Consider the following 48,766-nt stretch of genomic DNA (forward strand, 5'->3'; position numbering starts at 1 on the left):
TTACATTGTCCGGTGTTGCCTTGCCGGAAGAGAAACAAAAACGCTACGGTGAGATCACCGCCCGTCTATCAGAGCTAGATTCCCAATTCGGCAATAATGTACTGGATGCCACCATGGGGTGGTCTAAGCTCATCACTGACGAATGCGATCTGTCGGGTTTGCCTGAAAGCGCCCAAAATGCGGCCAAAGCCGCCGCCAAAGCGAAAGGGTTAGATGGCTGGTTACTGACACTGGATCCCCCCATCTATAATTCTGTCATAAGCTATGCTGATGACCGTGACCTGCGTGAAGAAATATATACTGCCTATATAACTCGTGCTTCTGAGCTAGGGCCAAATGCCTGCAAATGGGACAATACCTCGATTATGGAGGAAATTATCGCTCTGCGTCATGAACGCGCTCTGCTATTAGGCTTTAAAAACTATGCCGAAAACTCTCTCGCTACAAAAATGGCGAAGACACCACAAGAAGTTCTTGATTTCTTAAACGATCTGGTCAACCGTGCCCATCGTCAGGGTGAAAGGGAGATGGAAGAACTTTGTGATTTTGCCTTCTCTCACTATTGGATTGATGATCTGGAAGGCTGGGATGTGAAGTACTATAGCGAAAAACAGAAACAGCATGATTTCTCTTTTGATGAAGAACAGCTACGTGCTTATTTCCCTGAACAACGCGCACTCAATGGGCTGTTTGAAGTTGTCCGCCGCATTTATGGTATTACCGCGAAAGAGCGCCATGATGTAGAAACCTGGCATCCTGATGTCCGCTTCTTTGACCTGTATGATGAAAAGCAGACATTACGCGGTAGCTGTTATCTGGATCTCTATGCCCGCGAAAATAAAAGAGGAGGAGCATGGAAAAGCAGCTATGTTGACAGAATGCGCCTTGCTTCCGGTGAGCTACAGAAACCTGTCGTTTTTATTAACTGCAACTTCAATGGGCCTGTAGGTGATAAACCCGCTCTGTTCACACACTCTGAAGTGAAAACGCTGTTCCATGAATTCGGACACGGTTTGCACTCCATGTTAACCCTGGTTGAAACCCTGGATGTTGCCGGCACTAACGGTGTACCGTGGGATACTGTGGAATGTCCAAGTCAGTTTATGGAGAACTGGTGTTGGGAGCCAGAGGCATTGGCATTTATCTCTGGTCATTATGAAACCAAAGAGCCTCTGCCGAAGGAAATGCTGGATAATATGCTGGCAGCGAAGAATTTTCAGTCTGCTATGTCCGTACTGCGTCAGTTGAAGTTTGGTCTGTTTGATTTCCGCCTGCACGTTGAATATGACCCGGCAAAAGGCGCACAAATTCTGCCAATACTTCAATCAGTGGAAGAGCATGTTTCTGTGGTTCCAACACAGGATGATGATCGCTTCCCGCACTCGTTCAGCCATATTTTTAGCGGTGGCTATGCAGCAGGCTACTACAGCTACATGTGGGCAGATGTGCTGGCGGCGGATGCTTATTCCCGCTTCTCTGAAGAGGGAATTTTCAACCGCACAACCGGTCAATCGTTCCTTGATGATTATCTGACTCTTGGTGGTTCGATGGATCCAATGACGCTGTTTATTCGCTTCCGTGGCCGTAAACCATCACTGGATGCACTGCTGAAAAGACTTGGCATCACGGAATAATCATTTGTGTTAATTTGTTAAACTGCATGAATAAGGCGCTGATAACAGCGCCTTATTTCATTATCACTGTCTACCGACATGAAAAGAGCCTAATTATTCGCATATCCCCACACATCACAATACAATATCAGCATTGAACTCACGCTATCTTATCCCCATCTATCGTCAATAACCCATAATGGGATATCAAGCTGATCACAGCTTATACCCACAGACAAAAAAGGCTCTCGTTATGACTAATCCGTTACTGATATCTTCAGTATTGCCTAAGTTCGCTGAGATTGAACCTAAACATGTGGTTCCTGCTGTAAAAGAAACGCTGACGAACTACCGTCAAGTAGTTGAGAAGATTTTAACCGAGAACTCAATTTTCACCTGGGATAACCTGTGCCAACCACTTTCTGAAGCATCAGACAAGCTTTCCCGTATGTGGTCACCCGTCGGGCATCTGAACGCCGTCAAAAATAGCCCGGAGCTTCGCGAAGCCTATGAGCAAAGCCTGCCCCTACTTTCCGAATTTAGTACTTGGCTTGGGCAACATAAAGGACTATATCAGGCTTATAAATCGCTCAAAGAAAGCCATTCTTTTGAATCGCTTTCCCAACCACAGCGCAAATCTATTGAAAATACACTGCGTGATTTTGAGCTAACAGGCATTGGCTTGCCAGAAGAGAAACAAAAACGCTACGGTGAAATCACCGCCCGTCTATCAGAGCTCGGCTCCCAATTCGGCAATAATGTGCTGGATGCCACTATGGGATGGACGAAGCTCATCACTGATGAAAGCGAGCTGTCGGGTTTACCTGAAAGCGCAAAAGCGGCTGCCAAAGCCGCCGCAGAAGCCAAAGATCAGCAAGGCTGGCTGTTGACGCTGAATATGCCAAGCTATCTTCCTGTCATGACTTATGCTGATAACCGCGAACTGCGTCAGGAAATGTATTACGCCTACACTACCCGCGCATCTGATCAAGGGCCTGACGCCGGGAAATGGGACAATAATGCCATTATGGCGGAAATGTTGGCATTACGTCATGAACTCGCTCAATTGCTAGGTTTCAAAAACTACGCCGAACACTCCCTTGCCACCAAAATGGCGAAAACACCCCAGCAGGTGCTCGATTTCCTCAATGATCTGGCTCATCGTGCTCATGGTCAGGGCAAAAAGGAGCTGGAAGAGCTGACCGGCTTTGCCCGTTCACATTTTGGTGTTGATAAGCTGGAAGCATGGGATCTGACGTACTACAGCGAAAAACAGAAACAACATCATTTCTCCATTGATGATGAACAACTGCGTCCTTATTTCCCTGAACAACAGGTAATTGAAGGATTGTTTGAAGTTGTCCATCGCATTTATGGCATCACAGCTAAAGAGCGACACGATGTCGAAACCTGGCACCCTGATGTTCGCTTCTTTGAACTGTATGATGAAAAGCAGACATTGCGTGGCAGTTTCTATCTGGATCTCTACGCCCGTGAGCATAAGCGTGGCGGCGCATGGATGGACGACTGCGCTGGCAGGATGCGCCACGCTGCCGGTGAAATACAGAATCCTGTTGCTTACCTGACCTGTAATTTCAATAAACCAATTGGTGATAAACCGGCTCTGTTTACTCACGATGAAGTGATAACACTGTTCCATGAGTTTGGTCATGGCTTGCACCATATGCTGACCGAAATTGAAACACTGGATGTTTCCGGTATCAATGGTGTGCCGTGGGATGCGGTTGAGCAACCAAGCCAGTTTATGGAAAACTGGTGTTGGGAGCCGGAAGCACTGGCATTTATCTCCGGTCACTATGAGACTAAAGAACCTCTGCCACAAGAGATGCTGGATAATATGCTGGCAGCGAAAAACTATCAGGCCGCCATGTTTCTCCTGCGTCAGTTGGAGTTTGGTCTGTTTGATTTTCGCCTGTACTCTGAATATGATCCGGCAAAAGGGGCGCAAATCCTGCCAACCTTACAATCTGTGAAGAAACAGGTCTCTGTCGTTCCGTCACCAGAGTGGAACCGTTTCCCTAACTCTTTCAGCCATATTTTCAATGGTGGTTATGCAGCAGGTTATTACAGCTATCTCTGGGCTGATGTGCTCGCAGCAGATGCTTATTCCCGCTTCTCTGAAGAAGGGATTTTCAATCGTACAACCGGTCAGTCGTTCCTTGACAATATCCTGTCCCGTGGCGGTTCAGAAGATCCAATGACGCTGTTTGTTCGCTTCCGTGGTCGCGAACCCAAACTGGATGCAATGCTGAAAAGCGTCGGTATCACTGGATAACTTGTGTGGAAATTCGCGTGAAGATTTGTTTAATCTGCGAACAAGGCGCTGATAACAGCGCCTTATCTCAATTAGCTGAACGTTGGGGTCTGATACACGATGAAGATTCCACTATGGCTTTGGTCTTGACGCCTGAACGACTGGAATTGCGCAAGCGCGACGAACCTAAGCTAGGCGGGATTTATGTAGATTTCGTTGCCGGTACGATGGCGCATCGCCGCCGCTTCGGTGGCGGGCGTGGTGAAGCGGTTGCCAAAGCAGTTGGTATCAAGAAAGACTATTTACCCACAGTGGTTGATGCAACGGCAGGGCTAGGACGTGATGCCTTTGTGCTGGCGGCAATCGGCTGCCATGTCAGAATGCTGGAACGCCATCCTGTCGTCGCGGCTTTATTAGAGGATGGGCTACAGCGTGGATATCAGGATGAAGAAATTGGTGGCTGGCTGAAAGAGCGCATGACACTGATCCACACCTCAAGCATTACCGCATTGACGGATATCTCTCCACAGCCTGATGTGGTTTATCTGGATCCGATGTATCCACACCGACAAAAAAGCGCACTGGTTAAAAAAGAGATGCGCGTATTCCAGTCGCTGGTAGGTGCAGATGAAGATGCCGATGCATTATTGGCACCGGCCCGTGCACTGGCAAAGCGCCGTGTTGTGGTGAAACGACCAGATTATGCAGCACCATTGGCGGAAGTTAAGGCATCCGCGGCGATTACCACCAAAAACCACCGTTTTGATATTTACCCTTGCTGATTAATAACCTAATTAGTTGTTCTGACTAAGGAAAAAACGACGCAGCCATAGCAAAAAAGCTCATGGCTGCCTTTCCGTTGAAACTTGTGATAATAACGGCAAAAACATCAAACTCAGCCACATTCCAACAATTAAGAATGGATAAATATATTTTAATTACAATATATTAAGTCAATTTACTGTATTACCACCAATCACTTCTCATTAGATTATCAACCACCTATTTGTAACTCAACTGTATATAAATGGTTATCAATTGGTTTAGCGTAGTCATTGTTGGCGGGCAGTTTCAACATATGGGAAAAGTTGACGGCCTTATAGGAAACAGTTTCCTTAGAAACAGAAAAATAATCATCGATTTTAAAAATAAGAAGGTTTTTGTTTCCGATGAGCCGCGAAAAGAATGAAAATTCAATCTATCGTATCGAAGCTCTGCAACATAAGCGAGAAGGATGGCTTGGTACATCTTATCTGAACATTCCATCAAGTCTCTCCATTTGTCTTCTGACAGGTATGCTGACTTTCGTTTTCATTATATCAATAATTACATTTGGCTCTTATAGCGAAAGGGTCAATGTCACAGGCACTGTAGTTTATGATCCCCCCGCTGTGTCATTAATTGCACAAAACGATGGTGTAATTATTCAATCAGCAGCCTTAGAAAAAAAATTAATTAAGCAAGGTGAAGTCATTTTTTCTGTGAGTGATGAAATTGAAACGCATCTTGGTGCTACCAACTTTGAAATAGAAGTACGTTTAAGAAATCAACAGAATGTACTTTTGAAAAAACTTAATAGTACTACCAGAGAAGCTGATGAAAATAAAATTTATCTCATGGAAAAAATAAAAAATAAAGAACAAGAAATAGAAAACCTAAATATTCTTATAAAAACTTCGGAGGAGCAGAAGAAATGGTTAGAAAAAAAATCTAGCTTATATGCACAATTGAGGGAAAAAGGTCTTGCACTTGACACTGAATTTATAGACAGGAAGAAAGATTATTACTCCGCTACTGTGAATCTCTCATCTGCAAGGGTCAAGATAATTACCTTGCAAGGAGAGTTGCTGGATTTGAAAAAGAAAATATCTACTATCGACAGAGAATTAGACTCCGCGAAGAAATCAATCACAACTGAAATTGCCGGCATAGAGCAACAGATCCTGATGACAGAAAGAAAAAGAGAGTACTTAATTACTGCACCACTTGATGGAATGATAACCAGCGTAACCATCCATAAGGGTGAGAGGGTAAAGGCAGGACAACAAATCGCTGTACTCATAATAACGTAACAGGTCGGATAACACTCAATAATCTCACCTATCGTTATGGAGAAGCTGAACCCTTCATTTTTAAAGGTATCGACATGGAGATTAATGCCGGCGAGAATGTAGCGATCATAGGCCCGTCAGGTTGTGGTAAATCAACGCTTCTCAGAATAATAGCTGGTTTAGCTATTCCTCAGTCAGGGGATGTATTAGTTGATGGTACTAGCTTACGGCAGATTGGTATTGACGAATATCGTCGACACACAGCATTTGTGATGCAGGATGACAAACTTTTTGCTGCTTCCTTGATGGATAATATTTCCTCCTTTGACCCTCTGCCCGATCTTGAATGGATGTATCAATGTGCTAAAGCAGCAGCAATACACGACGAGATTATGGCGATGCCGATGCAATACGAAACAATGATAGGTGATATGGGAAGTATTCTTTCAGGAGGACAAAAGCAACGCGTATCTCTTGCAAGAGCGCTTTATAAACGCCCGCGGATCCTCTTACTTGATGAGGCTACCAGCGACCTAGACGTTTTTAACGAACGAAAGATAAACGAAGCCTTAAAGCAAATGTCCATTACCCGCATTTTTGTAGCCCATCGGCCAGAAACGATTGCCGTCGCGGATAGGATATATAATCTAAAAAACAACGCTTTTACGGAATTTGACATCTCCAGCACTGTTTTGTTCTGATTGTATTTTTGATTCTAAGCCCCATGGAAACATGGGGTTTATTCATCAAAAAATCACCTATTGGTCACTGATAAGCTCACTGGATTACAATACCCCCTGCGCCAGCATTGCATCAGCGACTTTAACAAAGCCAGCTATATTCGCTCCCTGTACGTAGTTGGTTTGCTTGTTTTCTCCACCATATTCTACGCAGGCCTGGTGAATATCGAGCATAATATGGTGTAAGCGGATATCCACTTTCTCTGCTTTCCAACTCAGACGTGCTGCGTTCTGCGCCATTTCCAGACCAGAAGTCGCTACGCCTCCCGCATTGGCCGCTTTACCCGGTGCAAACAAAACGCCCGCCGCAAGGAAAACATCCGTCGCTGCAATAGTTGCTGGCATATTTGCCCCTTCTGCAACCGCTTTTACACCATTCTTAATCAGTAACTTCGCATCTTCCAGATCCAATTCATTCTGGGTAGCGCAAGGTAGAGCTATATCGACAGGCACCGACCACGGATTTTGCCCTTTAAGGAAAGTCAAACCACGCTCTTTGGCATAATCTTCGACACGACCATAACGCTTATTTTTAATCTCTTCGAGATGAACCAGTTTCTCTGGGGTGAAACCTTCTTCATCCAACACAGTACCGCCAGAATCAGATACTGTAACCACTTTAGCGCCCTGCTCCATACATTTTTCGATAGTGTATTGAGCAACATTTCCCGCGCCAGAAACGGACACCCGCATCCCATCCAGCTCCATACCATGACGTTTAAGCATGGCATGAGTGAAATAAACCAGGCCATAACCCGTTGCTTCAGGACGAATCAAACTGCCACCAAAAGAAAGTTCCTTACCAGTGAAAACGCAAGCGGTATTGTTGGATAATTTCTTCATCATCCCCGCCATAAAGGCAACTTCCCGGCCACCAACACCAATATCACCGGCAGGTACATCAGTATCAGGCCCTAGATGGCGGTACAATTCTGTCATCAATGCCTGACAAAATCGCATGATTTCACCCTGACTTTTTCCTTTCGGATCGAAATCAGAACCACCTTTTCCACCTCCCATTGGCAATGTTGTCAGCGCGTTTTTCAACGTTTGCTCAAAACCCAAAAATTTAAGGATTGAGAGATTAACGGAAGGATGAAAACGCATCCCTCCTTTAAATGGCCCAATGGCAGAGTTAAACTGTACTCGCCATGCGCGATTCACCTGAACTCTTCCCTGATCATCAACCCAGCTAACGCGGAATTGAATGACTCTTTCCGGTTCAACCAGACGCTCCAGCAAACCTTGCTCACGATATTGCGGATTTCTTTCAAGAAAAGGCCAAAGTGATGACGTCACTTCTCTTACCGCTTGTAAATATTCTGGTTGATGTGGATTGTGACATTGGATTGATTCGAGAAATGAGACTAAAGATGATGAAACATTCATTTATAGCTTCCTTTATATATCATTCAGATGTGATGCTCCCCCTGCCATTTTCCTTTTTATTTTTTGTCGAAAATGTGAGGTAACTACGGTTTTCTTTCTGAATATACCACTGTTTTATGATTGAATTTCAATAACTATTTTTATAGGTTTTGTTAAAAATAATTCAGACAATTTCCAAAAAAGTGTCATTAAAAGAGTCATCATCTTTTCTTAAGCCAAAAAAATCGCCTGCACAAGCAGGCGATTTCGCAGAATCCAATTTTAACCGAAGATTAATCTTCATCACGTAATGGAACAATCAGCATATCAATATGAACTGTGTTAATAAGCTGACGTGCGGAAGACATTAGCTTGCTCCAAAAATCCTGATGATGGCCGCACACAACTAAATCCATATCATATTGCTTGATAGCATCAACAAGAACTTGTCCTAAATCACCGCTGCCACTCAGCGTTTCCTGAATTTCATAGCTTGAATTGGCAGATAACTCTTTCAGAGAATTACGGGTTTCATCAGCAATACGCTCTTGCATATCACCAAGATTCACGTCAATTAGACCGGTATAAAGATCAGAGTAGTTGACATCAACATGGATCAAGGAGACTTTGGCATTGTATGGTTTTGCCAATGAAACCGCTTTATCCACCAAGAGCCTGCTTTCTGGAGATAGATCAACTGCAACAAGGATATGTTTGTAAGCCATATAAGTGAACTCCTTCCATCAAATGGATTGGCGGCATTAAGCGCCATGATTCTATGCTTATACTATAACTGCTTGAGGTCTCTTTCGAGTGTTGTTGTGATCACAACTTGTTACTTTATTTTTTTAACCATTTGAAAATACAGACATCTGCTTATAACACTGCCGTAATATTAAATACCTTTTCAGCATTACACTCCTTGTTATGAGCCCATTTTTCACTGTCGTTTGACTTTTCTAATACTCTATTTCCTCCTAAAATTTAATACAGTGATTATTCATATTACTATCTTTTGAGATGAATTCTTTATCTGGTATTTCATTGCCGCTCTAAGGAGGGGGAAATATGTTCAGTATGGTTGCATTCTTTTGGGCAATTTGCATTATCTGTATTATCAATATATTACGCTATGCCTCTTCGCTCCGCGTATTATTATCTATTTTGCGTCAGGCAGATCCAATGCTATACCAATCTATTGATGGTAATGGTTTTTTTACTGCTAATGGTCAGTTTGGTAAACATATTCGGCTGGTACACTACATCAATTCTCAAAGCTACCTTAACCATCACAATACCGATGTTATCTTTTTCTGCGAAAGGCTGCGGAAACAATTTATATTGACGAGTGTGTTATGTGGAATTGTTTTACTGTGTCTGATAGTAATAGTGATAGCTTGATAGCAATGGCAAAGGAAAGCGAATGTGAAAAGTGTAATAAAAAAGGTTGGGCCGCTGAATGTGACTCAACCTTTTTCCTAAAAACAATTAGATCAGTTGCAGAGCAATCCAATACAAACAGCCTGACAGTACAATTGAAATAGGCAATGTCAGTACCCACGCCAGCATGATATTTTTGATGGTCTTACTTTGAACACCACCACCATCAACCAGCATTGTACCTGCTACCGCAGAAGAAAGAACTTGCGTTGTCGATACAGGCATCCCCGTATAACTGGCAACCCCAATCGACACGGCTGCTGTAACCTGAGCTGAAACTCCCTGAGCATATGTCATGCCTTTTTTACCGATCTTCTCACCAATAGTGACAGCAACCCGTTTCCAACCAACCATTGTCCCCAGAGACAGGGCAAGAGCCACAGCGATAATGATCCACATTGGCGCATATTCAACGGTATTCAGCAAATCTTTACGCAACTTATGCAGGAAACGTGCATCTTCCATACTGGTTTCAGGCAGTTTGGCTACGGCTCCCGCAGTATCAGCAATACACATCAGCATACGACGCATATTGTTACGTTGGTCTGGGGTCAACTGATTGAAGTTCTGGATGCTTCCCAACATCGTTTCCGCGTTATCCAGCACCACCAACGCACGTGAACTATCACAGTGGAAAGTCATGTCCAGTTGGTCTTCAACCGCAGATACAGCCGGTGTCAGCTCAATCGCATGAGAAAGCGCAGGAGCATGCTGTTCATAATACTGGTGTAAATGAACAACTGCATCATGAGTGCGGGCAATGTCATAGCTGGTTGAGTTCATATTGACAACAAAGCCAGCAGGCGCGACACCAATCAAGACCAGCATGATCAGACCGATACCCTTCTGCCCATCATTTGCACCATGAGAAAAACTCACACCAACAGCAGAAAGGATCAGTGCAGTCCGTGTCCAGAATGGTGGTTTACGTTTACCATCCTGTTTTTCACGTTCAGCCGGAGTCATGTGGATACGTCGACGCTTTTTAGTCCCGCTCCAGTAACGGCGCAGTAAAAAGACCATCGCTCCCGCAATCACCAAACCAACCAGAGGAGACAGAATCAACGACATGAAAATCTGTATCATCTTTGGAATATTAAGCGCTTCAACGACAGAAGAGCTGGTCACTATCGCATTGGTCAGGCCAATACCGATAATGGAACCAATCAACGTATGAGAGCTGGATGCAGGAATACCGAAATACCATGTACCCAGATTCCAGATAATTGCTGCCAACAACATGGAGAAAACCATCGCCAAGCCATGGCTTGAGCTGACATTCAGCAGAAGATCTGTAGGTAATAGATGCACAATCGCGTAAGCGACACTTAATCCACCAAGGAGGACACCAAAAAAGTTAAAAACCCCTGCCATGACAACGGCAAATTGCGAACGCATAGCGCGGGTATAAATAACAGTTGCTACTGCATTTGCGGTATCATGAAACCCATTGATGGCTTCATAGAAAAGCACAAACAACAGAGCAAGTACTAACATAAGGCCGGTATAAAAATCCAGGCCAGTAAACAGATATAGCATAAACGTTAAGCCAGTTAGTAGGACATGAACGCGGCGCATTATCAGTGACAAACGCTGGCGGGAAAAGAGAAATATGACCTTTTTTTGATTTAATGACAAGAAACCGACAGCGAATTAATCATTTTTATAATAAATATCAATACATTATATATTTTCTATGTTTTGATATTTTTTTGATGAAAAATGACTTGTCACGATAAAAGTTCAAACAAATGCTGATTTTTCTCTGCATTTTGCAGATAGTCTCTCCACAATGAAGTTTATTTCCTGCCAAGTGATCTGGCAAGAAAGTCATTCAGCAAGATAATTCAGTAAAATAGAGACAACAAACGAATGGAAAAATTTGATGTAGTGATTATTGGTGCTGGCGCGGCAGGCTTGTTTTGTGCCGCACAAGCAGGGCAGGCAGGATTGAACGTTCTGGTACTGGATAACGGTAAAAAAGCAGGCCGCAAAATTTTGATGTCTGGAGGCGGGCGCTGTAACTTCACCAATATGTATACTGAACCTGCTGCCTATCTTTCTGCCAATCCACATTTTTGTAAGTCAGCACTTGCTCGCTATACACAGTGGGATTTTATTGACTTGGTTCAACGTCATGAGATTGCCTATCACGAAAAAACATTGGGACAGCTTTTTTGTGACGACTCAGCTCAACAAATTGTCGATCTGCTTTTGCAAGAGTGTGAAGCAGGTCAGGTGACAATCCGGCTACGCAGCGAAGTGACACAAATCGAGAAACATACACAGGGATTTGAAGTTATCGCATCGGGGAAAAAGGTAAGTACGCACTCACTTGTTGTGGCATCTGGTGGACTGTCCATGCCTGGATTGGGAGCATCCCCTTTAGGTTATCGCATCGCGGGACAGTTCGGTCTTAATATCCTGCCTACTCGTGCGGCATTAGTGCCTTTTACCTTGCATAAGCCCTTGCTGGAACAACTGCAAGCCCTCTCCGGTGTTGCGGCTCCTTCGGTTGTCACCGCAAAAGATGGCACCGTATTCAGAGAAAATATCCTGTTTACGCATCGTGGGCTTTCCGGCCCCGCGATTTTACAGATCTCCAGCTATTGGCAACCCGGTGAGTATGTAAGTATTAACTTACTTCCTGATATAGACTTAGATACCTTTCTCGATAAGGAGCGGGAATCTCATCCTAATCAAAGTTTGAAAAATACTCTTGCCAAACTGCTACCCAAACGTCTGGTGGAATGTTTGCAGTCTCTTGATCAACTACCGGAACGCTCTCTGAAACAACTTAACCTGACACAAAAAAAAGAGCTGATCACCACCCTGCAATGTTGGCAAGTACAACCAAACGGTACAGAAGGATATCGTACAGCAGAAGTTACTCTTGGCGGTGTGGATACCAATGAGCTGTCATCGAAAACAATGGAATCCCATAAAGTCAAAGGATTGTATTTTATTGGTGAAGTTGTCGATATTACCGGCTGGCTTGGCGGATATAACTTCCAATGGGCATGGAGTTCTGCATGGGCTTGTGCGCAAGCTTTAATCATGTGTGAGAGACAATAAAGTTTAACTCCAGTAAACGCTTATAAAACATAAAAACAGTTGCCAATTGGCAACTGTCTAAACTAGATAATACGATTATTTGAGGTCACACGTTCGACATATCATATAACGTAACCGCCTTTTTCAATGCATCAATATCTGAAGCACATAAAAAGCGCTTCATCGCGTCAAATTTGGCTGGTGACCAATCATAAACGTTCATAGCAAAAAGCTCATTAATAACATCTTCAGCAAAACGATATCTAATATGTTTAGCAGGGTTCCCTCCCACAATGCTATAGGGTGGAATATCACAAGTGACAACGCTGTTTGCTGCAATGATAGCGCCTTCACCAATTGTGACGCCTGGCATGATCATTGCCTGCATTCCTATCCACACGCCATCATGAATATAGGTATCCCCTTTGCCAATATAGGCTTCATCGATAAATTCTAAAAAAGGATAAAGGCAAAACCAGTCAGAGCGATGTGTATGGTTTCCTCCCATTAAAATAACCACTTCGGCACCAATACACACATAGTCACCAATGTATAACTTGTCTATATCCCATTTGGAGACCCAATGTCGGCTACCTTCATCGCCTTGCAAATAACGGACAACAGATTCTTCAAAACCCCTGTCCCAACAATCGCTGTAATAGCTATGAGTACCTTTAATGTGTATGTTCGGATTTTTTATAACATCATGAAGAAGTTGATATGTTGACCAATGTTTTTTTCGCATGGTAAATCTCATCTTAAAAATTGATTATTACCATAGAACGCTGCCTATGGTGATGTATCCGCGTTCAAAATACATCACTCTGTGTGATTCGAGGTTGTTTCAGTAATGGGATATTCATTGTTATCTTTTAGTGCTAATTTAACAGCCTGTTCAGTATGAATTGCTGTTGCAGCATATCACGGAACTCTCTATTTGTAGCCATATCTTCCAACACCTAAGCTGCCCTGACAAGACTGGTAGTTGAAAGTTAACAGGGCTTACCCGTCGTCTTTCAATTTTCCTCTTTGTTGACTGCAAATTGAAAGACGATGAATATACCAAATAAATAGTATATCAATGAGAATTGCTATGTATGTTATGACAATGTTTAGTTATTGCCGAATATATTAATACCACGCTTACGATGCCAAAAAATTGTTACTGATGAAGTAAAAATAATTATTAAGGGGATATTAATAGCTAATTTAGGTTATGAATAAACAGCAAAATTTAAATTAATATCCATCCAGGAAAATAACATATTATTTCATTTAAGTTTTTAGATGACACAAAAAAATAATTAATGAAATAGGCATCTTAAATAATGATATAATATTATCTTTCAATACACGAAAAACATTAGAAAAATCGATTGATTATTATATTCCAGTTTGGAATAATGCGCTCCAACTTAGGACTAACAGCAAACTATAAAACTAGAGATAGTGCATTTTTCTAGTCAATTATCCATTTAATATAGTTTTTAAAATAATTTTAATAGCTGTCAGTACCTTCCAATATAACATCATTCTGCAACCAAGGCTCAGGGATTAATTATTAAATCGAATGGTTTATTGACATTCGATCATGAAATAAGCCTATTAAAAATTATTACAGCCAAAATATGAACAAAAAATTATTAATTTTTACTGGGAAGTGAATCCCAAAATTATTTTGTTCAAAAAGAATGAGTCTTAAATATGCAAAATTTAACCCATGTTAAAGCACTATGTGCCTTAGCACACCCTTATCATGTTTGTGCCGAATATGATGCATTATTTAATGATGCGATGCGTGAATTAACGTTATACCACTGTGAACATACTTCCGGTTATGAGCAGTGGCTGGCAAATAATGGTTTGGATAAACAAGCTGTCATGGAGCTGGAAGACTGGTCAAGCCTGCCACCACTATTTGCCAATTATTTTAAACGTAACCTAATAGTCAGCAATAGCACAAAGGATGTGCTGGAATTGACATCATCAGGTACAACCGGGCAAAAAAGCCGTATGCACTATGATAACAGGAGTATCACAGCGGCTCAGGATATGGTGGATCGCATTTTCAATTATTATGATTGGAATACTCCTGAGCAACCGTGTAACTACCTGCTGCTCAGCTATGAACCTGCTGGCTCTATTACGTTAGGAACCGCTTATACCGACCAGTTTTTGTGTAAGTATGCACCTGTAAACCGGGTTTATTATGCTTTGCGTCATAACGGTAAGAGTAATGAATTCGATCCCTTCGGGACAATCAGAGCTCTTCAGGAATTTGCCGAAGAAGGGCTGCCCGTGCGTATTTTTGGCTTTCCTGCTTTCCTGTGGTTTACCCTACAAAGAATGCAAGAGATGGGATTACCCGCGCTGAAATTACATCCAGATTCGCTGGTCTCCCTCGGCGGCGGCTGGAAAACACATGCTGACAAAGCAATTCCTAAACTGGAGTTATATCAACGCCTGGTAGAACAACTGGGTATCCCTGATATACGTTGTCGTGATGGTTACGGTTCAGTTGAACATCCTGTGCCTTACATGGAATGTTCTCACCATCGTTTTCACGTTCCAGTCTACTCGCGGGTTTATATACGCCATACAGCCAACATATCACGGCAACCTTATGGTGAACCCGGTTTTCTACATTTCATCTCACCTTATATCACTTCCAGCCCGGCTCACAGCATCGTCATGAGCGATCTGGCTGTACTGCATCCCGGTGATAGTTGTGGTTGTGAACTGAACACAGATTGGTTTGAACTGCTTGGCCGTGCAGGTACTAGCAAAAGTCGTAGTTGTGCGATTGCCGCTTCTGAATTGATTAAGGGTTCTTGAAATGTCTTCCATTGAAACAATTAATGATCAGCTTGCTGTTGAACAGGGGCAGTTAGCAAAACAAAAAATCGCAAAATTACAGGCACGTTTACCAGAATTGCTCGCACAACCTCATAGTGCCGAACAGGTACTTGAGTGCGCCCAACGCTTCGCCAATCACCTTGCCAAGATGGATGATCACCCCTTTTTTGATGCTAAAACGCGTGAGGCACTTATTGCCTTCTGTCAACGTGAAGCTTTACACACTAAATTGGCGCGAGAACTGGGGCAGGATGCTTTTTCCCTGCGCAGATTCGATTATAACCAGAATCGCTATGAAGCCTGGAAACCTCTGGGGTTAGTCGTCCATATCACTCCTTCCAATGCGCAACTTCTTCCTTTTATGGCAGTGCTGGAAAGTTTGTTAGTCGGCAATATCAACTGGTTACGACCAAGCAGCAGTGATAATGGATTTAGTACACTGCTTCTGGATGCATTTCTGGCTCACGATATTTCCGGCAATCTGGCAGACCGGATTGCGGTTTTGTCATTACCTGTTACACAATTGGGAGAACTACTGAGTCAGGCCGACGCTGTTTCCGCTTGGGGAGGAGATTCTGCACTATCAGCCATTCGTACCCAATTGCCGGCAGGTTGCCGCTGGATTGATTGGGGACATCGTATCAGTTTTGCTTGGCTGAGCCCTGATGCCGTGAATAATGCCCAATTAGATGCACTGGCAGATGATATTTGCTGTTATGACCAACAAGCCTGTTCCAGTCCACAATGTTTGCTGGTCGATAGTGATGATCCGGAAGTTTTGCAGGATATCGGACAACGTATGGCAGCAGCACTTGAACGTCGTTCTGGATTATATCCGGTATTACAGACTGACGTTCAGGAATCGGCTGAAATTACAACTCAGGTAGCTTTTCAGCGCCTTGATTTCGCATTCACCCAAGTACGAGGCAAGCTCTGGCAATCTGATGGATGGCGGATAATCTGGCGACACGAGCAGGAACTGGCAGCGTCTCCTCTGTTCCGCACATTGCAATTACGTCCGGCACCTCGTCAGCAGCTATGTTCCATTCTGCGTCCCTGGCGTAACCATCTTCAGAGCTGTGCTCTGATTGCCCGTCAGGAACATATTGCAGAAATGAGCCATACCTTGTTTGCTGCGGGAGTTAGCCGTATTGCCCCTGTGGGTCAGATGCACGGCGGTTATAGCGGTGAGCCGCACGATGGCGTTTATGCACTGGCACGCCTCGCCAAACGAGTTTCTGTCAGCCTGCCAGCGGATATCTTGGCTGGTTCTGCTCACCTTGATATTCCACCACCTCGCCCGCCCGGTCTGGATAACCTGCCTGTCTTGAATAAGGCAGATTTTCAGGCATTAACACCAAATGAAAAAGGCCGCCTGTTTTTCCGCAGTGGCGGTAGCAGCGGAGTACCTAAGCTGGCCGCTTATAGTTACTCTGATTATCACAAACAAATGCAATCAGCAGCCGACGGCCTGTTTGCCTGTGGCCTTGAACCTGCTACAGACCGGGTCATGAACCTGTTATATGGAGGAAAACTGTACGGTGGAATGATGAGCTTCTTCACTGTTCTGGATAAGCTAGGTGTCACTCAATATCCGATGGGTGGCCCGACTGACGATGATTTCAGTGAAATAGCTGATTTAATTGTGCAGCAACGCATTAATACCCTGGTAGGCATGCCAAGTACGATACACCGATTGTTCCTGAGTGAAACTAACAAACTGCGTGAATATGGTGGCGTACGCAAACTGTTTTTAGGTGGAGAACAACTGAATGTCAAACAGAAGACTTTCCTGAATGAGTTCGGCATTACCCTGATACGTTCCGCAGTCTACGGGTCAGTAGATGCAGGCCCATTAGGTCATGGATGTGCAGCCAGTGAAGACGGTGTTTTCCATTTAATGGCTGATAACCAGTGGTTAGAAATACTGAATATTCATGATGATAATCCAGTAACTGAGGGAAAAACGGGGCGTCTGATATTCACTTCCCGGCACCGCGAGGCACAATCTGTTCAGCGCTACGATTTGGGCGATCTCGGATACTGGATCGCTGAACCTTGTACTTGTGGTCAGTTGACACCACGTTTCCGGCTTGTTGGACGTCATGGTTCCCTGTTACGTATCGGCAGTATTTTTATCAATCTGACTGAATTATCCGAACAACTGGAAGCCCCGGTGCAATGGCTCATCGATCATAATGATGAAGGGATCAACAGTATTCAACTCTTAATTGAGAACCCTGATGTTGTCGCAGTTCGCGAGCACTTATTAGGTCTGAAAGAGAATGTAAAAATAAAGGAAGTGGTTGAAGGAGGGATGCTGAATCTGGAAGTTATATTTTCCCCGGCAACAGAATTTCGTCGGAATATCAATAGTGGAAAAGCACCATTGTTCATTGACTTGCGTAAGTTCTGATTAGGTGAAACGAATATGAATAAAAGCATAATGTTAATTGATCTGTTTAATCATGTACGTGAGCATTCTGTTTATTACCGGACTCTTTACGAATCCGTCCCGGATAATTGGACGCTGCAAGATTTGCCACTGGTCAAGCCCGGTAGTTACTGGGCCCATTCAGATAATTTACAAACTTGGCCAGTACTTACTGCTCCATTAGAAGACGGACATGTGTTTAAAACGGGGGGGTCAACCAGTGATGGCCGGCTATCAGTTTTCAGTCAACAAGAGTGGAAAGCATTTATTCATTCATTTGGGAAGGCAATTACCCGCCAATTGATGCCGGGTGATCGGGTAGCCAACCTATTTTTTGCCGGCGACCTTTACACCAGTTTGCTATTCATTCATGGTGCTCTGTCTAACTCATCATTCCCTGTCGTGGAATTTCCTTTCACTTGCAAGGTTGACGATGGGCTGCTGGCATATAACATTCAGCACCACAATATCAACGTGCTGGCGGGTGTACCCGTCCAGCTCATCCGCTTTGCACAGTATCTGAAAGATAATGGCCAGACATTACCGATGGTAGAAACCATTCTGTATGGCGGCGAAAGCCTGTTTGAAGGACAAATAACGGCAATGCGTCAGGTTTTTCCACAAGCACGTTTTGGCTCAGTTGGTTGTGCCAGTGTTGACGGCGGTTTAATCGGCTTTGCCGACCCAGAATGTGAGCCGGGAGAGCACAGGGTTTTCGACGAAGATACCATTATAGAAATTATCGATGAGATTACCCATGAACCCATCATGGAGCCAGGACGCCGTGGTATGTTAGTTATCACTAACTTACAAAGAAAACTGATGCCTGTGATCCGCTATCCTACGGGTGATTTGGCTTGCTGGTGTGAGACAGAACAGGCATGTCGTAAGTTTGCGCTACAAGGACGCGCAAACCAAGGTTATCGGATCAGGATTGGTGATCTTTCACTATTTCCTGACGACTTAGCTGTCCAGTTATCATCACAAACAGAGTTAATTGCCTGGCAATTGGTACTGTCTCAAGAGGCGTCACAAGACAAAATCACATTGTTAGTAGCCAGTCCGCAACCAATCGATATTAAAAAAATCCGCCATAACATACTCTCAGCATGCCGCGGACTGAACACCGCTCACTTCCACCAAAATATGCTGGAGATCATTCAAACGAATATCGATGCAATGTATACCCACCCGCGTTCAGGTAAATTGCAGCGAGTTGTGGATCTGCGTAATTATCATTGAAGGTTGAAATCTATGACTATTTTTCCTTCTGCTATTCAGGTCCGAAACTATCAACCAGGTGACGGAAAACATATCAGCAAATTATTTCGTGAAATTTACGGTGATTCATACGTTTATCCTGATATCTATCTGCCCAGATTGATAGATGACTATCAAACTACAGGGAAATGGTATTCAGCCTTAGCTTTTTATCAGGGACAACTGATTGGTCATGCGTCGCTGATTAAAGATGTTGTGCAGCAAAATCAGGCTGAATTAGCGTTGGTTGCTGTGTATCCAGGATTTCAAGGCAGAGGTATTGCTAAATCTTTGGGTCGCTATTTGTGTCACTATGCGAAAGAACAGCAGTATAGTTTGTTGACGATAAAACAAGTCTGTTCGCACCTGAAAAGTCAGTATTTAGCACAAAACCTGGGTTTTTACTCGACAGCACTGATGCTGGACTATGTTGATTCACCATTCGGGTTAGCAGAGCCTGAAAGTATTGTACAAGGTATTTTGCCTCTTAAAGCATTTCCATTGCCTAAACTGAACTGGCCACATCCCTTGCGAGACTGGGCCGACCAGATAGCTCAATACGTTGGTGAATCATCACCCAATGAACAACAAGGAGAGCACTCTGTTTTTAACACTAATTTAGTTAACGCCAGGCTCATTAGTTCTAAAATCAGTGGACGACGTTTGGAGATCACATCGTATGAGGTTGATTCTGATTTCTTATCGGAAATCATAGATTACCCTGCCAACCAGTTAATCTATTTAAGACTTCCTGCGTGTGAAAAGGCATTGAAGTTATATCCACAGTTAAAAAAAGGTGGATTTCGCTTCGCCGGGCTATGTCCTGATGTACATACAGGGTGGTTTCTGCTCTGGTTACGGGGTTATCAATCAACACCGTATCAATTTTCTGACATCAGTACACAAAACCTATACCAAATGGAATTGGAGAAAACTACGGAGCATTCACTCCTACATCAGCTAAGTGAATGCCTACCAGGTTAGAATAATTCATCTAATTGCTTGAAGAACACGCGCTTGGCTGAGTTATCAAGACCGCCAAGCGTATCCAGAAATCTGGTAGCTGCACTTATTGAAACCATCTCAAGTAAATTGCGATGAACAAATGCAATATCCAGCCAGCGATCTGCAATTCCGCCTCGGCCAAGATCAAGGAAGTACAATTCGTCATGTGCATCAACGAAGATATTGCAGTCACAAAGATCTCCATGGGAAAATACCTTTTCCTCACTCGGTAACGTAGCATGAAGACGTGCCAGTAAATCGTGTGGAGTCGCTATTCCCGGCCATTGTCCAAGGTCATATTCTTCAGCACACAAATTGTTATCCAACAAATACTCCAGTTCCTGAAGACGAAAATTAACCCCAGAGTCGAACGGGCAATCGATTATGGATACAGCCTGTATCTGACGAACAGCTTCATGAAACAGTTCCAGAACAGGTTGATGAGCATTTATCCGTGTGTACAACGGCTCTCCGGGTAAACAACGTGTGATCATAAACTCCCCTTCTGAATTCTCTGCAACACACACAACTTCCGGCACATTCAGGCGACCATTAAGCCAATTCAGCACTGAAGCCTCCCGCATGACACTATAAGTCGTATTTGCATAAACGATGGGAGAATACTTGAGAAAAAAGCGATCGTTACCCCGAATAAAACTATAGACACTGCTAGGGGATTCACCGATTTCATCAGGGATTAAGGCAGCATTGCCGATAAAGCAATCAATATCTTGTGGTAACTTGGGTAACATATCATTTTCCTTATTGAAATTTAAAAACGAAATTTGATTAAAAAAACGCTTTACAAACGATATTGAGAACGATTATCATTATTATTACTTTCAGTGCACCACCTTCAGGGTCATGTGAAAGTACGACATTGCTCACATTGCTTCCAGTGTTTACTTTTATAGCCAGCAACTTCATGCTGGCTTTTTTTTATTCTTAGTATCCTGTTTTAATTATTCAAATAATTTGATACTTCAGATTAAATTTCTCATATTTCATATTTAATTCCTTCAACTAGACTACAAAAAACACTGAAGGATTTTGAAAATGATTTACCTACGTAAAGCTTCAGCACGAGGCCACGCCAATCATGGCTGGCTGGATAGCTGGCACACTTTTTCATTTTCTCATTATTATGATGCCAATTTTATGGGTTTCTCATCTCTGAGAGTCATTAATGAAGATGTGATTGACGCAGGACAAGGATTTGGTATGCATCCTCACCATGATATGGAAATTCTGACCTATGTGCTTTCCGGTACAGTGGAACATCAAGATAGTATGGGAAATCTGGGGCAAATATCAGCAGGAGAGTTCCAGATTATGAGCGCGGGCACAGGTATCCGCCACTCTGAATACAACCCACATAATGATAAACCGCTTCACCTATACCAAATCTGGATCATGCCAGAAGAAAATGGTCTGCCTCCTCGCTATGAACAACGCCGCTTTGATACACAAGAAAATCATCAGTTAGTACTTTCTCCCGATGCCCGTTGTGGTTCATTGAAGATCTTTCAGGATATGACGTTATGGCGCTGGGCATTGAAAAATGGTGAAAAATACGAATATCATATAGAAAAATCGCGAAAAATATGGATTCAAGTGGTTCACGGTAAAGTAGCTATCAATGGTATACAAGCAACTACCAGCGATGGTATCGCTATCTGGGATGAATCCGACATTCAGATAACCGTTGACCAACAGAGTGAAATTTTATTGTTCGATCTGCCGCCAAATTGATGACAATTTCAAGTAATAAGAGACACCCTGACAAAAAACCCCGTTATTCTTAATCTGAGGTGAGACCGCAGTCCCACCTTGTTTAATCCAGCTAATCTGAGTCTCTTACAGCTTCGGCCCTGCGTTTACCAATGCTGCACCAGCAGCGGTATCTGTATATTTGTCAAAGTTATCAATGAAACGCTGTGCCAAATCTTTGGCTTTCGCATCCCACTCAGATTTATCTGTATACGTGTTGCGTGGATCGAGGATACCCGTATCAACGCCCGATAATGTTGTTGGTACAGCCACATCAAAAATCGGCAATTCAATGGTATCCGCATCTTCAATATCGCCATTTAAGATCGCATCGATAATCGCTCGGGTATCTTTGATAGAGATTCGTTTGCCAGTGCCATTCCAACCCGTATTAACTAAATAGGCTTTCGCACCGGATGCCTGCATACGCTTGACCAGCACTTCTGCATACTGAGTCGGGTGTAATGACAGGAATGCCGCCCCAAAACATGCAGAGAAAGTTGGCGTTGGTTCTGTTACACCACGCTCTGTTCCCGCCAGTTTTGCTGTAAAACCAGACAGAAAATGATATTGAGTCTGCTCTGGAGTCAGGCAGGAAACAGGAGGAAGTACCCCAAAAGCATCAGCAGTCAGGAAAATAACTTTAGTTGCATGACCTGCTTTTGAGACAGGTTTAACAATATTTTCGATATGGTAGATAGGATAAGAAACACGAGTGTTTTCTGTTTTTGAACCATCATTGAAATCAACAGTACCATCTGCCAGTACCGTGACGTTTTCCAGTAGAGCATCGCGGCGAATGGCGTGATAAATATCGGGCTCAGCTTCTTTCGACAGGTTGATGGTTTTTGCATAGCAACCACCTTCAAAGTTAAACACACCGTCGTCATCCCAGCCATGTTCATCATCACCGATCAATTTACGTTTCGGATCAGTAGAAAGCGTGGTTTTTCCCGTACCAGAAAGGCCGAAGAAAACAGCAACATCACCATCCTCACCCACATTGGCAGAACAGTGCATGGAAGCAATGCCTTTCAATGGCAACAGGTAGTTCATCATTGAAAACATCCCTTTTTTCATTTCACCACCGTACCAAGTACCGCCGATCAACTGCATCCGTTCTGTCAGGTTAAAAGCAACAAAGTTTTCAGAATTCAGTCCCTGCTCTTTCCATTGTGGATTAGTACATTTCGCCCCGTTCATCACAATAAAATCAGGCGTAAAATCAATAAGCTCTTCATCAGATGGGCGAATAAACATGTTTTTGACAAAATGTGCCTGCCACGCCACTTCTGTGATGAAACGTACTTTCAGACGAGTATCCGCATTCGCCCCACAGAAAGCATCAACCACAAACAAACGTTTGCCTGAAAGCTGCTGAGTGACTAATCCTTTAAGATGAGACCAAGTTTCCTGACTGAGCGGTTTATTATCGTTCTTACCTTTTCCCTGATCTGCCCACCATACCGTATCGCGAGTCACCTCATCGCGCACAATATATTTGTCTTTAGGAGAACGCCCTGTGAAGATCCCAGTATCTACTGCAACAGCACCAAGATTGGTCAATGTTCCTTTCTCATATCCTTGTAAAGAGGATTTCGTTTCTTCAGAGAATAACAATTCATAACTTGGGTTATAAATAACTTCGCTTACATCACGAATACCATAAACCATAAGTTCCTGCACAGTAATGCCTGTAACGCTCATTTATTTATTGCTCCTGATCAGTTAGATTTCATCTCTATCTCTCTCAGAAATAATAAATAATTATGACTAATTAACAGCGATTGTTATCAAAAAATTGAAATTATATTATTTTTTTAGGCTTATATGAGACATAGAACACGAAATAAAAATTTTTAAATAATAAAAAGGACGTATTTATACGCCCTCTAAAAATAAATCATAAATACAGTTAATGTAATTGTTCTTTTTTCGCTATTTTAATTTCGTTAAGCGCCTTCTCATCAAAAATATAGTGCATACCACAGAATTCACATTCCATGTCAATTTGGCCATCTTGATGAAGAATATCTTGCAGATCCGCTTCCGGTAATGTTACCAGAGTATCAGCACAACGTTGGTGAGAGCAGGTGCAACGGAACTCAACCTGCTGAGGTTCATACAGAGTAACATCTTCTTCATGATAAAGACGATGCAGAATTTCTTTCACATCCAGCGTAAACAACTCTTCGCCTTTGATGGTCGCAGTCAGTTGAACCAGATGGTCAAGCATATCATCACTGCCTGCCTGTGCACCCGGCAGGATTTGCAATAACATACCACCAGCCGCCATTTTGCCATCCTGCATGCCAGTTCGGATAAACAAACGGGTCGGCAATTGTTCTGACTGTTTGAAGTAAGCATCCAAACATTCAGCCAGCGTCTCTCCTTCCAATGCGACTACACCTTGATAACGTTCACCTTCTGTTGGTGTAATGGTAATGACCATATAACCATTACCAACCATATCACGCAGACAACTTGCAGCATTGACATCACCATCAATGCGCGCAGTACCGCGCATTTGCTGGCGGTTATTTCCATTAATGACCGCCAACTTAACAGGCCCATCACCTTGAATTTGTACTGTGATATCCCCGTTGAATTTCAATGTGGCAGTCAACAGACTGGTGGCGACCAACAACTCACCCAACAATTGCTGTACAGGTTGGGGAAAATGGTGATTCTCCAGCATTCGCTGGTAAGTCTCACTTACAGAAACAAGTTCTCCCCTGACAGAATGGCTTTCAAATAAAAAGCGGTGTAATTGGTCATGCTTAATCATAAATCTCTCTCATTTCACTGAGACGGTTATTCCGACTCATTAAATTTTGTGTTCTTGAATTTAATCAGGGTACGCCGTTCTTTCTTGTCTGGACGGCGATCAGGATGTGGCATCGTCAACGCGTTCATTTTACGGGCCAAAGCCATCTTTTCCCGATTAATGATGCTTTCTTCTGTTTCCTGATAAAGCTGTTGAGCTTCTGTGGCACTGCGCCTTTGTCCGCTCAATGCCAAAACTGTTACTGTTTTCTCATCATTGCCCTGACGCAATTTAATTGCTGCGTTCAACTCAACCAGTTTACTCGGCTTACTCCGCTGCCCATTATAATGGACTTTTCCTCCATCAATCATTTCACGCGCGATGGAACGGGTCTTGTAAAAACGGGCAGCCCACAGCCACTTATCAAGGCGAACAGCTTGATCATTGTCTGAATTAGGCATGGTTGTTTCTCTCTGTTCTTTCTGATTAAAGCTAGCCGGCTAAAGACAAATTTAGGGTAACATAGCCCGCGTGATTATCACTAATTCATCGGCGGTTGTTTCAGATTGAAACAATTGTCATAGTACTGTCTGATCCGCACAAGACGCTGACTGTTTTTTTGTTTTTTCTTAATAACCAATATGCTATTAACAATCAATGTCGCCATAATTACGGCTAAAAAGAGGCAACTGCCCAGATAACGAATCAACGTTATAGAATCAGGTTCACTATGTAACATGATATGACGAGTACCATTAGCATCTTCAGATAACCCCGTCACAATACCTTCGGTTTCAAATGGTATATGCGTCAATATATTCGCCAGCCGTAGCAATTCCCCCCATTGTTGCAAAGCGGTGTACTCATAAAAAATGATCGGCGCAAGCGGATATTCAACCAGTGGGCGATCTTCATCACTAATCAGCAAAACACCTCCCGGTGGAGGGCTGTTTATGAGAATACTCACTTTATCAATTTCCCGGTAAATAAATGAGGAAGTGGTGGCATCAACAAGTTTTCCCAATGCATCAGCACTCACAGAGCGTAATAATACTTTGGTTCCTTTCAATTTTCCTTTTTCTGCCCGATACAAAAGATCATCCCAATCTTTGCCATTACCCAGATTAATCAGGGCATTTTTTAGACGATTGCAATCCATGTCCTTCTGACAAAGTGCCTGAGTATTCAAAATGATTTGAGAAAAATTATCGAGTAGTATCATTCCCGATTTAGCAATCACTTCATTCAGATTGGAATTCGATTTCCGGCTATTTTCCATTGGGCGTAGTTGCTCATTAACTGTTGTGAGCAATGCTGATGCTTTATTAATAATTTCTGATTCCGGTCTGGGTAATGCGCTGCCATTATTCCAATAGATACCAAAACAGTTAAATGGAGCAAAAGAGAGCCCATTCTGACCGGGAAAAGTATCCAGCATAGGGGGCATGTAACACATTCCTGTACCTTTAACTCTCAGTACATCCCCTTCCCGAAGTGGCATATTTAGTAGTTCATTGACGCTGGTAATAACCTTGGTATTACTACCGTGCAGCCATGCGAAACTCAGCCGCATAGATAAACTGGCGGGTTGATAAAAGTACAGTAATAACATAGCTAAAACAGAAAAAACCACCAACATCTGGTTCTTTCGATAACGTTGGTAGGGATAGTGTTTCTCTTCCTCATGCAACGAAAGATAACGCCCCTGCCGCACAACATGGCAACTGGAGTACATATCCACATCAGTATTTTGGTCAAGCTCATGAGCAAGGTACGGCTCCCAGTGAGCGGGATAAATCAGGTCAATTCCGCCCAATGAGATATTTTTTTTGTGTTCCGGCTCAAATTCACTGAAAACACCCCAGCGTTTTAATATCCCGCTAAAGCAATTTATATTTAATAAATTACGAGAAGATGGCCACCTGAAAAGCGGCCAAAAACTGGCAAGTATAAGCAGAACAGAAACCAATATTAGCCACGGCAATAGAAGGACAGGTACAAAAAGAGCCAGAAACAATAAGGAAAGCCCCATGCACATCAGAACCCCTTCCTGAATACCTGTTGAGTGACGCAGACGATACTCTTCTGGCGTTTCCTTACGTACATACAACAAGTTGGCATTCGAATTACCATTCTTCTGAATTGAAGCGTGTTCCGTTTTCTTAAAATTGGGGATGTTCAGATTCTGCTGATAATCTGTCAAACAATGACCATTCACTGCAATAACGAGCGGTATCGAAGAAGTTTGAACAATGTCTACCGTATTCCGCTGATTAACAAACGGCTCAAGCATTGCAGGAAAATGTATTTCCGTTTCATCAACATAATAGCGCCAATGCTGCGCTTCTTCTGAAGCAGCGGAAAAACGGGTTATGGTATGGCTAATGGTATAAACCGTATCATTTCTGACCGGCAACGCCGGACAGCCGGACATATAGCTCCTGTCTGATTTCATTTTGGGCAGGATATTTTTCAGATAAGACTCAATAGCTTGAGATTCATCCGCACTTAGCTTGCGGCTAGCTGCTTTAGCCATCAATGACAAGTAACGCGCGTTATCAGAACGCCTCCATCTGAAAGTCAGAAAGGAAGCCATTATAGTCAGGCTAACGATAAAAATAGCCAATATAATGACCAGTGAGCTCATTTTTTCTCCACGCCCATAAAGCAATACAGAGGCTGACAAAATAACAATCTAAAGAATCACTCAGAATCAGGTTATTCCTATTCTCGCTTCCTATTTTTAATTTTATTTACAAAATGTTATATAAATTTTCTCATACCCGCTCGTAAAAAGAAGTTTTTTTGTGCAAGAGTAAAATAGTAACAAAAATACATACAAGCGATAATCGCTATCATTTACTAGCATAATCGGCCATATTAAAGCAGAGTTTGGATTCACATCCAATGTCACTACAAAAATTGTATTTCCCAAGTGCCATGAGCTGATTGGATGGATTATTTTTCAATTGACTAATGCGCAATAACTGCCAGGGGCAAGCATGATTGATCTGAAAAAGCCTAAGATATTGAATATAAGTGATATTGCCCATTCTCGTCTATTCAACATCCAGTCCGTTGATCTTGAATTCAGTAATGGTGCCAGACGTATTTATGAGCGCATGAAGCCTGCTAATCATGAAGCAGTCCTTATCATTCCAGTGATTGGTGATGAGTTACTCCTGATACGTGAGTACGCCGTTGGTATTGAGCAATATGAGTTAGGTTTTCCTAAGGGAGCAATTGATGCGGGGGAAAGTATCCTTGAAGCCGCCAACCGTGAGTTAAAGGAAGAAGTAGGATTAGGAGCAAAAAAGCTTGAACTACTGACAAAACTGACTATGGCTCCCTCTTATTTTTCCAGCAAAATGAACATTGTCATTGCACAAGATCTCTATCCCGAAAATCTGGAAGGAGATGAACCGGAACCTCTGGTGCAGGTTTGCTGGCCAATAACAGATATGATGTCACTATTGGAACATCCCGATTTTAACGAAGCCAGAAACATCAGCGCTTTATTTTTTGCACAACGATATCTAAATGAAAAACGCTAGGACTACACTTACAGCAGGTATGTAGCAAGATGATGAGAGGGCATTGAAGATCGTGATATTTAATGCCCATTTCTTATGACGATATAAAATCAATTAAACACCATTACCTAATATACATTAAAAAATCTTTAACTTTATTAAAAATAATAAATAAACATATTTATTATATTCTTTAAATTAATAATAAAAGGCTCCGTCAGTTATCTGACAGAGCCTTTTATCTCTATTTACTACCTACGTGATTATACCTAAGTGCTGGTATTTAAAAATAATCAGAACAGCTCATGGCTTTCGCCATTCTCTATCACTGTCGTTCCCGCCTCTGGTACGGCATATTCTGTTGGCTGCGTACCTTCAATAAAATATTCCTTACGGGTATTTGTCCCTCCATTGGAGAGCTTGCCTGTCGCCCGATCAATTGTGACAGACACAATACCTTCTGGCGGTTCCATCACTTTCTCCGCAACACCTTCCAATGCCATCTTCATGAAATCATCCCAAATTGGCTGCGCTGTTTTCGCTCCACCTTCCCCTTTCAGAGCAGGTGTGCGTCCCAGACTTTTACTGTGCTCATCGAAACCAATCCAGACCGTCGCAACCCTATCTGGCCCATAACCTGAAAACCACGCATCCTTCGAGCTGTTGGTTGTCCCGGTTTTGCCACCAATATCACGGCGTTTCAAATCACGAGCAGCACGCCAGCCTGTTCCCATCCAGCCCGGCTCACCAAAAATATTGGTTTTCAAAGCGTCATGGATCAGAAACGCCAACGGTGTGCTGATAACATGCGGAGCATACTGCTGATCATCGGTATTCACATTAGGCGCTACGCTTTCCAGATTCGGCTGAGGTAAAGCTGGCTCAGCCGAAAGATTGGAATGAGCTACGTTTTCAATCGAATCTTCGGACAATTCAATGGAACGGGCGGTATCACCATAAATCACAGGAATATCGGTACACTGTGGACAAGCAATCTTCGGCTTCGCTTCAAACAGGACTTTTCCTTCGTCATTCTCAATTTTATTAATGAAATAAGGATCGACCAGATAACCACCATTCGCCATCACTGCATAACCACGCACTAATTGCATTGGCGTGAAAGAAGGAGATCCCAATGCCAGCGACTCCGTGCGGACAACATTTTCACCCGGCAAACCAAAGCGTTTTAGGTAATCAGCAGCATAATCAACACCCATTGCACGCATAGCACGCACCATCACCACGTTCTTGGATTGCCCCAATCCCTGACGCAGACGAATTGGGCCATCATAGGTTGGTGGAGAGTTTTTTGGACGCCAGTCAGTACCTGCGCCTGCATCCCAACGGCTGATAGGTGCATCGTTAAGCAACGATGCCAGTGTCAGACCTTTATCCATCGCAGCGGTATACAGGAACGGTTTGATATTAGAGCCAACCTGACGCAACGATTGAGTTACGCGGTTAAATTTACTCAATTCAAAATTAAATCCACCGACCAATGCTTCTATCGCACCATTCATCGGGTTGATAGAAACCAGCGCAGCATTAACTTCCGGTAATTGAGCCAGCCACCAGATATTATTGACTTTCCTGACCCAAATCTGTTCACCAGCTCGAATGACTTCATTAACACTTTGCGGTACAGGCCCTTGCAGATTGTCAGTCTTGAATCGACGCGCCCAGCGAACTCCCGCCATAGTCAGTTCAACTTTACTGCCATCCGTCAACATGGCTTCTGCCTGAGTTGCATTGGATTTCGTCACAACGGCAGGCAACAAAGGATCATATTTCTGCAAAGTTTTCAGTTTATTGATGATCTGAGACTGGCTCCATACTGGTTGGCCAGCTTTCCACAACACTTCCTGAGCACCGCGATAACCATGACGGACATCATAATCAATCACATTGGTACGAACAGCATCAACAGCCGCCAGTTGGGATTTGCGTGTAATCGTGGTATAGACCTTATAGCCATCCGTATAGGCATTTTCACCATAACGGTTAATCATTTCCTGCCTTACCATTTCAGTCAGGTAAGGGGCAGAGAAAACAATTTGCGGAGTGTGGTAACGGGCAATTAATTTTTCACTTCTTGCCTGATAATATTGCTGTTGAGTGATGTATCCCTCCTCCAGCATACGCCCCAATACCACATTGCGGCGATTAAGCGCCCGTTCATGAGAATAGAGTGGGTTAAAGGTAGAAGGCGCTTTCGGCAATCCGGCAATCATCGCCATTTCACCCAAAGTCAATTCATTAACGTTCTTGCCAAAATAGACATGTGCCGCGGCACCAACACCATAAGCACGATAACCAAGGTAGATTTTGTTGAGATATAGCTCAAGAATTTCATTCTTGGTTAACAGTTGCTCAACTTTAATCGCCAGAAACGCTTCTTTAGCCTTACGTATCAAAGTCTTTTCCGGACTGAGGAAAAAGTTTCTCGCAAGCTGCTGAGTAATAGTACTTGCCCCCTGAGAAGCATGACCAGAAGTCATCACAACTGAGGCCGCACGGATAATACCTATCGGATCAACACCATGATGTTCATAAAAACGACTATCTTCCGTGGCAATAAAGGCTTTCACCATTAAAGGCGGTATTTCGGACAAGGTCAGCGGCAAACGACGTTTTTCACCATATTGGGCAATAAGTTCACCATCAGCACTGAATACCTGCATTGGTGTCTGTAATCGGACATCCTTTAAAGTCGCGACATCTGGCAACTGTGGTTCGATATATTTGTACAAACCCAAAATCGAGACGGTTCCCAATAAAATGCAAACAACGACAAGGATCAAAAAATACTTTATGAACTTCACCTGAAATTTCTCACGCCATGTTAATGAGGCAATTTATAAACGATTAGTACGTAGTATAAAGGCTATACAACACAATGAATATGTCCTTTCATTAATAACAACTTGTCACTCATCACTGATAAGGAGATCACAATATGTACCCATCAAAATGGTATATCGGATTGGATATCCATGAACATTACATTCGGGCAATCGCGGCTATTAAACGCCGCAATGGCTGGCAACTCCGTCATTGCTGGCAATACTCCTTATTTAATAAGATACCTTTATTTAATGAAATACCATTATTAAAAGACACACCACACGGCACTGTCTCAGGAGGATGGTTACAGCACCCTGAAAAATTACAGCATATTTTAATGCAATGGCGTCAAATATTACCTAACAAGATTAAATTAAGGCTGGCACTGCCTGTTCAGCAAACCTTACAGAAACAGATCGCTTTGCCTCACCATATCTCATTACAGGAACCTGAACTCGGATGGTTTGTTCACGCCAACGCTGAAAAACAATTTCCTGTCACTGATCTTGCCCTGGATTATCGGGTTCATGGTCAGCAAATCTGCATCAGTGCAACCCGACAAAAAGATCTCAACTTCTGGATTGAACTACTCGCAGAAATTGGTTTATTCCCTGATGCCATTGATATTGCACCCTGTGCATTACGTTATGCAGCAGAATCTGCCGGTATTCCCAATGACAGTTGGTTGATCCATAAACGGATAACTGACTGGCTATGGGTCTCTCCAGCTAATCTCCCTTTTAATTATGGATTGATCTCAACCCAGTCTCATCCATTCCTGACACAAGTTATTAGCCAGTTACCCATGACAATGGAGAGTAAAAACCACACCATTTATTACAGTGACGAACAATTTACTGATATCAATAAAGAAAAACAGCAAACCGAACCTAAAGAACCCGTTCATGCCTGGCATATGCTGGCAGCATTTCGCCATTATCAGCCTCCGTTGCCGACACAAACAGATGCTTTCGTTATAGCTGCCGGGCTGGCTCTCAGACCGGATGACCAATGATGTATCAGGTTAATTTCTTGCCTTGGCGTCAGGCAAAACTTAAACGCCAATACTGGAAATGGGGATTGTTTCTTGGCCTGCAATTGATTCTATGGGGGGCTTTTTGCATATTTATCTCAATACAACAGCAGCAGGAAATCGAACAATATCACGTTCAATTTGCCCAAAATAGCCAGCAACTTGAGCAAGTAAAACAAATTATCAGTGAAACAGAACAAGCGGTTCATTATCACCATCAGTTGACCCAACAGTTAAGGAAAAAACAGATTTTCATGGAACAGAATCAACGATATTTACAGCTATTTCGCCAACTTCCCCATTTATTACCGGAGAAAAGCTGGCTTACTGCTTTCAGTGATGACACCGGGCAATTAGTTTTTGCAGCCAACAGCCAAAGTTATGAAGATGTCTCCAATTTACTGGATAACTTGACGAGTCATACCTCACTTATCAATGTCCAATTGAAAAAAATGACCACCACATCTGAAGATTATCTCAAGGTATTCACCATTGATGCAGACTGGTTGATGGGAGACAGAAATGAAAAATAATTATCTTGTGTGGTTATTTCGCCCCATATGGCAGTTATTTTTATTGCAGCAATTGGTGATCGTTCCTCTTATATTGGGCTTCTATTTTTTTGTTTGGCAAAAGAGTGAAGATGTCATTCATTCTCTTCAAGTTAAACTGACAGAACAAAAAAATGATCTGGCCTTGTCTCAAAACCAATTTTCCGCATTACCTAACCTAACTGAGCTCCACCAGCAGATCCAACAAATAACAGTCAAACTCGGCCAGAACAGTCACATCCCATCGCCGCTAAAAACTACCGTACTTAAACGACTCCACCAGCCTTTAGTCAATTCCGGGAGTCAACTCATGGAATGGAAGAGCATCAAGGAAGGTGATCAAGTTTTATGGCATATCATACTGTCACTGACCTATGAACAATTACTCCGTTTCATCAATGAGATTCAGCAATTACAACCTATCTTGCTGATAAAACATCTCACAATCACACCCGCCGATAACAGTTTGACTGTCCGTATGGTGCTGAAAGATATTGGCTATGAGGAAAAATGATGAATCGTCGTGCTTTTGCTTTACTGGCCTTCCTGCTCCTGGCTGTTTCCTGTTTCGCCGAAGAAATAGAACCGGAAGAAACAGCTTATTCAATGACAGTGAGAGACCCTTTTCAGCCACCAAAAAATATCGCAGATGAAGAAGTTCAGTTCTTCCCGACAGATCAAGAAGAACAAGAAATAGAATATCAGGTTATTCCTCTGCAATACGCGGATGCCGGACAAATAACAGAGCAATTACAAAAAAACACCCCTGCCTTACTGACAAAATGGGGAAAAGTGGAACATGATAATTTAACGAATAGTTTGATATTAGAAGATAAGTTTGATGCTATCACTCGCATCAAAAACTGGCTGAAAGAAGTGGATACACCACAACAGCAAGTGCAAATCACAGCCCATATTGTCACGAGCAGCAGAGAAGCGTTACATGAGCTAGGTATTCACTGGGGTATCGCAGCCGATCCACAAAATCGCTCACTCGGCCTCAACCGCTTGAACCTGCATCAGCCCGCAGGAAATCAAAGCCACCGATTGGTACTGAACACTGCCCGCATCCATGCAAATCTGTTAGAAATGGAACTCAGCGCCCTGGAGCAGGAAAATCAACTGGATATCATCGCCAGCCCACGTCTGATTGCTTCACATCAACAACCTGCCAGTATCAAACAGGGTTCTGATATCCCTTATCTCGTTCAGAATAAAAACAAAACAACGATTCAATTTAAGGAGGCAGTATTAGGCATGGAAGTGACTCCACACATCTTAAGGCAAGGAAAAATCCGGTTAATGTTGAAAATCAGTCAAAATGCGCCCGGCCTTCCTATTAATCAGGGAGGAAATGAAAATCTGGCTATCGATAAACAGGAAATTATGACACAAGTTACCGTCAGAAACGGCGAAACTCTCATTCTGGGTGGAATTTTCCAACAGAAAAAAGGCGCCAGCACACAAAAAGTTCCTTACTTATCAGACATTCCTCTGTTGGGATCATTATTTAGCCAGCAAGGAGAACGGCATAGTCGAAGGGAGCTCGTAATTTTTATTACACCTCAACTGGACAATATTTGATCAAATGAAAATATATACATATTTATCAGTCAGTTGATAAAGGTCTCTGTGCTTTTTCTACCATATTGCTGGTTATTTTTCTTGGTCTGACCTGTTTATGGATTTGACGCTGAGAGTAATTTAGCATACAAGGTTTACCTAATTGAGTGAGCAGGTCTCTCATCACCAGTAAGAGCCTATCGGAATATACACAGGTGGATCATAATCAGCCGAAAAAGCATGAACCTCACTTCACAGGTTCGTGCAAATTTATATAGTTGCAATATAGGCTGATGTATTGAGATAATTTTTCTATCTGATCTCACATTCTCACTCATGAGGTTTCAGTTTAGGTCCCGCGGCTAATCTGATTGGCGGGGCGGGTTATCATTAACAAATATCTTAGTAATACCAAAAACATGGCAGAGAAACGCAATATCTTTCTGGTTGGGCCTATGGGTGCCGGCAAAAGCACTATTGGTCGTCAGTTAGCTCAGCAACTCAATATGGAGTTTTACGACTCTGATCAAGAAATTGAGCGACGTACCGGAGCTGACGTGGGCTGGGTATTCGATGTGGAAGGCGAAGAAGGCTTCCGTGAACGCGAAGAAAAAATAATTAACGAACTGACTGAGAAACAAGGCATTGTATTGGCAACTGGGGGTGGTTCAGTTAAATCAAAAGAAACCCGCAATCGTCTGTCTGCCCGTGGTGTAGTCGTCTATTTAGAAACAACCATAGAAAAACAGTTAGCTCGTACCCAGCGCGACAAAAAACGCCCTTTACTTCAAGTTGATGCACCAGCACGTGAAGTTTTAGAAAATCTGGCTGATGAGCGCAATCCTCTTTATGAGGAAATTGCTGACCTGACTATACGTACAGATGAGCAAAGTGCCAAAGTTGTAGCTAACCAAATTATTGAGCTATTGGAAAAAAATTGATCTTTGCGGACTCGCTCCGCAGCACACGATAAGGCGAAAGCTGATATGGAACAAGTGATTGTTACGTTAGGTGAAAGAAGCTATCCGATTACCATCGCCCAAGGGCTGTTTTCCAGCAGTGAAGCATTCAAGCCCCTGCAATCTGGTCAGCAGGTCATGATAGTGACCAATGAAACACTGGCCCCCCTGTATCTTGAACAGGTAAAATCCACATTGCAGAGTATGGGTCTTCAGGTAAATGAAGTTATCTTGCCTGACGGTGAACAATACAAATCACTTTTTGTGCTCAATGACATATTTTCTGCCTTATTGGAAAATAATCACAGTCGTGACACAACGCTTATCGCTCTCGGTGGTGGTGTCATCGGTGATATGACGGGGTTTGCTGCCGCCAGCTATCAACGCGGCGTTCGTTTCATTCAGATACCCACCACTCTACTTTCTCAGGTTGACTCTTCCGTTGGCGGAAAAACAGGGGTCAACCATCCCCTTGGTAAAAATATGATTGGGGCTTTTTACCAACCCGCCTCCGTTGTCATTGATCTCAATTGTTTAAATACCTTACCAGCCCAAGAGTTGTATGCCGGATTAGCGGAAGTGATCAAATATGGTGTGATTCTGGATGGTGAGTTTTTTAGCTGGCTTGAAGATAATATTGAGAAATTAATCACTCTTGATCATCAAGCAATGGCTTACTGTATCCGTCGTTGCTGTGAATTGAAGGCATTTGTCGTCGCAGCAGATGAATATGAACGCAGTGGAATGCGGTCTTTATTAAATCTCGGCCATACTTTCGGACATGCCATTGAAGCGGAAATGGGTTATGGCGTCTGGCTGCATGGTCAAGCTGTCGCTGCGGGTATGGTAATGGCTGCACGAGCTTCTGAACTTGTCGGAACATTTTCCAGTCAGGATACACAACGCATCATCAACTTGCTGGAAAGAGCAAAACTACCCGTTCACGGCCCGGCAATAATGTCCCCTGAAGATTATTTACCTCACATGATGCGTGATAAAAAAGTATCAGCGGGTAAACTTCGCCTGATTTTGCCTAAGGTGATAGGGGAAGCAGAACTTCGTTCTGATATCAGTACTGACGTCATATTGGATGCCATTCGACGTTGCAGAGATTGCTCCATCATTCTCTAGCTGTTTGCTATAAAATAGCTACATTGATAGATACACCTGATAGCTTTCAATTTGCCGCCAACAAAGAGGCAACCTGAAAGACAAAGGGTATAATACACTATCAGTTTTATTATCGGTTTTAGTTAGGTCAGGCTGCCAAACCTATAGACCAAATCTATAGACAAAACCTATAGAATAGTAATTGGCAGTATTATCTCGGCTGGGAGGGTATATGGACGAATTAAAATCAGAAAATAAGCAAGAAACAAAAAACGAATTTAAACCTGACGCTTCTGATCGCCGCCCTCAGAGATCACGAACTCAAAACCAGCGCCCAAAGCTGGCAGTATCACGTCAACAAATGATGATTGGGATCGGTATCCTGGTACTTTTATTACTGATTATCGCTATTAGTTCTGCCCTAAAATCCCCAACCGAGCATGAAAAACAGCGATCACCGAATTCAGTCGAGAAAAATATCGATCTGTCAGGCTCTCCATCATCTTCTACTAACACGCAAGCAACAAATGCGCAAAATAGTATGCAGGGAAATCCATCTGAACCTGCCACATCGACTTCGTCAACAAATAATCCGCGCGAAATCGGTATGCCACCAATCAGCAGTACTCCTAGTCAAGATCCCGCTCCTGCAACAACCGGAACGGGTGGCTACAACCAACGCATAGAGTTACCTGGCGATATTTCTGATGCTTTAAATCAACAACAGAGCAACATTAACGATAGCGTGCAAAAAAATCTGTCATCATCACAAAATAACCCATTAAAACAAACAGTAACACCGAGGGAAGAACAGAAAAAAACGGAAAAGGTTGCATCTCCCAAAATAGAAAAAACAGACAAGCAACACAAGGAAACAGCTAAACCTGCCCTCATCGATCATCAGGCAAATAAGCAGAGTGTTGCAAATGCAGCAGGTGATTTACTGAAAGTACCTGCAAATCGGTTTACACTTCAATTGAGTAGCGCTAGTCGCTCTGATACTTTGATCGCTTTTGCAAAAAAGAATAACCTTGCCAACTACAAGGTTTATGAAACCAAACGTAATGATAAGACATGGTTTATTTTGATCTACGGTAGCTACAACTCCGCTTCTGAGGCCAAAAAGGCAATTTCTTTACTCCCTACAGACATTCAGACTCAAAAACCTTGGGTGAGAAAACTACAACAGGTTCATCAAGATCTGAAAAAATAAAACTATTTTTATTAGGCGCTGATATGCTGTCCTAAACAGAGTACAATCTGCGGCTCTGAAATTATTGAATACTTTATTTGACGGCATGAAAAAAAAACGCGCTTTCTTAAAATGGGCCGGTGGAAAATACCCTTTGGTGGATGACATTAAACGTTATCTGCCAGAGGGCGAGCGCTTAATTGAGCCATTTGTTGGCGCAGGTTCGGTATTCCTGAATACCGATTATGATTCTTACATCTTATCAGATATCAACAGTGATCTAATCAACCTGTACAACACAGTAAAATCCAGTGCGGATGAATTTATTGATCATGTCCGTCCCTTATTTTCACCAGAGTTCAACACGTCTGAGATCTTCTATCACTTGAGAGAAGAGTTCAACAACAGTAAAGACCCATTCTATCGCAGTGTGTTGTTTCTGTACCTTAATCGCCACTGTTATAATGGCCTTTGCCGCTATAACTCACGGGGCGAGTTTAACGTTCCTTTCGGGCGCTATAAAAAACCTTATTTTCCAGAAGATGAATTGTACTGGTTTGCCGAAAAATCCCAGAAGGCCTCTTTTATCTGCCAGCATTACGGAATCGCACTCACTAAAGCGCCAAAAGGCTCAGTCGTTTATTGCGATCCGCCTTATGCACCTCTTTCAGCAACAGCAAATTTTACAGCCTACCATACAAATAGTTTTCACCTCCTGGATCAGGAAAATCTGGCTCGGCTCGCCTATAATCTCTCGTCGCAACAAGATATTCCCGTGCTTATATCCAATCATGACACGCCGATGACACGGGAATGGTATCATCAAGCTTCCCTTTACATTGTTAAAGCCCGCCGGACAATAAGTAGAAATATTCTTGCCCGCAGTAAAGTTGATGAGCTTTTGGCGTTATACTGCCAGAAGTGATTGAGGTTTCCTGCCCCTGAAATAACGGGGTAAACAATGAATTGGAGAAGAGAATAATGAAGAAAGATTTTCTGATTGCCCCATCCATTCTATCCGCAGATTTTGCCCGTCTGGGTGAAGATACCGTAAAGGTATTGGCAGCAGGTGCTGATGTTGTGCACTTTGACGTTATGGATAACCATTACGTCCCGAACCTGACAATTGGTCCGATGGTCTGTCAGGCTCTGCGCAATTATGATATTACCGCTCCGATTGATGTTCACCTGATGGTAAAACCTGTTGATCGCATTATCCCCGATTTTGCCAAAGCAGGTGCAACCTATATCACTTTCCATCCCGAAGCGAGCGAGCATGTTCACCGAACACTGCAACTGATTAAAGATCACGGTTGTAAAGCAGGTTTGGTTTTCAATCCGGCAACATCTCTCAGCTACCTTGATTATGTTATGGATAAACTGGATGTCATTTTGTTGATGTCAGTTAACCCTGGTTTCGGCGGTCAATCTTTCATTCCAGAAACCCTAAACAAACTGCGTCAGGTACGCAAACTTATTGATGAAAGTGGATACGATATTCGCCTTGAAGTTGATGGTGGTATCAAAGCCAATAATATTGCCGCAGCAGCTCAGGCAGGGGCGGATATGTTCGTCGCAGGCTCCGCTATTTTCAGTCAACCTGACTATAAAACGGTTATTGATGAGATGCGCCGTGAATTATCAACAGTAGCATAATGGCAGACAACATGATGGGAAAAAATGCAGTTAAAAATATTCGGGCCATTGCATTTGATCTGGATGGAACACTGATCGACAGTGCCGGTGGCCTAGCCGATGCTTTAGATCAGGCTCTGATTGCCAAAGGATTGCCCGCAGCAGGCAAAGAACGCGTTGCGGTTTGGGTGGGTAATGGCGCAGATATCATGGTGGAACGCGCATTGAAATGGTCAACAGTAGAATTTACCCCAGAATTGCACCATGAAATCCGTGAGCTGTTTGATAAATTCTATAAAACCACCGTCACGACAGGCAGCACACTCTTTCCTCATGTCAAAGAAACGTTGGCAGAGCTGGCAAAACTTAACCTGCCGATGGCGATTGTCACTAACAAGCCAACACCTTTTGTTGCACCATTGCTGGAATCATTAGGTATCAGTGAATACTTTTCACTGGTGCTAGGTGGTGACGATGTTAAACAGAAAAAACCGCATCCGGCACCGCTGTATCTGACAATGGGCATGTTTGGTCTACATAAGGAAGAATTGCTTTTCGTTGGTGATTCACGTAATGATATTTTGGCTGCACAAGCAGCAGGTTGTCCTTGTGTTGGCTTAACCTATGGATATAACTATGGGGAATCTATAGCATTAAGTCGTCCGAATTATGTATTGGACAATTTCTCGGATTTAATCCCAACAATTGGACTATCAACTTTGAACTTACAGGAAGCGTAATAAAATGAATGAACCCACTGCAATGAAACCAAACGCACAAAAACCCATTGTATTCAGCGGCGCACAACCCTCCGGTGAATTGACCATCGGTAACTACATGGGGGCGTTACGTCAGTGGGTTAAAATGCAGGATGAATATGATTGTATCTACTGCATCGTTAATCAACATTCTATTACCGTACGCCAAGATCCCGAAGAACTGAAAAAACGCACACTGGATACGCTGGCACTTTACCTTGCTTGTGGCATTGATCCAAAGAAAAGCACTATTTTCGTCCAGTCACATGTTCCACAACATACTCAACTGGCTTGGGTATTAAACTGTTACACCTATTTCGGCGAACTCAGCCGCATGACTCAATTTAAGGATAAATCAGCCCGTTATCCAGAAAACATTAATGCTGGTTTATTTGAATATCCTGTCCTGATGGCTTCTGATATCTTGCTTTACCAAGCTAATCAGATCCCTGTTGGCATTGACCAGAAACAGCATCTTGAACTGACCCGTGATTTAGCACTGCGCTTTAATGCTTTATACGGTGACATTTTCGCTGTGCCAGAACCATTCATTCCGAAAGGTGGTGCACGCGTGATGTCATTGCAAGATCCGAATAAGAAAATGTCAAAGTCAGATGATAACCGTAATAACGTGATTGCTCTGTTGGAAGATCCAAAATCTGTTGCTAAGAAAATCAAACGTGCAGTTACTGATTCCGAAGAACCACCTCGTGTACGTTATGATCTGGAAAATAAGCCTGGTGTTTCCAATTTGTTGGATATACTTTCTGGCGTCACAGGTAAAACAATTCCTGAACTGGAAGCCGAATTTGAAGGAAAAATGTACGGTCATCTGAAAGGTGCAGTAGCAGATGCAGTATGTGAAATGCTGGCAGGTTTACAAGAGCGTTTCCATCATTTCCGTAATGATGAGGTTCTACTGAACCAAATAATGGCAGAAGGCGCAGCTAAAGCACAGGCTCGTGCTCAAGCGACTTTGGATAAAGTCTATGAAGCGGTTGGGTTTATTGCTCATCCGTAATCATGTTATTCCCAATGGATTTCAAGATAGAGCTAACAAATCTGAAACTTGAAAGACGACGGGTATTTTTATTATTTATTGTCAAAGGAGATCAGTATATCTCCTTTGTTTTTGTAGTTAATGTTTTAGTTACCATTTTAATTTTTTGAATCGAAGCATAATATCATTATTTGTTACATTAGATGCAGAAGGAAATTCTGTATCATCATGCAGAATAACACGATCTTTCCTTTCACGTCTCCATTTTGCACTTGCATCTACACATTTAAAAATATTTTCGTTTTCTTTCTCAAATCTAAAATTTTTAGAAGGCCTTTTATCTCTTCTTTCTCGATCAATTGTATATAAATGATTTTTATAAGTATCAGGTCCTGTATTCATACCTACTTCAAAACGAAAATCACATAATACTCGTGAAGTCGCCCAAGTATCATTTCTTTCTTCTTCATTAGCCCCATTACATGGATTTCTACACTCTCTAAAATATTTTAACTTTCTAATACTAGTGGGATTTTTATATTTATCATCTCTCTTAAGCATGTTGGATGAAAATCTTTCACTCATAGAAATTAAAATACTCTCAATTTCTTTTGAGCCAACATTAGCAGCAAGAATTGCAGTACCACCAAAAGAATTGACCTTCCAGGATTTTCCTCTAACATCACCAAAAGCAACTCCTAATGGTGCATCAACATTTCTAAATTTAGCCTCTTGAGAAATATTTTTAATACTTGCCTTCTCCAATTCAACATCAACATCCAGGTAAATACCTCCTTCTAAATATAAAATAACCGAACGCGCAATATCACTTGACATTCCATAATTATGATAGTATCCATTGATATTCCTATAAAACATAGATTTCAAGAATATAATATTTTTATGCGAATGTATAAGTTTTTTATGTACAGTGTCAAAAGCTTCATCTATATCTCTAATAAAAAAAGCATTAAATTTATAATTTAATTTTTGTATTTTCTCTTTTCCTCCAATCTTATCAAATTCACATCCAAATAACTCACCTACATTAATTACACCAAATTTACTATCAATGTTTTCTATTATATTATTAAATGTTCTTGTCATTAATGATTTGTTAAGAACCCATAAATGCACTTCAAAACCCTGATTATGCATTTTCATTTTAATAATATTTTTCATAAACTTCTCTGGTATATCTTTACCAGTCCAGAAATAGTGGATTTTATTTGGTATATTCACAAATCACCTCTTCATTATTATTAATGTTTTAATTTTGATTAAATTTATATTTTTTGCAGAATTAGAAATTCGTATGGCTAATCTATTTTAATAGTGTAAATACACATTTTTGTGATTTTTATCACATTTAAAAAATAAGTATGACGATAACAAGAATCTGGTTATCGTCAACTGTGCTCTGACGATTTATTGTTTGAAGATTTTCTTAATTATTTCCAAATAAACGACGATTGAAGTCCTCTATTTTTCCATGCAATATCCGCTTTTGCATCGTCAGATTCCAGCTAGCAGATAACCCTGCTGCCCCCATTAAACGTTGATATTGTTCTCCATCAAATGGGCTATGGAAAGCAATGGAAATAGCATCCTTAACAGAAACATCACTATTTCGACTGAGTAATTTTAGTGGTTCAGCAGCACTGACAAAACCTGAAGAGATGACCCGATATAACCAACCGCAATACCCTTTATCCTGCATCATGGCTGCAAAATTCGCAATTCCAGTAATAAGATTAAGTTTGTAGCAAGGAGAACGGGGCTGTGTCACCTGAATAATTGCCTCTCCCCACTGGAAAATATCCCCAATATAAACATTCTCTTCTGTCATACCTTCCGTTGATATGTTTTCACCAAATAAGGGAGATACAAATAATTCCACTAATTCAGGAAATTGCCTTTTCCAAAAGAGGTAATATTCCATAGGATAATGACAAAGCGCGCGATCAGGGCCGCCATGAAAACGAGTCTCTGCCTGTTCATCTCCTTCCAGACCAAGAGAGGTTAGCTGTAATCGTCCATTCACCAACAGTTTGTTGATTGCACTGAAACCCCACTTTTCGGAAGATGTTATTTTACCTCTATATACCTGTGGATAATACATTTCTACTTCTCCTCAATAGGCTAATATAAATATTATCCTGACCAAATAAACGCGCCAAGCTTCATCTTTTTGCCCTTTTAAAGCAGAAAAGATGTCAAATGATAGCGAATATTATGAGCAATAAAAATGCTGACCCCACAGTGATCAGCATTATTAAGAGAGGGATTTTTAGAACTTATTCCATTTTTTCTTCGTAACGTTTTGCCGCTTCTTCCCAATTTACGACATGCCAAAATGCCTTAATATAGTCGGGGCGACGGTTTTGATACTTCAGATAATAAGCATGTTCCCACACATCTAATCCCAAAATGGGATAGCCAGAAGTACCAGAAATTTCTTCACCCATCAATGGGCTATCCTGATTTGCAGTAGAAACAACGTCAAGTTTGCCATCTTCTTTTAAGACTAACCAGGCCCACCCAGAGCCAAAACGGGTTGCGGCTGCTTGTTCAAATTTTTCTTTGAAAGCATCAACGCTACCGAAATCCCTTTCTATTGCTGCTTTTAATGCACCAGATAAAGTTGTCCCTAATTTCAAACCCTTCCAGAACAGACTATGGTTTGAATGACCTCCTGCATTATTACGCATAAAAGTACGTTTATCCTCAGGAACTTCATCAAGCCGCTGAATGAGTTCATCAATCTCCAGACAGGCGAGTTCTGGACAGGATTCTAATGCAGTATTGGTATTTGTAACGTAGGTTTGATGGTGTTTGGTGTGATGAATTATCATCGTTTGTTCATCGAAATGCGGTTCTAGCGCATCATACTGATATGGTAGAGAAGGTAATGAATGGCTCATGTCATATCTCCAGTTGTTTTTAAATATACACACCTTTTATTTATTGGGTATGAGGTTCACACCTTGTGAACTGCAAGATTATTATAGTGAATTAAACGATAATGAAAATGATTATCAATTCCATATTATAACTATGGTTTCTTTTTAATTTTTCTTTTAATGTGTTTCTCAGATGAAATAACTAAATAAAATCCATCGGTTAGTGTATTTGTTTAAATAATGAAATTATTAATGACAATTAATTTTCACAAATACGCCGCACTAAATGATCATTTCATGAAATTCATTCTTTCCAATTGCGTGATCTTCCGCGCAAAAAAGAAACAAAATTTCTTCTTACACTTTAGTTAACCTTGTTTTGACATAGTATTAACAATTGCAAGGAGATAAAAATATGACTCAAATAATCAAGCACCCTATTCCTGCTGACATCGCAGAAACAGCCCTGATAAACAAGCAACAATATAGGCAAGACTACCAATGGTCACTACAAGATCCTGAAGGGTTCTGGGGTGAGAAAGGTAAGATACTGGATTGGATAAGACCTTATACCAAGGTTAAAAACAGCTCTTTTGACCCCGGACATATCAGTATCCGTTGGTTTGAAGATGGAACACTAAATCTAAGTACTAACTGCCTTGACCGCCATTTACAAGAACGTGGTGATCAGACTGCCATTATCTGGGAAGGAGATAATCCCGCTGAATCCAGACATGTTACGTATAAAGAGCTATATCACGATGTCTGTCAATTCGCTAATGCATTGAAAAAAATTGGGATTAAAAAAGGTGATGTCATCGCCATCTATATGCCAATGGTGCCGGAAGCTGCCGTTGCCATGCTGGCCTGTGCCCGGATTGGCGCAATCCACTCGGTGATTTTCGGGGGTTTTTCTCCTGATGCAATTTCTGGTCGGGTTATCGATTCAAATGCCAAGTTAATTATTACTGCTAATGAAGGCATACGAGTCGGACGAACTGTTCCACTGAAAAAAAATGTTGATGAAGCACTGAGCAACCCAACCGTGACAAGTGTTACCAATGTTGTTGTTTTCAAACGTACAGATAATGCAACAAACTGGCAGACCGAACGTGATTTATGGTGGCATGAATTAACTGATGGGATGAATGCAGACTGTCCGGCCGAAGAGATGAATGCAGAAGATCCGCTATTTATTCTTTATACTTCCGGCTCCACAGGTAAACCCAAAGGTGTTCTGCATACCACTGGTGGTTATCTGGTCTACGCGTCTTTGACGTTCAAATATACGTTTGATTACCGTCCTGGTGAAGTTTATTGGTGTACAGCCGATATCGGTTGGGTAACAGGTCATAGTTATCTGTTGTATGGCCCGCTATCTTGTGGTGCAACATCCGTGATGTTTGAAGGTGTACCGAACTATCCTGATGTGAATCGTCTCAGCCAGGTTGTTGATAAACACCAGGTGAATATCCTCTATACCGCACCAACTGCTATTCGTGCATTAATGGCCGAAGGGGATAAAGCTATTGAAGGAACCAAACGCACATCATTACGCATCATGGGATCTGTAGGTGAACCCATTAACCCAGAAGCCTGGGAATGGTATTACAAAAAAATAGGTAACAGTAAATGCCCTATTGTCGATACATGGTGGCAAACGGAAACAGGTGGTTTCATGATTACACCATTACCTGGAGCAACTGATCTCAAAGCAGGATCAGCGACTCTGCCATTCTTCGGCATTAGCCCCGCATTAGTAGATAACTCAGGTGACATTTTGAGTGGTGAATGCGAGGGGAATCTTGTTATTACCGATTCATGGCCAGGACAAGCCAGGACTCTATTTGGTGATCATGATCGTTTTGAGCAAACATATTTTTCTACCTTTAAAGGGGCATATTTCAGTGGGGATGGTGCCCGGCGTGATGAAGACGGCTATTACTGGATTACTGGCCGTGTTGATGATGTGCTGAATATTTCAGGCCATCGATTGGGTACTGCTGAAATTGAATCGGCTCTGGTAGCTCATCCTAAAATCGCTGAGGCGGCCGTTGTTGGTATCCCTCACCATATTAAAGGACAAGCTATTTACGCTTATGTCACATTAATTCATGGTGAAGAACCTTCTCCTGAGTTGTATAGCGATGTCAAAAACTGGGTACGCAAAGAAATCGGCCCAATTGCAACCCCTGATATTCTTCACTGGACAGATTCTCTACCCAAAACGCGTTCAGGAAAGATTATGCGACGGATTTTGCGCAAAATTGCTTCCGGTGATACCAGTAACTTAGGAGATACTTCCACTTTAGCCGATCCTAGCGTTGTTGAAAAATTACTAGAAGAAAAGCAGTCCATGGCTATGCCTTAGCATATGCAGTAAAGACATCCAATGCCGCCGTAGGGCGGCTTTGTAACGTATCATCAAAAGTGCAGAACTGCTCAGGGACGTGATAAATAGTCATGAATTCCTGCGAATATGGTTGCTCCGGATTTAATAGTCCTTAATGTGGCTTAAGGTGCGTCCTTTAACATTTAAAAGGAGAAACTCTGATGAATGCCGATATTTATCAAGAGGTTGAGAATAATCCTCGCTTCAGGGAATTAGTTGAGAAGCGCGGACGTTTTGCCTGGTTGTTGTCCATCATTATGTTAATGCTTTATGTTGGTTTTATTTTTCTCATTGCCTTTGCCCCCGAATGGCTTGGCACACCTCTCTACGAAGGCTCCAGCGTAACACGTGGTATTCCTGTTGGTATCGGTATTATTTTTATTTCTTTCATATTAACAGGAATTTATGTTGTCAGAGCGAATGGTGAATTTGATCGTCTGACATCTGCTATTCTCAAGGAGGTGGGAAAATGAAAAAGCACCTCCTCCCAACAATCCTATTATTTCCTTCCTCCTACCCTATTTTAGCCCAGGCAGACGCCCTTTCAGGTAATGTAGAAAAGCAACCTTTGAATATTCAGGCTATTATCATGTTTCTGCTATTCGTTGGATTCACGCTTTACATTACTTATTGGGCATCAAAACGAACAATATCTCGTTCAGATTACTATACTGCCGGAGGACGGATCACAGGTTTTCAAAATGGAATGGCTATTGCTGGGGACTATATGTCAGCAGCCTCTTTTTTGGGGATTTCTGCGTTGGTTTATACCTCCGGTTATGATGGACTGATTTACTCCATCGGCTTTCTTGTTGGCTGGCCAATTATTTTGTTCCTGATCGCTGAACGGTTGAGAAATCTGGGACGTTATACATTTGCTGATGTCGCTTCTTATCGATTAAAACAGCGTCCTATCCGTACTTTATCTGCAATGGGATCTCTGGTTGTTGTTGCGTTATATTTGATCGCACAAATGGTTGGAGCCGGAAAACTTATCGAACTATTATTCGGGCTGAATTACCACATCGCTGTTGTTTTAGTTGGTATTCTAATGGTTCTGTATGTACTGTTTGGTGGCATGCTGGCAACGACGTGGGTTCAGATTATCAAAGCAATTTTATTGCTGGCTGGAGCAACATTTATGGCTTTGATGGTTATGAAAGCCGTGAATTTCAATTTTAATACCCTGTTTAAAGAAGCTATTGCCGTACACTCACACGGGCAGGATATTATGAGTCCAGGTGGATTAGTTTCTGATCCGGTATCTGCGCTCTCTTTAGGACTGGCGTTAATGTTTGGTACTGCTGGCTTACCGCATATCATCATGCGATTTTTTACCGTTAATGATGCTAAAGAAGCCCGCAAAAGTGTTTTCTATGCCACCGGTTTTATCGGTTATTTCTACATCCTAACCTTTATCATTGGATTTGGTGCAATACTGTTAGTCAGCCCCAATGCTGCATTTAAAGATCCAACTGGAACATTAATTGGTGGGACTAATATGGCCGCAGTCCATCTTGCAAGTGCGGTTGGCGGTGATTTTTTCCTCGGCTTTATTTCTGCTGTCGCTTTTGCCACGATTTTAGCTGTTGTAGCAGGGCTGACATTAGCTGGTGCTTCAGCAGTTTCTCATGATCTCTATGCTAATGTGATTAAACGAGGGCAAGCCAATGAACGGGATGAGTTAAAAATTTCCAAAATTACTGTAGTCTTCCTGGGAATTATCGCTATTGGATTAGGTATTTTGTTCGAAAAACAAAATATTGCTTTTATGGTCGGTCTGGCTTTCTCCATTGCAGCAAGTTGTAATTTCCCAATTATTTTATTGTCGATGTACTGGAGCAGGCTGACAACACGTGGAGCTTTGATTGGTGGATGGTTGGGATTAATGATAGCCATCGTATTGATGATCCTTGGCCCAACAATCTGGGTTAGTATTCTTGGGCATGAAAAACCCATCTATCCTTATGAGTATCCAGCTCTATTTTCCATGATTGTAGCATTTGCCGGTGCATGGCTTTTCTCGATTACAGATACATCAGAACAAGGTCAATTGGAAAGAGAAATGTTCCGTAAGCAATTTTTACGTTCACAGACCGGCCTGGGTATTGAGCAAGGAAACGCACATTAGCATTAAATCCTGAACTTATCCTGCCCTTTTGGGCAGGTTCTATTTTGTTAACCAAACAGAGAGCTGATGTTTAATATAATCTGATGACAAACGTTCTTGTTCCAGACGAGAAGATTGAAAGCAACCGGAAATCAGACCATTAAACAAATTAGTTTCTTCTTCACTAAGAAAGACAGGAACAACTTCAGTTGGTGTATCTTCAATCCCCATCAATCAATTAAGGTAAGATCGACAAGGAAAATAGACCACGACGGTATTCATGGGGAATAAGGAAAGGTATAAGGCTCAATTTCATTGAGCAAATGCAAAAAAGCCATCCGGTAAAGGATGGCTTCTCTGTCAAATAACTGTCTGGCAGTGCCCTACTCTCGCATGGGGAGACCCCACACTACCATCGGCGCAACGGCGTTTCACTGCTGAGTTCGGCATGGGGTCAGGTGGGACCGCCGCGCTATTGCCGCCAGACAAATCCTGTATTCAATCCCGAACAAGCTGTCAGTGCCGCACCTGGCGTCACCGTTATCTGAAA

General features: G+C 42.4%; 41 protein-coding genes and 1 rRNA gene (1 of these 42 cut by a window edge). 27 read left to right on the plus strand and 15 right to left on the minus strand.

The genetic code is table 11. The features are described 5' to 3' along the window. The 5 genes from prlC (ABLA85_RS00875) to ABLA85_RS00895 all read left to right on the plus strand — a co-directional run. Positions 1–1,634 carry the 3' portion of an oligopeptidase A gene (gene prlC, locus ABLA85_RS00875; RefSeq protein WP_367960522.1) on the plus strand. Its footprint begins 409 nt before the window's first position, so the window shows 1,634 of its 2,043 coding nt (coding positions 410–2,043); its start codon lies beyond the left edge, outside the window; the stop codon is at positions 1,632–1,634. 232 nt (positions 1,635–1,866) lie between these two features. Further along, the gene (gene prlC / locus ABLA85_RS00880; RefSeq protein ID WP_367960523.1) at positions 1,867–3,909 is read left to right on the plus strand and encodes an oligopeptidase A; all 2,043 of its coding nucleotides are present in this window, start codon (positions 1,867–1,869) and stop codon (positions 3,907–3,909) included. A 17-nt stretch (positions 3,910–3,926) separates the two neighbouring features. After that, entirely contained in the window at positions 3,927–4,670 is a 744-nt protein-coding gene (gene rsmJ / locus ABLA85_RS00885; RefSeq protein ID WP_367960524.1) for a 16S rRNA (guanine(1516)-N(2))-methyltransferase RsmJ, read from the plus strand. A gap of 387 nt (positions 4,671–5,057) precedes the next feature. Beyond that, the gene (locus ABLA85_RS00890; protein ID WP_367960527.1) at positions 5,058–5,960 is read left to right on the plus strand and encodes an HlyD family secretion protein; all 903 of its coding nucleotides are present in this window, start codon (positions 5,058–5,060) and stop codon (positions 5,958–5,960) included. Between the two features lie 74 nt (positions 5,961–6,034). Beyond that, a complete protein-coding gene (locus ABLA85_RS00895; RefSeq protein WP_367960529.1) occupies positions 6,035–6,640 on the plus strand; it encodes an ATP-binding cassette domain-containing protein in 606 nt (201 codons plus the stop codon). An 84-nt stretch (positions 6,641–6,724) separates the two neighbouring features. Here the strand turns inward: ABLA85_RS00895 and gdhA are convergent, their stop codons facing one another. Together gdhA and uspA are read right to left on the minus strand one after the other, a co-directional pair. Beyond that, positions 6,725–8,068 carry an NADP-specific glutamate dehydrogenase gene (gene gdhA / locus ABLA85_RS00900; RefSeq protein ID WP_367960531.1) on the minus strand — a complete coding sequence of 448 codons (1,344 nt, stop codon included), beginning with the start codon at positions 8,066–8,068 and terminating at the stop codon, positions 6,725–6,727. A 272-nt stretch (positions 8,069–8,340) separates the two neighbouring features. Continuing rightward, positions 8,341–8,772 carry a universal stress protein UspA gene (gene uspA / locus ABLA85_RS00905; RefSeq protein WP_367960533.1) on the minus strand — a complete coding sequence of 144 codons (432 nt, stop codon included), beginning with the start codon at positions 8,770–8,772 and terminating at the stop codon, positions 8,341–8,343. A 343-nt stretch (positions 8,773–9,115) separates the two neighbouring features. On the opposite strand from uspA, the gene uspB reads away from it, so the two are divergent. Next, entirely contained in the window at positions 9,116–9,448 is a 333-nt protein-coding gene (uspB, locus tag ABLA85_RS00910) for a universal stress protein UspB (protein ID WP_367960534.1), read from the plus strand. Positions 9,449–9,535: 87 nt separating this feature from the next. On the opposite strand, the gene pitA is transcribed toward uspB, so the two are convergent. After that, positions 9,536–11,026: an inorganic phosphate transporter PitA gene (pitA, locus tag ABLA85_RS00915; protein WP_367960536.1), complete on the minus strand. Its 1,491-nt coding sequence runs from the start codon at positions 11,024–11,026 to the stop codon at positions 9,536–9,538. Between the two features lie 333 nt (positions 11,027–11,359). Between pitA and ABLA85_RS00920 the strand changes: the two genes are divergently transcribed. Next, entirely contained in the window at positions 11,360–12,562 is a 1,203-nt protein-coding gene (locus ABLA85_RS00920) for an NAD(P)/FAD-dependent oxidoreductase (protein ID WP_367960538.1), read from the plus strand. A gap of 85 nt (positions 12,563–12,647) precedes the next feature. Here ABLA85_RS00920 and ABLA85_RS00925 read toward each other — a convergent pair whose 3' ends face one another. Continuing rightward, complete coding sequence (locus tag ABLA85_RS00925) at positions 12,648–13,286, minus strand: CatB-related O-acetyltransferase (RefSeq protein WP_367960540.1); 639 nt, start codon at positions 13,284–13,286, stop codon at positions 12,648–12,650. 959 nt (positions 13,287–14,245) lie between these two features. Between ABLA85_RS00925 and ABLA85_RS00930 the strand changes: the two genes are divergently transcribed. From ABLA85_RS00930 to ABLA85_RS00945, 4 genes are read left to right on the plus strand one after another with little or no spacing between them, the layout of a single operon-like run. Beyond that, positions 14,246–15,376, plus strand: a complete 1,131-nt coding sequence (locus tag ABLA85_RS00930) for an acyl-protein synthase (protein ID WP_367960542.1) — start codon at positions 14,246–14,248, stop codon at positions 15,374–15,376. 1 nt (position 15,377) lies between these two features. Next, the gene (locus tag ABLA85_RS00935; protein ID WP_367960543.1) at positions 15,378–17,813 is read left to right on the plus strand and encodes an acyl-CoA reductase; all 2,436 of its coding nucleotides are present in this window, start codon (positions 15,378–15,380) and stop codon (positions 17,811–17,813) included. A 15-nt stretch (positions 17,814–17,828) separates the two neighbouring features. Beyond that, positions 17,829–19,073, plus strand: a complete 1,245-nt coding sequence (locus ABLA85_RS00940) for a phenylacetate--CoA ligase family protein (protein ID WP_367960545.1) — start codon at positions 17,829–17,831, stop codon at positions 19,071–19,073. A gap of 12 nt (positions 19,074–19,085) precedes the next feature. Further along, positions 19,086–20,075, plus strand: coding sequence for a GNAT family N-acetyltransferase (locus tag ABLA85_RS00945; RefSeq protein ID WP_367960546.1), 990 nt, complete (start codon positions 19,086–19,088; stop codon positions 20,073–20,075). Here ABLA85_RS00945 and ABLA85_RS00950 read toward each other — a convergent pair. Then, on the minus strand, positions 20,072–20,848 hold the full coding sequence (locus ABLA85_RS00950; protein WP_367960548.1) for an APH(3') family aminoglycoside O-phosphotransferase: 777 nt from the start codon (positions 20,846–20,848) through the stop codon (positions 20,072–20,074). The genes ABLA85_RS00945 and ABLA85_RS00950 overlap by 4 nt on opposite strands. A gap of 304 nt (positions 20,849–21,152) precedes the next feature. Here ABLA85_RS00950 and ABLA85_RS00955 point away from each other — a divergent pair, with 304 nt between their 5' ends. Then, positions 21,153–21,848, plus strand: coding sequence for a pirin family protein (locus ABLA85_RS00955; protein WP_367960550.1), 696 nt, complete (start codon positions 21,153–21,155; stop codon positions 21,846–21,848). Positions 21,849–21,953: 105 nt separating this feature from the next. Here ABLA85_RS00955 and pckA read toward each other — a convergent pair whose 3' ends face one another. The 4 genes from pckA to ABLA85_RS00975 form a co-directional block, all read right to left on the minus strand. After that, positions 21,954–23,573, minus strand: coding sequence for a phosphoenolpyruvate carboxykinase (ATP) (gene pckA / locus ABLA85_RS00960; RefSeq protein ID WP_367960552.1), 1,620 nt, complete (start codon positions 23,571–23,573; stop codon positions 21,954–21,956). Between the two features lie 208 nt (positions 23,574–23,781). Continuing rightward, on the minus strand, positions 23,782–24,654 hold the full coding sequence (gene hslO / locus ABLA85_RS00965) for an Hsp33 family molecular chaperone HslO (RefSeq protein ID WP_367960554.1): 873 nt from the start codon (positions 24,652–24,654) through the stop codon (positions 23,782–23,784). 26 nt (positions 24,655–24,680) lie between these two features. Then, positions 24,681–25,094 (minus strand): ribosome-associated heat shock protein Hsp15, encoded by a 414-nt coding sequence (gene hslR / locus ABLA85_RS00970; protein ID WP_367960556.1) that lies wholly within the window; start codon positions 25,092–25,094, stop codon positions 24,681–24,683. A gap of 80 nt (positions 25,095–25,174) precedes the next feature. Beyond that, a complete protein-coding gene (locus tag ABLA85_RS00975) occupies positions 25,175–27,280 on the minus strand; it encodes an IgaA/UmoB family intracellular growth attenuator (RefSeq protein WP_367960558.1) in 2,106 nt (701 codons plus the stop codon). Positions 27,281–27,635: 355 nt separating this feature from the next. Here ABLA85_RS00975 and nudE point away from each other — a divergent pair, with 355 nt between their 5' ends. Beyond that, complete coding sequence (nudE, locus tag ABLA85_RS00980; RefSeq protein ID WP_047680308.1) at positions 27,636–28,187, plus strand: ADP compounds hydrolase NudE; 552 nt, start codon at positions 27,636–27,638, stop codon at positions 28,185–28,187. A 272-nt stretch (positions 28,188–28,459) separates the two neighbouring features. Here the strand turns inward: nudE and mrcA are convergent, their stop codons facing one another. Beyond that, a complete protein-coding gene (mrcA, locus tag ABLA85_RS00985; protein ID WP_367960560.1) occupies positions 28,460–30,988 on the minus strand; it encodes a peptidoglycan glycosyltransferase/peptidoglycan DD-transpeptidase MrcA in 2,529 nt (842 codons plus the stop codon). A 134-nt stretch (positions 30,989–31,122) separates the two neighbouring features. On the opposite strand from mrcA, the gene pilM reads away from it, so the two are divergent. The 11 genes from pilM to trpS all read left to right on the plus strand — a co-directional run bounded on the left by pilM (position 31,123) and on the right by trpS (position 40,832). After that, the gene (pilM, locus tag ABLA85_RS00990; protein ID WP_367960562.1) at positions 31,123–32,025 is read left to right on the plus strand and encodes a pilus assembly protein PilM; all 903 of its coding nucleotides are present in this window, start codon (positions 31,123–31,125) and stop codon (positions 32,023–32,025) included. Beyond that, positions 32,022–32,576 carry a PilN domain-containing protein gene (locus ABLA85_RS00995; protein ID WP_367960564.1) on the plus strand — a complete coding sequence of 185 codons (555 nt, stop codon included), beginning with the start codon at positions 32,022–32,024 and terminating at the stop codon, positions 32,574–32,576. Before pilM ends, ABLA85_RS00995 begins: the two co-directional genes overlap by 4 nt. Next, the gene (locus tag ABLA85_RS01000) at positions 32,566–33,108 is read left to right on the plus strand and encodes a hypothetical protein (protein WP_367960565.1); all 543 of its coding nucleotides are present in this window, start codon (positions 32,566–32,568) and stop codon (positions 33,106–33,108) included. The genes ABLA85_RS00995 and ABLA85_RS01000 overlap by 11 nt, the downstream gene beginning before the upstream one ends. Next, complete coding sequence (locus ABLA85_RS01005; RefSeq protein ID WP_367960613.1) at positions 33,108–34,178, plus strand: secretin N-terminal domain-containing protein; 1,071 nt, start codon at positions 33,108–33,110, stop codon at positions 34,176–34,178. The genes ABLA85_RS01000 and ABLA85_RS01005 overlap by 1 nt, the downstream gene beginning before the upstream one ends. Positions 34,179–34,576: 398 nt before the next feature. Continuing rightward, entirely contained in the window at positions 34,577–35,098 is a 522-nt protein-coding gene (gene aroK / locus ABLA85_RS01010; protein ID WP_038260059.1) for a shikimate kinase AroK, read from the plus strand. Positions 35,099–35,143: 45 nt separating this feature from the next. Next, a complete protein-coding gene (gene aroB, locus ABLA85_RS01015; protein ID WP_367960566.1) occupies positions 35,144–36,247 on the plus strand; it encodes a 3-dehydroquinate synthase in 1,104 nt (367 codons plus the stop codon). A 211-nt stretch (positions 36,248–36,458) separates the two neighbouring features. After that, on the plus strand, positions 36,459–37,439 hold the full coding sequence (locus tag ABLA85_RS01020) for an SPOR domain-containing protein (protein WP_367960567.1): 981 nt from the start codon (positions 36,459–36,461) through the stop codon (positions 37,437–37,439). Between the two features lie 85 nt (positions 37,440–37,524). Further along, complete coding sequence (gene dam, locus ABLA85_RS01025; protein WP_367960569.1) at positions 37,525–38,343, plus strand: adenine-specific DNA-methyltransferase; 819 nt, start codon at positions 37,525–37,527, stop codon at positions 38,341–38,343. Positions 38,344–38,399: 56 nt separating this feature from the next. Further along, entirely contained in the window at positions 38,400–39,074 is a 675-nt protein-coding gene (gene rpe / locus ABLA85_RS01030; RefSeq protein ID WP_367960571.1) for a ribulose-phosphate 3-epimerase, read from the plus strand. A 14-nt stretch (positions 39,075–39,088) separates the two neighbouring features. Further along, positions 39,089–39,793 carry a phosphoglycolate phosphatase gene (locus ABLA85_RS01035; protein WP_367960614.1) on the plus strand — a complete coding sequence of 235 codons (705 nt, stop codon included), beginning with the start codon at positions 39,089–39,091 and terminating at the stop codon, positions 39,791–39,793. A 4-nt stretch (positions 39,794–39,797) separates the two neighbouring features. Then, a complete protein-coding gene (gene trpS, locus ABLA85_RS01040) occupies positions 39,798–40,832 on the plus strand; it encodes a tryptophan--tRNA ligase (protein ID WP_367960573.1) in 1,035 nt (344 codons plus the stop codon). A gap of 129 nt (positions 40,833–40,961) precedes the next feature. Here trpS and ABLA85_RS01045 read toward each other — a convergent pair whose 3' ends face one another. The 3 genes from ABLA85_RS01045 to sodA form a co-directional block, all read right to left on the minus strand. After that, positions 40,962–42,053, minus strand: a complete 1,092-nt coding sequence (locus ABLA85_RS01045) for a glycosyltransferase (RefSeq protein WP_367960575.1) — start codon at positions 42,051–42,053, stop codon at positions 40,962–40,964. Between the two features lie 205 nt (positions 42,054–42,258). Further along, positions 42,259–42,933, minus strand: a complete 675-nt coding sequence (gene yiiM, locus ABLA85_RS01050) for a 6-hydroxyaminopurine reductase (protein WP_367960576.1) — start codon at positions 42,931–42,933, stop codon at positions 42,259–42,261. 175 nt (positions 42,934–43,108) lie between these two features. After that, complete coding sequence (gene sodA / locus ABLA85_RS01055; RefSeq protein ID WP_367960578.1) at positions 43,109–43,735, minus strand: superoxide dismutase [Mn]; 627 nt, start codon at positions 43,733–43,735, stop codon at positions 43,109–43,111. A 394-nt stretch (positions 43,736–44,129) separates the two neighbouring features. Here sodA and acs point away from each other — a divergent pair, with 394 nt between their 5' ends. From acs to actP, 3 genes are all read left to right on the plus strand, one after another. Further along, positions 44,130–46,085, plus strand: coding sequence for an acetate--CoA ligase (acs, locus tag ABLA85_RS01060; protein WP_367960579.1), 1,956 nt, complete (start codon positions 44,130–44,132; stop codon positions 46,083–46,085). Positions 46,086–46,267: 182 nt separating this feature from the next. Further along, a complete protein-coding gene (locus tag ABLA85_RS01065; protein ID WP_367960581.1) occupies positions 46,268–46,579 on the plus strand; it encodes a DUF485 domain-containing protein in 312 nt (103 codons plus the stop codon). Further along, the gene (actP, locus tag ABLA85_RS01070) at positions 46,576–48,237 is read left to right on the plus strand and encodes a cation/acetate symporter ActP (RefSeq protein WP_367960583.1); all 1,662 of its coding nucleotides are present in this window, start codon (positions 46,576–46,578) and stop codon (positions 48,235–48,237) included. Before ABLA85_RS01065 ends, actP begins: the two co-directional genes overlap by 4 nt. 39 nt (positions 48,238–48,276) lie before the next feature. Here the strand turns inward: actP and ABLA85_RS01075 are convergent, their stop codons facing one another. Further along, the gene (locus ABLA85_RS01075; RefSeq protein WP_367960585.1) at positions 48,277–48,447 is read right to left on the minus strand and encodes a Wadjet anti-phage system protein JetD domain-containing protein; all 171 of its coding nucleotides are present in this window, start codon (positions 48,445–48,447) and stop codon (positions 48,277–48,279) included. Between the two features lie 139 nt (positions 48,448–48,586). Continuing rightward, positions 48,587–48,702, minus strand: a 5S ribosomal RNA gene (rrf, locus tag ABLA85_RS01080). Positions 48,703–48,766: the final 64 nt, after the last annotated feature.

It is taken from the genome of Xenorhabdus sp. SGI246 (genome assembly GCF_040838225.1).
GTDB lineage: Bacteria > Pseudomonadota > Gammaproteobacteria > Enterobacterales > Enterobacteriaceae > Xenorhabdus > Xenorhabdus indica.

Bases quoted from the DNA above. Each gene is read 5' to 3' on its own strand.
- prlC (WP_367960523.1), top strand. From the start codon at position 1,867: ATGACTAATCCGTTACTGATATCTTCAGTATTGCCTAAGTTCGCTGAG.
- ABLA85_RS00890 (WP_367960527.1), top strand. From the start codon at position 5,058: ATGAGCCGCGAAAAGAATGAAAATTCAATCTATCGTATCGAAGCTCTG.
- ABLA85_RS00895 (WP_367960529.1), top strand. From the start codon at position 6,035: ATGGAGATTAATGCCGGCGAGAATGTAGCGATCATAGGCCCGTCAGGT.
- gdhA (WP_367960531.1), bottom strand. From the start codon at position 8,068: ATGAATGTTTCATCATCTTTAGTCTCATTTCTCGAATCAATCCAATGT.
- uspA (WP_367960533.1), bottom strand. From the start codon at position 8,772: ATGGCTTACAAACATATCCTTGTTGCAGTTGATCTATCTCCAGAAAGC.
- uspB (WP_367960534.1), top strand. From the start codon at position 9,116: ATGTTCAGTATGGTTGCATTCTTTTGGGCAATTTGCATTATCTGTATT.
- pitA (WP_367960536.1), bottom strand. From the start codon at position 11,026: ATGCTATATCTGTTTACTGGCCTGGATTTTTATACCGGCCTTATGTTA.
- ABLA85_RS00920 (WP_367960538.1), top strand. From the start codon at position 11,360: ATGGAAAAATTTGATGTAGTGATTATTGGTGCTGGCGCGGCAGGCTTG.
- ABLA85_RS00925 (WP_367960540.1), bottom strand. From the start codon at position 13,286: ATGCGAAAAAAACATTGGTCAACATATCAACTTCTTCATGATGTTATA.
- ABLA85_RS00930 (WP_367960542.1), top strand. From the start codon at position 14,246: ATGCAAAATTTAACCCATGTTAAAGCACTATGTGCCTTAGCACACCCT.
- ABLA85_RS00935 (WP_367960543.1), top strand. From the start codon at position 15,378: ATGTCTTCCATTGAAACAATTAATGATCAGCTTGCTGTTGAACAGGGG.
- ABLA85_RS00940 (WP_367960545.1), top strand. From the start codon at position 17,829: ATGAATAAAAGCATAATGTTAATTGATCTGTTTAATCATGTACGTGAG.
- ABLA85_RS00945 (WP_367960546.1), top strand. From the start codon at position 19,086: ATGACTATTTTTCCTTCTGCTATTCAGGTCCGAAACTATCAACCAGGT.
- ABLA85_RS00950 (WP_367960548.1), bottom strand. From the start codon at position 20,848: ATGTTACCCAAGTTACCACAAGATATTGATTGCTTTATCGGCAATGCT.
- ABLA85_RS00955 (WP_367960550.1), top strand. From the start codon at position 21,153: ATGATTTACCTACGTAAAGCTTCAGCACGAGGCCACGCCAATCATGGC.
- pckA (WP_367960552.1), bottom strand. From the start codon at position 23,573: ATGAGCGTTACAGGCATTACTGTGCAGGAACTTATGGTTTATGGTATT.
- hslO (WP_367960554.1), bottom strand. From the start codon at position 24,654: ATGATTAAGCATGACCAATTACACCGCTTTTTATTTGAAAGCCATTCT.
- hslR (WP_367960556.1), bottom strand. From the start codon at position 25,094: ATGCCTAATTCAGACAATGATCAAGCTGTTCGCCTTGATAAGTGGCTG.
- ABLA85_RS00975 (WP_367960558.1), bottom strand. From the start codon at position 27,280: ATGAGCTCACTGGTCATTATATTGGCTATTTTTATCGTTAGCCTGACT.
- nudE (WP_047680308.1), top strand. From the start codon at position 27,636: ATGATTGATCTGAAAAAGCCTAAGATATTGAATATAAGTGATATTGCC.
- pilM (WP_367960562.1), top strand. From the start codon at position 31,123: ATGTACCCATCAAAATGGTATATCGGATTGGATATCCATGAACATTAC.
- ABLA85_RS00995 (WP_367960564.1), top strand. From the start codon at position 32,022: ATGATGTATCAGGTTAATTTCTTGCCTTGGCGTCAGGCAAAACTTAAA.
- ABLA85_RS01000 (WP_367960565.1), top strand. From the start codon at position 32,566: ATGAAAAATAATTATCTTGTGTGGTTATTTCGCCCCATATGGCAGTTA.
- ABLA85_RS01005 (WP_367960613.1), top strand. From the start codon at position 33,108: ATGAATCGTCGTGCTTTTGCTTTACTGGCCTTCCTGCTCCTGGCTGTT.
- aroK (WP_038260059.1), top strand. From the start codon at position 34,577: ATGGCAGAGAAACGCAATATCTTTCTGGTTGGGCCTATGGGTGCCGGC.
- aroB (WP_367960566.1), top strand. From the start codon at position 35,144: ATGGAACAAGTGATTGTTACGTTAGGTGAAAGAAGCTATCCGATTACC.
- ABLA85_RS01020 (WP_367960567.1), top strand. From the start codon at position 36,459: ATGGACGAATTAAAATCAGAAAATAAGCAAGAAACAAAAAACGAATTT.
- dam (WP_367960569.1), top strand. From the start codon at position 37,525: ATGAAAAAAAAACGCGCTTTCTTAAAATGGGCCGGTGGAAAATACCCT.
- rpe (WP_367960571.1), top strand. From the start codon at position 38,400: ATGAAGAAAGATTTTCTGATTGCCCCATCCATTCTATCCGCAGATTTT.
- ABLA85_RS01035 (WP_367960614.1), top strand. From the start codon at position 39,089: ATGGGAAAAAATGCAGTTAAAAATATTCGGGCCATTGCATTTGATCTG.
- trpS (WP_367960573.1), top strand. From the start codon at position 39,798: ATGAATGAACCCACTGCAATGAAACCAAACGCACAAAAACCCATTGTA.
- yiiM (WP_367960576.1), bottom strand. From the start codon at position 42,933: ATGTATTATCCACAGGTATATAGAGGTAAAATAACATCTTCCGAAAAG.
- sodA (WP_367960578.1), bottom strand. From the start codon at position 43,735: ATGAGCCATTCATTACCTTCTCTACCATATCAGTATGATGCGCTAGAA.
- acs (WP_367960579.1), top strand. From the start codon at position 44,130: ATGACTCAAATAATCAAGCACCCTATTCCTGCTGACATCGCAGAAACA.
- ABLA85_RS01065 (WP_367960581.1), top strand. From the start codon at position 46,268: ATGAATGCCGATATTTATCAAGAGGTTGAGAATAATCCTCGCTTCAGG.
- actP (WP_367960583.1), top strand. From the start codon at position 46,576: ATGAAAAAGCACCTCCTCCCAACAATCCTATTATTTCCTTCCTCCTAC.
- ABLA85_RS01075 (WP_367960585.1), bottom strand. From the start codon at position 48,447: ATGGGGATTGAAGATACACCAACTGAAGTTGTTCCTGTCTTTCTTAGT.